General features: G+C 61.7%; 53 protein-coding genes (2 of these 53 running past the window's edge). 18 read left to right on the top strand and 35 right to left on the bottom strand.

All coding sequences use genetic code 11. The annotated features are described in order from the left end of the window. A protein-coding gene (locus tag ACWFVE_RS11510; protein WP_447529408.1) for an SDR family NAD(P)-dependent oxidoreductase crosses the window boundary here: on the bottom strand, positions 1-692 show its 5' portion. The gene continues 169 nt to the left of window position 1, outside the view; 692 of the gene's 861 nt are visible here — the first part of the coding sequence; its start codon is at positions 690-692; the stop codon falls past the left edge of the window. A 166-nt stretch (positions 693-858) separates the two neighbouring features. On the opposite strand from ACWFVE_RS11510, the gene ACWFVE_RS11515 reads away from it, so the two are divergent. Continuing rightward, entirely contained in the window at positions 859-1,788 is a 930-nt protein-coding gene (locus ACWFVE_RS11515) for a LysR substrate-binding domain-containing protein (protein WP_447529409.1), read from the top strand. Here ACWFVE_RS11515 and ACWFVE_RS11520 read toward each other — a convergent pair. The 7 genes from ACWFVE_RS11520 to ACWFVE_RS11550 all read right to left on the bottom strand — a co-directional run bounded on the left by ACWFVE_RS11520 (position 1,777) and on the right by ACWFVE_RS11550 (position 7,251). Next, positions 1,777-2,664, bottom strand: a complete 888-nt coding sequence (locus ACWFVE_RS11520) for a hypothetical protein (RefSeq protein ID WP_447529410.1) — start codon at positions 2,662-2,664, stop codon at positions 1,777-1,779. The genes ACWFVE_RS11515 and ACWFVE_RS11520 overlap by 12 nt on opposite strands. Before the next feature lie 29 nt (positions 2,665-2,693). Continuing rightward, a complete protein-coding gene (locus ACWFVE_RS11525; protein ID WP_447529411.1) occupies positions 2,694-3,305 on the bottom strand; it encodes a hypothetical protein in 612 nt (203 codons plus the stop codon). Between the two features lie 11 nt (positions 3,306-3,316). Next, positions 3,317-3,529, bottom strand: a complete 213-nt coding sequence (locus ACWFVE_RS11530) for a hypothetical protein (protein WP_447529412.1) — start codon at positions 3,527-3,529, stop codon at positions 3,317-3,319. Positions 3,530-3,589: 60 nt separating this feature from the next. Beyond that, the gene (locus ACWFVE_RS11535) at positions 3,590-3,994 is read right to left on the bottom strand and encodes a hypothetical protein (RefSeq protein ID WP_447529413.1); all 405 of its coding nucleotides are present in this window, start codon (positions 3,992-3,994) and stop codon (positions 3,590-3,592) included. A 78-nt stretch (positions 3,995-4,072) separates the two neighbouring features. Continuing rightward, positions 4,073-5,116 carry an SDR family oxidoreductase gene (locus ACWFVE_RS11540; protein ID WP_447529414.1) on the bottom strand — a complete coding sequence of 348 codons (1,044 nt, stop codon included), beginning with the start codon at positions 5,114-5,116 and terminating at the stop codon, positions 4,073-4,075. Positions 5,117-5,281: 165 nt separating this feature from the next. Continuing rightward, a complete protein-coding gene (locus ACWFVE_RS11545; RefSeq protein ID WP_447529415.1) occupies positions 5,282-6,883 on the bottom strand; it encodes a PQQ-dependent sugar dehydrogenase in 1,602 nt (533 codons plus the stop codon). Between the two features lie 101 nt (positions 6,884-6,984). Further along, a complete protein-coding gene (locus ACWFVE_RS11550; protein ID WP_447529416.1) occupies positions 6,985-7,251 on the bottom strand; it encodes a DksA/TraR family C4-type zinc finger protein in 267 nt (88 codons plus the stop codon). 342 nt (positions 7,252-7,593) lie between these two features. Between ACWFVE_RS11550 and ACWFVE_RS11555 the strand changes: the two genes are divergently transcribed. Continuing rightward, complete coding sequence (locus tag ACWFVE_RS11555; protein ID WP_447529417.1) at positions 7,594-8,085, top strand: hypothetical protein; 492 nt, start codon at positions 7,594-7,596, stop codon at positions 8,083-8,085. A gap of 154 nt (positions 8,086-8,239) precedes the next feature. Then, positions 8,240-11,050 carry an EAL domain-containing protein gene (locus ACWFVE_RS11560; protein ID WP_447529418.1) on the top strand — a complete coding sequence of 937 codons (2,811 nt, stop codon included), beginning with the start codon at positions 8,240-8,242 and terminating at the stop codon, positions 11,048-11,050. Between the two features lie 32 nt (positions 11,051-11,082). On the opposite strand, the gene nfsA is transcribed toward ACWFVE_RS11560, so the two are convergent. Continuing rightward, the gene (nfsA, locus tag ACWFVE_RS11565) at positions 11,083-11,820 is read right to left on the bottom strand and encodes an oxygen-insensitive NADPH nitroreductase (RefSeq protein ID WP_447529419.1); all 738 of its coding nucleotides are present in this window, start codon (positions 11,818-11,820) and stop codon (positions 11,083-11,085) included. 184 nt (positions 11,821-12,004) lie between these two features. On the opposite strand from nfsA, the gene ACWFVE_RS11570 reads away from it, so the two are divergent. Then, entirely contained in the window at positions 12,005-12,793 is a 789-nt protein-coding gene (locus ACWFVE_RS11570) for a class I SAM-dependent methyltransferase (RefSeq protein ID WP_447529420.1), read from the top strand. An 83-nt stretch (positions 12,794-12,876) separates the two neighbouring features. Here ACWFVE_RS11570 and ACWFVE_RS11575 read toward each other — a convergent pair whose 3' ends face one another. Beyond that, on the bottom strand, positions 12,877-13,938 hold the full coding sequence (locus ACWFVE_RS11575) for an NAD(P)-dependent alcohol dehydrogenase (protein ID WP_447529421.1): 1,062 nt from the start codon (positions 13,936-13,938) through the stop codon (positions 12,877-12,879). 173 nt (positions 13,939-14,111) lie between these two features. Here ACWFVE_RS11575 and ACWFVE_RS11580 point away from each other — a divergent pair, with 173 nt between their 5' ends. Then, entirely contained in the window at positions 14,112-15,005 is an 894-nt protein-coding gene (locus ACWFVE_RS11580) for an AraC family transcriptional regulator N-terminal domain-containing protein (protein WP_447529422.1), read from the top strand. 33 nt (positions 15,006-15,038) lie between these two features. On the opposite strand, the gene ACWFVE_RS11585 is transcribed toward ACWFVE_RS11580, so the two are convergent. Further along, positions 15,039-15,464: a VOC family protein gene (locus tag ACWFVE_RS11585; RefSeq protein WP_447529423.1), complete on the bottom strand. Its 426-nt coding sequence runs from the start codon at positions 15,462-15,464 to the stop codon at positions 15,039-15,041. 236 nt (positions 15,465-15,700) lie between these two features. Here ACWFVE_RS11585 and ACWFVE_RS11590 point away from each other — a divergent pair, with 236 nt between their 5' ends. Continuing rightward, entirely contained in the window at positions 15,701-15,943 is a 243-nt protein-coding gene (locus ACWFVE_RS11590) for a DUF3820 family protein (RefSeq protein WP_447529424.1), read from the top strand. Here ACWFVE_RS11590 and ACWFVE_RS11595 read toward each other — a convergent pair. From ACWFVE_RS11595 to ACWFVE_RS11615, 5 genes are all read right to left on the bottom strand, one after another. Further along, positions 15,933-16,271: a hypothetical protein gene (locus ACWFVE_RS11595; protein WP_447529425.1), complete on the bottom strand. Its 339-nt coding sequence runs from the start codon at positions 16,269-16,271 to the stop codon at positions 15,933-15,935. The two genes, ACWFVE_RS11590 and ACWFVE_RS11595, sit on opposite strands and share 11 nt — an antisense overlap. A 64-nt stretch (positions 16,272-16,335) precedes the next feature. Further along, positions 16,336-16,809, bottom strand: coding sequence for a metallophosphoesterase family protein (locus tag ACWFVE_RS11600; RefSeq protein WP_447529426.1), 474 nt, complete (start codon positions 16,807-16,809; stop codon positions 16,336-16,338). An 8-nt stretch (positions 16,810-16,817) separates the two neighbouring features. Next, a complete protein-coding gene (locus ACWFVE_RS11605; protein WP_447529427.1) occupies positions 16,818-17,444 on the bottom strand; it encodes an SDR family oxidoreductase in 627 nt (208 codons plus the stop codon). A gap of 80 nt (positions 17,445-17,524) precedes the next feature. Then, complete coding sequence (locus tag ACWFVE_RS11610; protein ID WP_447529428.1) at positions 17,525-19,633, bottom strand: methyl-accepting chemotaxis protein; 2,109 nt, start codon at positions 19,631-19,633, stop codon at positions 17,525-17,527. Positions 19,634-19,798: 165 nt separating this feature from the next. Further along, positions 19,799-20,413 carry a flavin reductase family protein gene (locus ACWFVE_RS11615; RefSeq protein ID WP_447529429.1) on the bottom strand — a complete coding sequence of 205 codons (615 nt, stop codon included), beginning with the start codon at positions 20,411-20,413 and terminating at the stop codon, positions 19,799-19,801. 162 nt (positions 20,414-20,575) lie between these two features. Between ACWFVE_RS11615 and ACWFVE_RS11620 the strand changes: the two genes are divergently transcribed. Continuing rightward, positions 20,576-21,523, top strand: coding sequence for a D-2-hydroxyacid dehydrogenase family protein (locus ACWFVE_RS11620; protein ID WP_447529430.1), 948 nt, complete (start codon positions 20,576-20,578; stop codon positions 21,521-21,523). A 9-nt stretch (positions 21,524-21,532) separates the two neighbouring features. Further along, entirely contained in the window at positions 21,533-21,946 is a 414-nt protein-coding gene (arfB, locus tag ACWFVE_RS11625; RefSeq protein ID WP_447529431.1) for an alternative ribosome rescue aminoacyl-tRNA hydrolase ArfB, read from the top strand. A 152-nt stretch (positions 21,947-22,098) separates the two neighbouring features. On the opposite strand, the gene ACWFVE_RS11630 is transcribed toward arfB, so the two are convergent. The 3 genes from ACWFVE_RS11630 to corA form a co-directional block, all read right to left on the bottom strand. Continuing rightward, complete coding sequence (locus tag ACWFVE_RS11630) at positions 22,099-23,148, bottom strand: proline racemase family protein (RefSeq protein WP_447529432.1); 1,050 nt, start codon at positions 23,146-23,148, stop codon at positions 22,099-22,101. A gap of 31 nt (positions 23,149-23,179) precedes the next feature. Continuing rightward, entirely contained in the window at positions 23,180-24,343 is a 1,164-nt protein-coding gene (locus tag ACWFVE_RS11635; RefSeq protein ID WP_447529433.1) for an alcohol dehydrogenase catalytic domain-containing protein, read from the bottom strand. Positions 24,344-24,454: 111 nt separating this feature from the next. Further along, on the bottom strand, positions 24,455-25,423 hold the full coding sequence (corA, locus tag ACWFVE_RS11640) for a magnesium/cobalt transporter CorA (RefSeq protein WP_447529434.1): 969 nt from the start codon (positions 25,421-25,423) through the stop codon (positions 24,455-24,457). Between the two features lie 167 nt (positions 25,424-25,590). On the opposite strand from corA, the gene ACWFVE_RS11645 reads away from it, so the two are divergent. After that, on the top strand, positions 25,591-26,277 hold the full coding sequence (locus tag ACWFVE_RS11645) for a hypothetical protein (protein ID WP_447529435.1): 687 nt from the start codon (positions 25,591-25,593) through the stop codon (positions 26,275-26,277). A gap of 69 nt (positions 26,278-26,346) precedes the next feature. On the opposite strand, the gene ACWFVE_RS11650 is transcribed toward ACWFVE_RS11645, so the two are convergent. The 3 genes from ACWFVE_RS11650 to ACWFVE_RS11660 all read right to left on the bottom strand — a co-directional run bounded on the left by ACWFVE_RS11650 (position 26,347) and on the right by ACWFVE_RS11660 (position 30,616). Continuing rightward, positions 26,347-27,846 (bottom strand): CoA-acylating methylmalonate-semialdehyde dehydrogenase, encoded by a 1,500-nt coding sequence (locus ACWFVE_RS11650; RefSeq protein WP_447529436.1) that lies wholly within the window; start codon positions 27,844-27,846, stop codon positions 26,347-26,349. Between the two features lie 279 nt (positions 27,847-28,125). Beyond that, positions 28,126-29,127 carry an alpha-E domain-containing protein gene (locus ACWFVE_RS11655; protein WP_447529437.1) on the bottom strand — a complete coding sequence of 334 codons (1,002 nt, stop codon included), beginning with the start codon at positions 29,125-29,127 and terminating at the stop codon, positions 28,126-28,128. Continuing rightward, positions 29,108-30,616, bottom strand: a complete 1,509-nt coding sequence (locus tag ACWFVE_RS11660; RefSeq protein ID WP_447529438.1) for a circularly permuted type 2 ATP-grasp protein — start codon at positions 30,614-30,616, stop codon at positions 29,108-29,110. Before ACWFVE_RS11660 ends, ACWFVE_RS11655 begins: the two co-directional genes overlap by 20 nt. A 260-nt stretch (positions 30,617-30,876) precedes the next feature. Between ACWFVE_RS11660 and ACWFVE_RS11665 the strand changes: the two genes are divergently transcribed. Genes ACWFVE_RS11665 through ACWFVE_RS11675 form a run of 3 tightly spaced genes read left to right on the top strand, consistent with a single transcriptional unit; the run spans position 30,877 to position 37,385 of the window. Next, on the top strand, positions 30,877-34,104 hold the full coding sequence (locus tag ACWFVE_RS11665; RefSeq protein ID WP_447529439.1) for a transglutaminase family protein: 3,228 nt from the start codon (positions 30,877-30,879) through the stop codon (positions 34,102-34,104). A 33-nt stretch (positions 34,105-34,137) separates the two neighbouring features. Beyond that, positions 34,138-36,525: a circularly permuted type 2 ATP-grasp protein gene (locus tag ACWFVE_RS11670; protein ID WP_447529440.1), complete on the top strand. Its 2,388-nt coding sequence runs from the start codon at positions 34,138-34,140 to the stop codon at positions 36,523-36,525. Further along, positions 36,522-37,385, top strand: a complete 864-nt coding sequence (locus ACWFVE_RS11675; RefSeq protein WP_447529441.1) for a transglutaminase family protein — start codon at positions 36,522-36,524, stop codon at positions 37,383-37,385. The genes ACWFVE_RS11670 and ACWFVE_RS11675 overlap by 4 nt, the downstream gene beginning before the upstream one ends. Positions 37,386-37,405: 20 nt before the next feature. Here ACWFVE_RS11675 and ACWFVE_RS11680 read toward each other — a convergent pair whose 3' ends face one another. Then, a complete protein-coding gene (locus tag ACWFVE_RS11680; protein ID WP_447529442.1) occupies positions 37,406-38,113 on the bottom strand; it encodes a DUF3581 family protein in 708 nt (235 codons plus the stop codon). Positions 38,114-38,253: 140 nt separating this feature from the next. Between ACWFVE_RS11680 and ACWFVE_RS11685 the strand changes: the two genes are divergently transcribed. Next, positions 38,254-41,142 carry a hypothetical protein gene (locus tag ACWFVE_RS11685; RefSeq protein ID WP_447529443.1) on the top strand — a complete coding sequence of 963 codons (2,889 nt, stop codon included), beginning with the start codon at positions 38,254-38,256 and terminating at the stop codon, positions 41,140-41,142. A 7-nt stretch (positions 41,143-41,149) separates the two neighbouring features. On the opposite strand, the gene ACWFVE_RS11690 is transcribed toward ACWFVE_RS11685, so the two are convergent. Further along, complete coding sequence (locus tag ACWFVE_RS11690) at positions 41,150-41,869, bottom strand: trimeric intracellular cation channel family protein (protein ID WP_447529444.1); 720 nt, start codon at positions 41,867-41,869, stop codon at positions 41,150-41,152. Between the two features lie 146 nt (positions 41,870-42,015). Between ACWFVE_RS11690 and ACWFVE_RS11695 the strand changes: the two genes are divergently transcribed. Together ACWFVE_RS11695 and ACWFVE_RS11700 are read left to right on the top strand one after the other, a co-directional pair. Beyond that, positions 42,016-42,510 (top strand): nodulation efficiency, NfeD-like protein, encoded by a 495-nt coding sequence (locus tag ACWFVE_RS11695; protein WP_447529445.1) that lies wholly within the window; start codon positions 42,016-42,018, stop codon positions 42,508-42,510. Between the two features lie 2 nt (positions 42,511-42,512). Next, on the top strand, positions 42,513-43,574 hold the full coding sequence (locus ACWFVE_RS11700) for an SPFH domain-containing protein (RefSeq protein ID WP_447529446.1): 1,062 nt from the start codon (positions 42,513-42,515) through the stop codon (positions 43,572-43,574). Positions 43,575-43,659: 85 nt separating this feature from the next. On the opposite strand, the gene ACWFVE_RS11705 is transcribed toward ACWFVE_RS11700, so the two are convergent. The 7 genes from ACWFVE_RS11705 to ACWFVE_RS11735 all read right to left on the bottom strand — a co-directional run bounded on the left by ACWFVE_RS11705 (position 43,660) and on the right by ACWFVE_RS11735 (position 49,764). Next, the gene (locus ACWFVE_RS11705; RefSeq protein ID WP_447529447.1) at positions 43,660-44,964 is read right to left on the bottom strand and encodes a DUF2252 family protein; all 1,305 of its coding nucleotides are present in this window, start codon (positions 44,962-44,964) and stop codon (positions 43,660-43,662) included. Positions 44,965-45,035: 71 nt separating this feature from the next. Beyond that, the gene (locus tag ACWFVE_RS11710; protein WP_447529448.1) at positions 45,036-46,523 is read right to left on the bottom strand and encodes a sodium:solute symporter family protein; all 1,488 of its coding nucleotides are present in this window, start codon (positions 46,521-46,523) and stop codon (positions 45,036-45,038) included. Beyond that, complete coding sequence (locus ACWFVE_RS11715; protein ID WP_447529449.1) at positions 46,516-46,743, bottom strand: hypothetical protein; 228 nt, start codon at positions 46,741-46,743, stop codon at positions 46,516-46,518. Before ACWFVE_RS11715 ends, ACWFVE_RS11710 begins: the two co-directional genes overlap by 8 nt. A 136-nt stretch (positions 46,744-46,879) precedes the next feature. Continuing rightward, entirely contained in the window at positions 46,880-47,794 is a 915-nt protein-coding gene (locus tag ACWFVE_RS11720; RefSeq protein ID WP_447529450.1) for a LysR family transcriptional regulator, read from the bottom strand. A 10-nt stretch (positions 47,795-47,804) separates the two neighbouring features. Then, positions 47,805-48,296, bottom strand: coding sequence for a GNAT family N-acetyltransferase (locus ACWFVE_RS11725; protein ID WP_447529451.1), 492 nt, complete (start codon positions 48,294-48,296; stop codon positions 47,805-47,807). A 212-nt stretch (positions 48,297-48,508) separates the two neighbouring features. After that, complete coding sequence (locus ACWFVE_RS11730) at positions 48,509-48,985, bottom strand: nuclear transport factor 2 family protein (protein WP_447529452.1); 477 nt, start codon at positions 48,983-48,985, stop codon at positions 48,509-48,511. 305 nt (positions 48,986-49,290) lie between these two features. Then, the gene (locus tag ACWFVE_RS11735; protein ID WP_447529453.1) at positions 49,291-49,764 is read right to left on the bottom strand and encodes a GNAT family N-acetyltransferase; all 474 of its coding nucleotides are present in this window, start codon (positions 49,762-49,764) and stop codon (positions 49,291-49,293) included. 384 nt (positions 49,765-50,148) lie between these two features. Here ACWFVE_RS11735 and ACWFVE_RS11740 point away from each other — a divergent pair, with 384 nt between their 5' ends. Then, positions 50,149-51,138 (top strand): alpha/beta hydrolase, encoded by a 990-nt coding sequence (locus tag ACWFVE_RS11740; RefSeq protein ID WP_447529454.1) that lies wholly within the window; start codon positions 50,149-50,151, stop codon positions 51,136-51,138. 57 nt (positions 51,139-51,195) lie between these two features. Here the strand turns inward: ACWFVE_RS11740 and ACWFVE_RS11745 are convergent, their stop codons facing one another. After that, complete coding sequence (locus ACWFVE_RS11745; RefSeq protein ID WP_447529455.1) at positions 51,196-51,945, bottom strand: NAD(P)H-dependent oxidoreductase; 750 nt, start codon at positions 51,943-51,945, stop codon at positions 51,196-51,198. 88 nt (positions 51,946-52,033) lie between these two features. Here ACWFVE_RS11745 and ACWFVE_RS11750 point away from each other — a divergent pair, with 88 nt between their 5' ends. Further along, complete coding sequence (locus ACWFVE_RS11750; protein WP_447529456.1) at positions 52,034-52,918, top strand: LysR family transcriptional regulator; 885 nt, start codon at positions 52,034-52,036, stop codon at positions 52,916-52,918. A 7-nt stretch (positions 52,919-52,925) separates the two neighbouring features. Here the strand turns inward: ACWFVE_RS11750 and ACWFVE_RS11755 are convergent, their stop codons facing one another. Continuing rightward, positions 52,926-53,267 carry a GlpM family protein gene (locus tag ACWFVE_RS11755; RefSeq protein ID WP_447529457.1) on the bottom strand — a complete coding sequence of 114 codons (342 nt, stop codon included), beginning with the start codon at positions 53,265-53,267 and terminating at the stop codon, positions 52,926-52,928. A 6-nt stretch (positions 53,268-53,273) separates the two neighbouring features. Continuing rightward, complete coding sequence (locus ACWFVE_RS11760; protein WP_447529458.1) at positions 53,274-53,795, bottom strand: MarR family winged helix-turn-helix transcriptional regulator; 522 nt, start codon at positions 53,793-53,795, stop codon at positions 53,274-53,276. 84 nt (positions 53,796-53,879) lie between these two features. Between ACWFVE_RS11760 and ACWFVE_RS11765 the strand changes: the two genes are divergently transcribed. Next, entirely contained in the window at positions 53,880-54,824 is a 945-nt protein-coding gene (locus ACWFVE_RS11765; RefSeq protein WP_447529459.1) for an EamA family transporter, read from the top strand. Positions 54,825-54,868: 44 nt separating this feature from the next. Here the strand turns inward: ACWFVE_RS11765 and ACWFVE_RS11770 are convergent, their stop codons facing one another. After that, positions 54,869-55,145, bottom strand: partial view of a GNAT family N-acetyltransferase gene (locus ACWFVE_RS11770; RefSeq protein WP_447529460.1) — the 3' portion only. The gene runs 149 nt beyond the window's last position; 277 of the gene's 426 nt are visible here — the last part of the coding sequence; the start codon falls outside the window, past its right edge; its stop codon occupies positions 54,869-54,871.

The raw sequence follows: 55,145 nt of genomic DNA on the forward strand, positions 1-55,145 counted from the left end.
TCCTGACACCGCTCGCTTGCCAGGTACAGCACTCCCGGCGTTACCCACTCGGGCTTGAGATCCGAAGGTGTATCGGTTTCGCCCCACATGCGCGTTCGGGCCACCGGCGAGACGGCGTTCACCAGGATGCCGTGCTCGGCACCCTCGAAGGCCAGCGCATTCATGAGACCGACCTGGGCCATCTTGCCCGCCGCGTAGGCGGCCAAGCCCTTCTGGCCGTAGCCCAAGTACATGGCGCGGTCGGAGGTGGTCAGCACGATGCGCGGGGCGCTCGATGCCTTGAGGTGAGTCCAGGCATGTTTGGCAAGCCACATTGGCGCCCAGACGTTCACTGCTAATGAGCGCTCGAGAAAATCCGTCTGGGCGTTTTCGATGCGCTGGTAGCCGACCCAGCCGGCGTTGTGAATGATGATATCCAGGCCCTGAAACGCGGAAGCGGCCCGCGCGACCAGTGTTTGACACTCGGCCTCTTCTGACAGGTTGCCGCTATGGGCCACGGCGTTATAGCCCTGCTCTCTGAGCGCGGCTGCGGCTTGTTCGGCAATACCGCTATCACTACCCGCCCCACTACGGTCGGCGCCGCAGTCGCTGATCACGACATTGGCGCCCGCCTCAGCGAGTGCTACGGCATAGGCCCAGCCGAGCCCTCGGGCGCCGCCAGTGATCAGGGCGGTTCGATTCTTGAACGGCATCGATGGCTCCTTTCAAAGCGTGAGTGAATACCTTTCAAGATACGGCTTCAATTAATTTTGGCTAATATTGATTAACGGCGGGTTTGATATCTTTTAAATATTACTCAGCCGTTTTTGCATCATTTAAAATACTGAAGGCCTCATCGATTCATTCATCAAGGTTCACATGATCGAAACTCGCTTGCTCGAGCAGTTCGTTGCGGTGGCGGAAGAGCTTCACTTTCACCGCGCCGCCGCCCGGCTCAACATGGCACAGCCGCCCTTGAGCCAGGCTATTGCTCGGCTCGAAGACCGCTTGGGTTTTGGGCTGTTCACCCGCGGCAAGCGTGACGTCGCGCTGACTCCCGCTGGCCGCGCCTTTCTGGAAACCGCCTACGCCACCCTCGATACGTTGGAAACCGGGATCAGCAAGGCGCGCGATGTGGCCAACGGCGTGGCTGGCCGGCTGAGGGTCGCCACCCTGTCGCTTGCGGGCTACGCACCGGTACTCGCGACGCTGCGCGATTTTCGATGCGCGCTGCCCGAGGTCGAGCTCGACCTTCGCGAGATGCCTTCCGCGCGCCAGCTCGAAGCGCTGTTGGCTGGCGAGGTCGACGTGGCGCTGATGCGCGAACTGACGCTGCCGCCGGTGATTGAGACGCGAAAAGTGCTGGAAGAGGCGATCCTGCTGGCACTTCCCGCCGACCACCCCGGCGCGGCCCACGCCGCAAGCAGCGAGTCGGTGCGTCTTGAGGCGTTTGCCGAGTGCGATTTCGTCTTCACTCCACGGGGGCTGGGGCCGGGCTATCATCACCGGCTGATGGCGCTATGCCAGGCGGCGGGGTTCACCCCTGCCATCAAACAGGAAGCGGCCCAGCTTCATACTTTGCTGGGGCTGGTGGCAAGCGGGCTGGGCGTTGCGCTGGTGCCCTCCTCGCTCGCGCGCTCGGTGCGTTTGGACGGGGTCGTGTTTTGCGCGCTGGCGCCGCTTGCGGGCGGGCCCGATTCGACTCTGGCGCTCAACGTGAATTGGCACCGCGAGAACACCTCACCACTGGTCGAGGATTTCATCGCCCGGCTCGCGTTTCAGGTGGATGAAAAGGCTCTACCCCTTTAGCCGCTCCTCGTGGGTTTTGACGTAATCAGGGTTGATCAGCTTGCGAAGCTTCAGGCACAGGAAATAGACCAGCGACCCGGCGGCGAAGGCGATAGCAATGGGTACGACGATGGCCAACATCACGGTAAAAAACCCGAGCCCGTAAGACTTGGCGAGCGGGTCGGCGTAACCGATCATCAATACCAGGCTCAACAGTATAGAAGGGCCAACGATCAACGCTTGGGCCAGAAAGTAGCGATAGAAATAGCGTCGGCCGTATCGGGCATAGACACCGTCGATGTCGACCTTGATCTCATCCCCCTCCTCGCTCTCGAGCTTGAGCAGTATGGCCTCGCGCTTTTTTCTCAACGCCAGTGGCGCCCCGTCGGGCGTCTCAAAAGATAGCTCGACCACGTGCGCCTCGAAGGGCTTCCCGGCAAAAAACATGAAGATGATTTCCGTATCCAATGGCCTGATGAACTCAAAGTCGCCGATACTATGGAAATACAGAGTGGTTCTGCCGTTATAGGTGGCGTAGCTAACCGCCTGCTGCTCCATCACGCCCTTGATCATCGTCACTTGAGCCGCCGTTTTGAGCCTTCGCTTGGTGCCTTCACGGATCATTCCTCGCGCGACATACCCCAGAAGCCCTGTCGTTGCCGCCGCGATCAAAAAGCCCACGATCTGAAAGCGGATCAAAAGCCCCAGCGTGAGCACTAAAAGCGCGATGCCCATCAGCCCGAAAACGGCGCCGACCAGTGCGGTGACGTGAAGCCCCATTCGCTTGTAAAGCGCCACCTGCCTTACGTGAAACCGCTCGTTTACCGTCATTTCACGCTGGCCGAGTGTTCTTGCCTCATCGATGGCGGTATCGCCCTTGGGTTTCTGTTTTTTCATGGTCTCTGTTGCCTATTCCTTCGACGAGCCTAGCCCTTGAGCATCTCTTCCAGCGTCAGGCCCTGAAAATCGGGGTCGAGTTTCTTTCTGAGCTTTTTGTAGAGGTACTCGAGCAATTCGTACATCAGGCCCCCGGCGATGATCGATGCCACCAGAATTCCCATCAATGCCCAGAAAGTGAAGATCTCGTACTTGAAGATCAGGTAGAAGCCAAGCCCGGGGCAAAGCAACATGGGCGGGGCGCTTAGAAGGTTGAAACGCCAAGCATCGCGTTTGAACATCTTTCGCCCGTACTTCTCGAAAGCCCCGTTCAGGTTGATTCGATCATTGAGGTTGAAAAGAAGCGCCTCCTCAACCCCCTTATAGCGCTTGCCCGGGTTCAGCGGTGGATACATCCGCAAAAAGAGTGCGTGTACATTGATGACCTGACCATGGCACTTTTCGAGAAGGTAGTACGACCCCGGAGGGCCGTGCAGCAAGGCGTTGCCGATGTAGTACTCATTCACGTAGTGGCCGCCGCCGTTCATGCTCGGCACGCGCTTTTTGCGAATGGTCAGGATGCCCCGAATGATGGAGACGCGCGGGTCGAAACGCACGCGGCGCCGATAACCCAGCCAGAACATCCAAACGCCGGTGATCATCGGCGCCAGCGTCAGAAACGCGAGGAGCGAAACCCTACCCAATCAAGCGTCAGCGTATCCAGGCTGAAGGCGACCGGAAGCCCTGCCCCCATAGAAAATGTGATGACGCCACCCACCATCAAAAACCAAAAAATATAGCGATGCGCCGCCACGACTTTTTTCGCATAGGCGTATTCGTGACCGGTCATCAAACGTTCGTCGATGATCGCGCCGTGATACTTCATTGAAAGCCTCTCACCGGCCGTGGTGTCGAATCACTCGTATCTTGAAGAGAAAAACCTTGATCAGCTCTTGAAGGGCCGGTGCTTTTCATACAGAAATTCGACGGAGTGCTCGAAGAGCTCCTGAATATGGGTCTTGGCGGTGTCGATGGTAACGAGATGGAAATCACGGCTCAGCGCCTGGCGGCCGAGCAGGTTGAAGAGGCCGGTTTTGACGACGACGGTCAAAGAGAGCAAGCCCTTGTCTTCTTCGATGGGAATGAATTGGTAGTAGGCATGTTTGCCTTGTTCATCCCCGATTACGAAGTCGATACCCCCGCCTTCACCCAGTTCCTCGAAAATAGCGATCTCTTGTTTCCAGGGGTAGCGGTCGATGATTTCAAAAGCCTGTTCGAGGTGATCCGTGTCGGCCTTGTGTTGGGCGAAATCGCGATCTTCGCTGTGGTGGGAGTAACGAATATGAACCATGAGTATGAACAAGCCTGCGGGTAGACAATAATTAAGCCGCTAATTATATACCCGATGACCCCACAGGCTGAACCGATATCAGGGCTGACCACTGCCCCCCGCCGAGCCATACACATGCCCTGTGGTGAAGCTCGATTCCTGGGAGGCGAGCAGCACGTATATGCCGGCAATCTCCGCCGGTTGGCCGGGGCGGCCGAAGGGCGTGTCTTCGCCGAAGTTCTGCACCGCGTCGTCCGGCTGGCCGCCGCTGGGCTGTAGCGGTGTCCAGAACGGGCCCGGTGCCACGGCGTTGACGCGAATGCCCTGCTCGGCGACCTGTTTGGCCAGGCCCTTGGTGAAGGCGATGATCGCCGCCTTGGTCATGGAGTAGTCGAGCAGCACCTTGGGCGGGTCGTAGGCTACTACCGAGGAGGTGTTGATGATCGAGGCCCCCGCTTCCAGATGCTCCATCGCCGCCTGGGTGATCCAGTACATGGCGTAAAGGTTCGTCTTCATGGTGGCATCGAAGTCGTCGTGGGAGATATCGGTGATCGACGGCTTCCACTGCTGACGCGCGGCGTTGTTGACCAGAATATCCAGACCGCCCAGGCGCTCCACCGCGGTCTCGACCAGCTCGCGGCAGAATGCCTCGCTTTGAATGTCCCCGGGGATCGCCACCGCCGTGCGTCCTTCCGCTTCGATTAGTTCGATCACTTCCCGAGCGTCGGACTCCTCGGCCTCGAGGTAGTTGATCGCGACATCCGCCCCTTCCCGGGCGTAGGCGATCGCCGCGGCGCGGCCGATACCGGAGTCGCCGCCGGTAATCAGCGCCCGGCGCCCTTCCAGGCGGCCGCTGCCCCGGTAGCTCTCTTCGCCGTGGTCGGGGCGCGGCTCCATTTCGCTTGCCAGGCCCGGCCACTCCTGTGGCTGTTCGGGAAACGGCGGTGCCGGGTACTGGCTGGTGGGGTCCTGCATTTTGAGCGCTTCGCTTGCGCCTTCACCACCATTGGACCCCGCGCGGGACTGGCTTGACGCAGTCGATGACTGACCAAAGGCGGGCGTGGCCATGGCCGCGGCAACCCCGGTGGCCAAGCCGCCAACCACTTTACGCCGTGTCGGGTCGAACGTGTTGATAGGCTTCATCATAACCTCCTTGTCCAAAGTCATTGCGGCTCGATTGCGTTGTTCGAGCGCGGTCCCGTTCGTACAGGCACTCTATTGACTTTAGTCTTGATCGAGGAAATCACAAACTCACCCAGAGTGGATGCGCCGCGCCGCGAGACCCGTGCGAACCCCGCGGCCTGGGCGTCAAGGTGTGGCGGGTGTGACGCGAACAAGGCGCCCCTGGGGGCTATCGGTGAGTAGATAAATCGCGCCGTCCGGGCCGGTACGGACATCGCGGATGCGCTCGTCGAGCTCGCCAAACAGGCCTTCGACATCCTCGGCTTCGCTGGCATCATCGGAGAGCGTAACGCGGCGCACTTGTTGGTCCACCAGCGCGCCGACCAGCAAGTCGCCCTGCCACTCGAGGAACAGTTCGCCGTCGTAGCGAGTCATACCTGAAGGGGCAATCGAAGGCGTCCATTCGAGAAGCGGTGACTCGGTGCCCGGATACTCGGTAAAGGGCGTGACCCGAGCGCCGGTGTAGTCGAGCCCCGTGGTGGCGATCGGCCAGCCGTAATTGGCGCCGGGGGCGATGATGTTGATCTCGTCACCGCCGCGAGGCCCGTGTTCGTGGGTGATGATGCGGTTATCGCGGTCGACCACCAGGCCCTGAACGTTACGATGCCCGAAACTGTAGATCTCCGGGCGGGCGCTTCTATCATTCACGAACGGGTTGTCCGCCGGGACGCTGCCGTCGCGATTCAAACGCACGATCGTGCCGATGTGGTTTTCGTTGTTTTGCGCCTGCTCGCGGTAGTCGAACCCATCGCCCAGGGTCAAAATGAGCGTGTCATCGGCAAACCAGGCCAGGCGCCCGCCGTAGTGGGCGGCCCCACGTTTGGCGGGGCTTGCGCGAAAAATCTCCTCCACCGGCTCCAGCGCTTCGCCCTCCAGGCGGGCGCGGGCAAGGCACGTGTGATTGGCCTCCTCTTCGCCACACGCGTAGCTTAGAAAAAGCGTTCGATCCTGGCCAAAGCGGGGCGAAAGCAGCACGTCGAAAAGCCCGGATTGGCCGGCGGCGTATACCGCCGGGACATTCTCGATAGCGGACAGGAGTTCCCCCTCCGGGGTTAAAAGCCGCAGACGACCGGGGCGTTCGGTCACCAGCATGTAGCCATCGGGTAAAAAGGCCAGCGACCAGGGATGCTCCAGGCCTTCGGTGAGGGTCTCCAACTGATACGCCGGTGTGGCGCTTTGGGCCAGCGCCGGCGGCGGCGTAGCCAGCAAAGGGCTTGCAGCGGTTAAAAGGATCGCCGCCATTTTAGCCGCTTGCGCCGCGTGGCGGTGGTAATGGCCGCGCCCGCGTAATAGCGCCAGTACCAGCCCGGCAAACCCCGCGCTCGAGAGCATGGCGACGAAACCAAGCGTTGTGCGGGTCGCTGCAATGAGGGTGGGCATCGGCGCAAAATAGTTTACCAAATGGAAGGTGATGAACAGCGCCGTGATCGCCATCAACGGGCAAAGCAGCAGCCGGTAGCGGCCGGCCCACAGCAGCCGGGAGATAAAAAGCGCCACGCTTTGGGAGACGATGAACCCAACGGAGAACAACAGCGCATACACCGGTGAAAAGGTCACCAGGTCCCAAAGTGTCGTCATTACGCGCCGAAAAGCGGATATCTCGACGCCCATGTGTCCCAGCGCCGCTAGATTGATTTGAGTTTGAATAACGCTGCCCAACAAAATACCCGCCAGCAGCGCGATGGCGAAATGGATGAGAATACGGGACCAGGTAGGTCTTTTGCGCATGGTAAGGGCCTTTCAGGGCGTGGCGGGTGCGACGCGAGAGATGGTCTTTTACACTAGCGCAATCGTTGAAGAATTTTAATACGCCCGGTCAACGCAGCGAACTAACGTAACTGGCTATCCTTGCTGCCGCGGCGATTGTAGCCGCTGGCACTGGTGGCCTTTTGATCCTCGGCGCCTTGGCAGGCGATGCAAAGCTTCACGCCGGGCAGGGCCTTGCGCCGCGGCTCGGGAATCGGCTCCAGACACTCCTCGCAGTGGGTATTGCTCTCGCCGCTCGGCAACTGGCTTCGCGCCCGCTCGACACCATCTTCCAGCGTGCTCTCGATTTGCTCTTGCTCGGCGCCATCTTTTGCCCATCCACCGGCCATGGTGACTCTCCTTTGTCGTGGTGACCGCCCCAAGGCGCGGCGGTATCGATTCTTTGTTAGTGTAGTGCCAGTCAGCGATCTGCGCTTTAAACTCAAGCAAGCGGATGGGGCGGCGCCCGCTCGCGGTCCATGCCCATAAAGGCGGATACCCTATCGCAAGCCGGCATTAGCTTAATACACCTTCGTCTATTTTCGTCATACGTAAAAGCCTATAAGCTTAATAACCAATTGTTAATAAAAAGCACTTTAGAGAGGCACCATGTCCAACGTTGCTGACGCGCGAATACGTAGATGTATGCCACCCAAAGGGGCACCCCAAGGGGTTGCAAAGCGATGCATGAAATGCGCTTTCAGCCGACACAGGGTGTGATAACGCCTTCTTTGAAAAACGTAGTGACAAGCGCTGCGGGCATCGGGCTGCTTTTGGCGCTTTGGCTATGTTTAAGCGATGTCCACGCTCAAACACGGGCATCCGAAGATTTACTGCCGGTGACTCATCCTGGGGTGACCACTTCCGGCCTAAGCCGCGATGGCGTTCGCGCCCTCTTTTCCCTGCGCCAGCAAACCTGGCCGGATGGGCACGTGGTTAAGGTGTTCGTGCTGCCTAACCGCCACCCGGCGCACACACGCTTTGCCAAAGAGTGGCTGGATGTTTATCCGCATCAGCTCCAGCTTGCCTGGGATCGTGTCGCGTTTTCAAGTATGGGCGCAGCGCCCCACCGCGTGCGCGATTTGTCCGAAATGCGTGAAAAACTGGCCAACACGCCGGGCGCACTTGGCTATCTCGAGCGGCGCTGTATAGATGATACGGTTCACGTTATTTCCATCGATTAACAACGCCTTTACGGCGCGCACGGCAAGCCAACACGGGATACGCTCTTGTGACATTTTTCACGACGCCTAGGCGTTGGTTACCGGGAAACGACTATTCATGCAGCCTACGGCACCTCGGCGAGCGCCCCGCTGGTTAAGTTTGACATGGCGGGTAGTGGCTCTTAGCAGCCTTTTGCTGCTGGGATTAATGGCGCTTTTTGTATGGCTTGGGCAACACTACTTGACCCGTCAGTTGGAATCCGCACGCCAGGAGCAGCACGAGCGCCAGCAACGCGAGATACACCTGGCCATGCAGCGCTCGAGCAATAGCCTGCGCCAGTTAACGGGGCTGGCAGCGGCGGCGCCAGAGCTTGGCGCGGCGCTAGAAAGCGGCAGCGAAAGCCAGCTGCGCGCACTGTTGAGCGCCCAATGGCCAACGCTTCAGCTTGAAGGCGGCGTGGACAATCTTTTCGTCTTCAATCGGTTGGGGGACCAAGTACTTCACTTCGGCGTGGGAGACGAAGCGCCGATCTTCCCTGCTCGGCGCTGGATCAATGACGTACTCACCATGGAAGCACCGCTGACCCGGCTTCGCTGCGCGCTGACCTGCCAGCAATTTGCGGCGGTGCCGGTACTGCTGGAGGGGCAAAGCAGCGGCGTGGTGATCTTTTCCCGGGATTTGGCCGACGTGATGCGCGAAGTCAAAGCGGTGTCGGGCAGCGACCTCGCGCTGATGGTGACCGGCGGCGAGGAGACCCAAAACGCGGCGCCTGTGCATAACATCCCCGAATGGGAGGGCCGCGTTATCGCCCTGACCCACTTGGAGCAGGCCCTGCCCGTCATCGAAAACGTTGCGAGAAGCGTCCCCATCTACCGGCTGGTGAACGCCCCCTACAGCGTCGAGCACGATGACCGTCATTTGGAAGTCAGCGCGGTCTATATGCAGGACGACGGTGACTGGCGCAGCACAGGCTACTTTTTACTGGTCGCCGACACGTCACTACAGATAGCCTCCATTCGAACCGCGACCCAAACCCTGCTGCTGGTCGGCGTTATCGGCTGGGTACTCGCAGAACTTTTACTGCTGATCATCTTGCTCGGACCAATGGCCAGGCTTCGCCACGTGGCGCATTTGCTCCCTTCGCTGGCCCGCGGCGAGTTCGAAAACGTACAGGGCACGCTGTTGCCGGGGCCCGCACGCTGGCGCAACGAGATCGACGTATTGGAAGAGGCAACGCGAGCGCTGGCGCTGCAACTACATGCGTTGGAAAACGATGTAAAAGAGCGCAGCGACGAGCTCTGTGTACGTGTGGACGAACTCGCCTGCGAGCGCGATTTCGTCAATAGCCTGCTCAATACCGCTCAGGTCTTCATTATCGGCCAGGACCGCCAGGGCTATATCCGTCTGGCCAACTGTTTTACCCACGAGGCACTGGGGTGCCAAGAGGGGGAACTGATCGGCCAGCATTTCAACGCGGTGTTCAATCAGCCCGAGCCGATGCCGGCCCCGCTTCGGGAGCGCACTCAAACAGGCCAAGTGGGCAGCGATGAGCGGCCGGGACCTGAAGAAAGCACGTTTGAAGCGCTCGACAAGCGTCGTACTACCGTTGCCTGGTATCACGCGCCGCTTCATCACGCCGCCGACGGCTCCCTGGCGTGCGTTACCGTGGGGCTGGATATTACCCAGCGCAAGGCCGCCGAGGCGCGCCTGGTGTGGCTCACCGAACGCGATACCACGACCGAGCTTCATAACCGGCGTTACTTTTACGAGGCCCTTGTAAAAGCGCTCGAGGAGCACGCCGAGGTCGCCGTTTTACTGCTCGACCTGAACCGCTTCAAGGAGATCAACGAGCTTAGCGGCCACCACGTCGGTGACCGGCTGCTCAGGAAAGTCGCCTCTACGCTCAGCGCCAACCTGGGGCAGCGCAGCACCATTGCGCGCCTGGGCGGCGACGAGTTTGCGCTGCTGATGAGCGGTATTTCGAGCGAACAGGCGGCTCACGTGGCCGAGTATGTCATCCAGCTCATCAACGCCATTGATTTCAACGCCGCCGGGCGCAAGCACCATATTGGAGCAAGCGTGGGCATTGCGCTTTCCCCCTTGCACGGCAGTACGCCGGCCGATCTTTTAGCCAGTGCCGATATCGCTATGTACAAAGCCAAGGAGCACGGCGACCCCCACTGGCACGTGCTCTCGACCGCCGACGACGCCCGCGGCGAACTTCAAGAGCGGGTATACTGGGTCGAGCGGCTTCGCCAAGCCCTGGACAACGACGCGTTCGATATCTGGGTGCAGCCCATCGTGCACCTGGAGGATCATTCCGTTAAGCACTATGAGGCGCTGCTCCGGATGCGCGGCGCCAATAATAGCCTCGTGCTGCCCGCGCACTTCATCCCTATCGCCGAGCATAGCGGGCTGATTACCCAGTTGGACCGGTGGGTGATTCATCACAGCTTGAAAGCGCTTGCCACGCTTCAAGCGCACGGTATTTCGCTGGCGCTCAACCTCTCCGGCCAATCGCTTCACGACCAGGAGCTGAGCCAGTACTTGACCGAGGAGCTTCACGCCCACCGGGTCGACCCCTGCCGCCTGATACTGGAAGTCACCGAAACCGCCGCGATCACCGATTTTTCTGCCGCTCACAACGTGCTTCAAAAGCTTCGTGAGCTGGGCTGTAAAACGGCGCTGGACGATTTCGGCGTCGGCTTTAGCAGCTTCCACTACCTGGGGCAGCTACCGGTGGACTACATCAAGATCGACGGCTCCTTCATCCGCAACCTGCTGACCGACCCGGACAGCCAAACCATCGTCAAAGCCATTGCCGACATCGCCAAAGGCTTTGGCAAGCAGACCATCGCCGAGTTCGTCGAGCAGCCGGCGCTGCTTGCGCTTTTGCAGGCCCACGGCATCCACTACGCCCAGGGGTTCCACCTGGGCGAGCCGATACCGCTGACCACCCTATTGAACGACTTGTCGCAAACCTGAGCGCCGGCCTTGGCGCGGCCGAGGCCAGGGCGTTACTTCATTTCGAAACCGCGCTCGATGAGAAATTCGCGCATATGGGCCCGCAGCTTGGTATCGAACAGCGGCGTCAGATTGTGCGACCAATCGGTGTCCTTGTTGGCACTGCTACGCGCCTGGTAGTACGCCTTCATGGTCTCATCGAACGCCTCGACCTGGTCGCGGTCTTCGCTGTAGTAATCTTCCTTGAGCACCGCTTCGACGGGCAGGCGCGGCTTCACCTCGGGGATCTGATCAGGCTCGGGATAGCCGATGCACATGCCAAACACCGGGTAGACGTGCTCGGGCAGGCGTAAAAGCTCGCTGACCGCGGCGGGATTATTGCGCAAGCCACCGATATAGCAGATGCCCAGGCCTTCCGACTCCGCGGCGACGGCCACGTTTTGTGCGACCAGCGCGGCATCCACGGTGGAGACCAGTAGCTGTTCGGTCATGCCACGTACGACCTTCGCCCCGGTGCGCTCGGCGGCTTCGGTGGGCCGTTTCATATCGGCACAGAAGACCAAAAACGTCGACGCCTGGTGGATATAAGGCTGCCCACCGGCAAGCTCCGCGAGCTTTTCGCGGTTTTCCGGCGCCTTGACGTGAATGATGCTGTACGCCTGCACGTGGCTGGAGGTCGCCGCGCCCTGGCCCGCTTCGATCAGATCGACCAAAAGCTCCCGGGGGATCGACTGATCGCGAAACTTGCGAATCGAGCGGTGAGACGTCATTAACTTGATCGTGTCGTTCATACTTCCTCAATGCGAATACGAATTCGAAAAACGGCCCTCTACAGTAGAAATCTCATCCTACAGGGAGGCCATAACGTAGCGAAAATAAAGCAAGGTAGCGTTAATTACTTGCTCATTACGCTACCGGTAGCGGACTATACTGTGCTTGGAACACACTTTCTCTTTTTACGCTCGGAAGCCCACTATGTCCGATACCTTTGAAGACCAACATCAGCAAGGCCCGGGCCAGCGCTGGAATGCCCAGGATTACGCCGAGCACGCAAGCTTCGTGCCGGCGCTTGGCAACGACGTGCTGGATCTTCTGGCCGCCAGGCCTGGCGAGCGTATTCTCGACCTGGGCTGCGGCGACGGCGCCTTGACCGAGCGTATCAGCCAGCTTGGCGCCGACGTCGTCGGCGTGGACGCCGCCGAAGAAATGGTCGAAGCTGCCCGTCAGCGCGGCCTCGATGCCAGGCACATCGACGCCTACCAGCTCCCCTTCGATCAAGAGTTCGATGCGGTGTTCAGCAACGCCGTTCTGCACTGGCTGCTCGACCCGCAAACGGTATTGGCTTGCATCAAGCGCGCCCTGAAACCTGGCGGGCGGCTCATAGCCGAGTTTGGCGGTCACGGTAACATCGCCGCGATTTGCACCGCGTTGATCGCGGCGCTCCAGTTTCGTGGCATCAGCGCCCGGGGCCGCCATCCCTGGTATTTCCCTACCGCCCAGGAGTATACCCACCTGCTCGAAACCGTCGGCTTCAAGGTCGATAGCATCGAACTGGTAGCGCGCCCAACGCCGCTACCCACCGGCATGACCGGCTGGCTCGACACCTTTGCCGGGCCCTTTCTGCACGGCCTCGATGAGAACATGAAGAACACCGTGGTGGATAACACCCTGAATCTTCTTTCTCATAGCTTGAGCGACGGCCAGGGCCACTGGAGCGCCGACTACGTGCGCCTGCGCGTCGTCGCCCATCTGCCTGAGGTTTAAAAAGCGTTTTGCAAAACGGTACGTAAAAAACCGCCCACACGAGGTGGGCGGTGGATATCGGCTACGTGTCAAGGCGCGAGCAATCAGGCCTTATCGCCTTTCAGGGTGGCCATGTCGATCACGAAACGGTAGCGCACGTCACCTTTTTCCATACGCTCGAAGCCTTCGTTGATCGCATTGATGTCGAGCATCTCGATGTCGCAGGTGATGCCCTGGTCGGCACAAAGCTTCAAGAACTCTTCGGTTTCGGCGATGCCACCGATCAACGAGCCAGCCACGACACGGCGCTTGAACACCAGGTTGAACGCTTCGATAGCGGGCTCGATCGGCTCCAGCAGGCCCACGATGATGTGCGTGCCGTCATACTTGAGCGACGCGAGGTAGGGGTTGAGGTCGTGCTGGACCGGCACGGTATCGAGCATGAAGTCGAAGGTTTCCGCCACCGCGTCCATCTGCTCTTGATCGCTTGAAACCACGACGTGGTCGGCACCGTTGCGCTTGGCTTCTTCTATCTTGGCGCTCGAGCGGGTAAAGAGCGTGACTTCGGCGCCCAGCGCTTTGGCCAGTTTCACGCCCATGTGGCCCAAACCGCCCATACCGATGACACCGACCTTGTGCCCTTTACCGACGCCGTGGTGCTTGAGCGGCGAGTAGGTGGTGATACCGGCGCACAAAAGCGGCGCGGCGGAGGCAAGATCGATGCCGTCGGGCATTTGCAGTACGAAGTGTTCGCTCACCACGATGGAATCGGAGTAGCCACCCTGGGTGACGGTACCGTCCTGGCGGTCTTCGCTACCATAGGTCATGGTGAAGCCTTCCAGGCAGTACTGCTCGACGCCATCCTTACAGGCGCTGCAGCTGCGGCAAGAATCGACCATGCAGCCCACGCCGACCAGGTCGCCTTGTTTGAAGCGGCTGACCTTGTCGCCCACTGCCGTTACGCGGCCCACGATTTCGTGGCCGGGCACGACCGGATACTGGCTCATACCCCAGTCGTTACGCGCGAAGTGCAGGTCGCTGTGGCAAACGCCACAGTAGAGAATTTCGATGGCGACGTCGTCCGGGCGCGGTTCGCGGCGCTCAAAACTAAACGGGGCCAGCGGCTTATCGGCGGCAAAAGCGGCATAGGAGTGTGCCTGGGTCATAAACGCTCCGAGTGGTCGAATGAAAGTACCTTCATTATTGACCCTATTGGGCCATCTTGCGATGAAGGAAGCTCCACCGTTTTTGCCTTTTTCTCCAAAACCCTGCAATCAAGTAACAAAAAACCGTGCAAAAATGGCACAATCCTCGTTAAACGGCCTTTTGGAACCCGATCATGGTGACCTCTTCTGCCCCTTCGAGCCCGCTTGCTCGGCTCATAGAGCCGCTGGTGCGCCACGAAGGCTTCAATGCCTCGCTGCTCGACCAGGTGTCGCTGCTCTATCTGCCGCGCCGCCAAGCGCGCACGCCGCTCATGTACGAACCCAGCCTGATCATCATCGCCCAGGGGCGAAAAACCGGCTACCTGGGTGACCGGGAAATCCACTACGACCCGGGCCAGTACCTGGTGCAAACCCTACCGCTGCCCTTCGAGTGCGAAACCGACGCCAGCCCCCAGGCGCCGCTGCTGGGCATTTCGATCAAGCTCGACCCAGCGCTACTGGGGGAGCTCGTCACCGCCATGGGCGGCTGTGCGCCGCAAAATGCCGCGCCGCGCCCCATGGCATCCGTCGCCATGAACGCCGCCATGCAAGGCGCGGTGGCGCGGCTGATTGACACCTTGCACGAAAGCGAAGCGTGCAGCGCCATGGGCGCGGCGCGCATCCGCGACGTCGTCTACGAGGCGCTCAAGGGCGAACAGGGCCCGGCGCTGCGCGCGCTGGTTCAGGGGCACGGCCACTACGCGCGTATCGTGCAGGTGCTTGCCAGGTTGCACGACCACTTTGCCGAGGAAGTCAGCGTCGAGGCGCTGGCTCGCCAGGTGAACATGAGCAGCTCCGCGTTTCACCTGCACTTCAAGCAGATAACCCGGGCATCCCCGGTGCAGTACATAAAGCGCCTGCGCCTGCTCAAGGCGCAGCAGCTTCTCACCCAGCAAAGCCATAACGTGAACCAGACGGCGCTGGCGGTGGGCTACCGCAGCGCCGCCCAGTTCAGCCGCGACTACAAGCGCTATTTTGGTCACCCACCTTTACAGCACCGCCAACGCGAAAAGGCGCCGGGGGTTTAACCCCCGGCGCCCAGTGCTACATCGAATAGCGGCTTATTTGGCGAATATCTGGCTCTTGTCCTTGAACGCCTTGAACTCGAGGGCGTTACCGCAGGGGTCGAGCAAAAACATCGTCGCCTGCTCGCCGACCTGGCCTTTGAAGCGCACGTAGGGTTCGATCACGAACTCGATGCCCTGCGCTTTCAGCCGCTCGGCCAGCGCCTCCCATTCGTCCCACTCCAAAAGCACGCCAAAGTGCGGCACCGGCACGTCGTGACCGTCGACCGGGTTGGTATGCGCGCTCTCTTGGCCCGGCGTTTTGGGATGGCCGTGAATCACTAGCTGGTGGCCAAAGAAGTTGAAATCGACCCAGTTGTCGCTGGAGCGGCCCTCTTCCAGACCGAACACGTCGTGGTAGAACGCGCGGGCCAGGGGAACATCGTAGACGGGAATGGCAAGGTGAAACGGTGAAAGACTCATGGCAGACTCCTTGAATAATGCGCCACCACTTGGCGAGGGTCGTTTGGCTAAAGTGCCGCTTTAAAGCCATGCTAGGCGGCTTTTTACGAAAACAAAATCATATTTTTGGCCCGATTCAAAAAACGCTCCATCCGAAGGCTTTTGATGGGGATAAAATAGCCCAGACGCGCTGATTATCGACCAATGCCTAACGCCATTGGTCTTCGACGACTATCAATAAGTGAGAAAGGTTGACCGTGAACCCCGACGATCTTGAAAAGCTGGTGACCTACACGATGCCGTTTGGCAAACACCACGGCTGGCTCATTGCCGACCTGCCAGGGCCTTACCTTAACTGGTTTGCACGTGAGGGCTTTCCTTCGGGAGAGATTGGCCAGCTTCTCCAGCTGATGCACGAAATCGATCACAATGGCTTGAGCGGACTACTCGACCCGCTACGCCGCTCTCCCCCAGCAACCAGTCGCAAGCCTAGCGCGTAGCGAGTGCTTTAGCGTATTCCGCCTGATAGGCGGCGCGTTGGCTGGCGGGGTCGTGAGGAAAGCGCTCAAGGGTGGTTGCCAGCTCGAAAAACCCCGTCGCCGGCATAGCGTCGCGCCGGCTGACCACCAGCGCGGCGATAAACGGCCGCTTTGCCGCCGCATCCTCACGCATTAGCTCCTCGAGCGCTTGGGTCACTCTTGCAATGGTGCGTGGAGGGGTAAGGCCTAACTGCTTTGCAACCTGCTGGTAGGTGAACGGCAATTGACTGTCAGGGGCGCTCGCCAGCAGCGTTCGAACGGCACAGGCAAGCGAAGTGGGTGGGGGCATCGCTCTCTTCTCGTTTTCAAGCACCCGTTTTGAAGTGCTTGGCCGGTGGTCTACCGGGCAAACGCTACAAAGGTAGATGGATGATAGCGCGCTGGATACGACGCTCGCCAAGCCAAAGCTTGCCAAGCGTCAACGGCAGTTTGAAACGGCGCTTGCCCGCCGCTCCCGGGTTGAACAAAAGCCTATCGCCTTGCCATTCGTTGCGCGGTTTGTGCGAGTGGCCGTGGAGTACCACATCGCAGGCAGCCGCCTCGTCAAAGTCCGCGAGCCGATGCACCAGGTGCAGCCGCCAGCCGTTGACGTGCAGCGTTTGCGTGGCGGGCAGCTTTTCACACCAGTCCGCGGTATCGATATTGCCCCTGACCGTGTAAAGCGGCGCGAGCGCTTCGAGCCGGTCGAGGATCAAAGCGTCTTCGGGCTTATTACCCACATCGCCCAGGTGTAAAATCGCCCCACAGCCTGCCAAAAGCGTCAGCGCTTCGTCGCGCAGCAAGCCGTGGGTGTCGGCGATTACGCCAACGGGGGCGTCGAGTTTCATACGAGCGGCTAGCTAAACAGCGCGTCGATGGAGCGTTCACCGTTTAGTAGCGTCACGGATTGGTTTTTCAGCGCCGGATTTTTGACCACGTGAAGCAGCGCGTAGGCGACGTCCGCGCGGGTGATCGCCCCTGCACTCGCCTCCATCGAGTCGCTAAACCCATGCGTCGGCGCGTCATCGCTCAACGGCCCGGGTTTTAGAATCACGTAGGGCAGCCCGGCGCTTTGTAGGTGCCGGTCGGCGGCGAACTTGGCCGCCATGTAGGGGCGCATCTTCTCCGGCGCTTCGAGCGGCTGCTCGGCGCGGATAGCGCTGACCATGACAAACCGCTCGAGGCCTTTCTCTTTGGCGATATCCGCCGTGCGAATCGCGCCATATAAATCGATCAACAGCGTCTTGTCCGGCCCGGTGTGCGGGCCCGAACCGGCGGTGAAGACCACCTCGTTGCAACCCTCGAAGGCGTGGGCCATCTCGCCTTCGAGATCGCCGATGACGACCTCGATACCGCGGGCCTTGAACCACTCGGCCTGCTCTTCGCGGCGCACCATCGCCTTGACGGCTACGCCCTCCTGCTGGGCCTGTTCGCAAAACTGCTTACCGATTTGACCGTTGGCACCGACTACGAGCGTCGTCATACTTCACTCCTTGTGTATCGCTTCAACTGTTAAAGAGTAGATGCCGACGCTGGCAGGCGAATTCAACCCCGGGTCGACGCTCAAGCCAGTTGCGGGGCTTTCTCGCTAGCGGGTAGCGCGTTGGTTTCAGCGTAGCCACTGACCTGGAACCGGCTCATCAGAGCGTGCATGTCCCCGGCCCGCTCATCCAGTCGTTGGCTTGCCTGAGTCGCCTCCTGTACCAGTTTGGCGTTTTGATGGGTGACCTGGTCGAGCTGGGCGATCGCCTCGTTGATCTGCTCGATACCCGAGGACTGCTCGGAGGTGGCGTCGGCGATATCGCTGACGTAATGCGTCACCTCGCCCAGACTATCGATGATGTCTTGCAGGTGATTGCTCGAGGCGTGAACCAACTGCTCGCCTTCGCTGACTTTTTTGACGCTGTCATCGACCAGATGGCGAATCTGCGCGGCCTCATCGGCACTGCGTCCGGCCAGCTTGCGCACCTCCTGTGCTACCACGGCAAAGCCGCGTCCTTGCTCACCGGCGCGCGCGGCTTCCACCGATGCGTTGAGGGCAAGCAGGTTGGTTTGAAAGGCAATATCATCGATCGCTTTGACGATCGACGTAATCTGCTCGCTGGAATGGCGAATATCGCTCATCGCCTCGGCGCTTTGTTTGGCCACACCGCCGGCGGCGCGGGCGCGCTGATCGACGTGATGGCTTGCCTTTTTCGCTTGTTCGGCGTAGTCCGCCGTCTGCTTCACTGTGGCGGTCATCTGCTCCACGCTCGAGGCCGTCTGCGCCAGTGAGCTTGCCTGCTGATCCGTGCGCCCGGACAGGTTTTCATTGCCCCCGGCAATCTGGCCACTGCTATGGGCAATGTCTTCGGCGCTTTCGCGCACCTGGCGCACCATGGCTTCGAACGTATCCATCATTTGATTGAAGGCAAACGCGGCCTTACCGACTTCGTCGTCATGCTTGAGCGCCAGACGTTTGGAAAGATCGGCGCGCTCTCCGTCGTCGCCGCCAATCGTCTCCATTTGCCGGCGCATCAGTACCAGTGGGCCCAGTACGCGAACCAGCGTGCGCCAGCCAAATATGGCGAGTAGCGCAATGACGCCCAGCGTCACCAATATCAATAGCGTGCGCCCGGTATCGGCCAGGCGCACGGCGGCGGTGGCGGCGCCGCTGGCCTGGGTGGTGATGTAGCTGTTGATATCGCTTAGATCATCCTGCATCGACGCCAGGGCGGCGGTGGTTTCGGCAAGCGCCGCCTGGGTGCGTGCATCCAGCGCAAGCTGCGCTTCGCGCAACGCGTATACCGAGTCCGGGTCTTCGACCATTAGCTCGTTGAGTTCGGTGATCTCGTCGGCCAGCGCTGCGATGACGGCGCGTTGCTCCACTTCGGTACTAGGCGCTTCGGCAATGGCCGCCAGCGACTGCAGCGCCAGCGCTACTTGGGGGACGATGACATAGTTACGCAGATCCATCAGCTCATCGATGTCGCTTGCATGCAGCATCTGACGGCTTAAATCCGCAAGTCTTGCAATGGCCACTCGCGCCTCGCCGCTCAGCCTACCGATATCGACGCGGGGGGCGTACAAATCATCCAAAAGCTGGGTCGGGAGGGAGGTGGTGCCCTCTTCTCGCCAGGCCTCCATCATATCGCGCTGGGCCGCCTCGCGGCGCGACTGGGTGTAAAGCGTACGGTCAGATACGGTTTGCGCGCTTTGAATGACGCTGTTGATGCGCTGCTCCATCTCGTCGATTTGCGCTGCGATTCGAATGCGCAGGCTCAACGTGTCCCGACGCACCCTATCCAGTGCGCTGTCACCTTCGAGCAGGTTTTCATAGCTTGCATCCAGCGACGACAAACGCGCCACCTGGTCTGCGTGGGAGAGGCGCGACAGGTCTTCGCGGGCACGCTGATAACGCTCATTCAATACGTCCTGGGAGGTGACCGCACCCAGCCCCGCCTCACTTTGCGCCGCCAGCATATCGGCGTGGCGCTGACCAAAGGCCCCCAACGTCAGCACCAGGTGGCGGCTAGCTTCCTGAAGGGGCAATACATCCCCGGTAATATAATGCTGGGCGTTGACGAGCCGCTGGTTGGTGAACCAACCCGTCGTTGCGAGCACACAAGCTCCCAACACGGCCGCCGTAAAAAGGCCAATCAGCATAGCGCGGATACTTAACGACTTTTTCATTCTTCGTGTTCGCTTATAGTTAAAATAAAGAGCGTGGCCATACCGTTTGGACATCACGTTCGCTGCCCCTGGACATCGGGCGCAGTGCGGCACTTATATCGGCCAAGGCTCGTTAAACTTAAGCGAATTTTACGAAGAAGAGCGCAATAAAAAGTCTCCTCTCGATTAGCTCGGCCGCTCGATCACGAAACGGTCGGTGATCCGCACGTAGTCGTTGCCGGCTAGCCGGCCGGTAGGTTTGAGCGTTGCCATGTCCACGTAGCGCCCGTCCCATATCTGCTCGTCGATGTGAATGCTCACTACCTGCACCAACACCAGCGAGCCTGCCAACGGTTTATCGCCAAAGCGGATCACATCGTAACGTTGGCAGCCAAAGGCGACCGGGGCGTCCTTGATGCGCGCCACGCTAACACCCGGCATTTCGGCTTTTTCGAGCCCGGCAAGCGTGAACTCGTCCTCCTGGGCGTCGAGCGTGGCGCTGGTCGCGTTGAGCGCCTCGATCAAATCCTCGCTGCCCACGTGCACGACGCACTCGCCCACCGCTTCGATGTTGTTCACCGTGTCCTTGGCCCTGCCTTCGCCATCCAGTAGCGGCGCAAACGCCAGTACCGGCGGATCGACGCTTGCCACGTTGAAAAACGAAAACGGCGCGAGATTGGCCCTCCCCTGGGCGTCGCGCGTGGCCACCCAGGCAATCGGGCGCGGGCAGATAGTGCCCGAGAAAAGCCGGTAAATCGTACCCGCACTTAGTTCATTGTCTTCCACTACGTAGTGGGCCATGGCGCTCTCCTTCTTGCCTGATGGTGGACCGGCCGCTAAAGGCCGGATTATTTGAAACGTTTTAAAACGACAGTGGTTAAAGGGTAGCGGTCAATACCGCCTGATGTCTGTGCTTTAATAGTGAAAGACGTTTATCGATTCAAAAGTTCAAGGAAGACGCCCGTGCATATAGTGATACCCGATGACTACCAGGACTGCGTTCGCCACTTGGGCGCCTTTCAAAAACTCGACGGACTGACGGTGACCATTTACAACGACACCGTGACCGAGCTCGAAGCCCAGGTAGAGCGCTTCAAGGACGCCGACGCCCTGGTACTGATTCGCGAGCGCACGCCGATGACCCAAGCGCTCATCGAGCGGCTACCAAAGCTCAAGGTGATCAGCCAAACCGGTGGCGGCGCGGCGCACGTGGATATTGCGGCCTGCAAGCGCCAGGGGATCACGGTGATGGCCGGCAAGGGCTCGCCGGATGCCGCGGCGGAATTGACCTGGGCGCTGATACTGGCGGCGATGCGCCATATTCCCGAAGAGGTGGAAAACCTCAAGGCCGGGCGCTGGCAGCGCACCCTGGGCACGGGCCTCAAGGGGCGTACGCTGGGTATTTTTGGCTATGGCCGTATCGGCAGCGTAGTCGGCCGTTACGCCCAGGCGTTTGGTATGAAAGTGTTGGTGTGGGGGCGCTCCGGCAGCCGGGAGCGCGCGATCGACGCGGGGCTTGGCGTGGTGCAAAACCAGCAGGCGCTTTTCGAACGCGCCGACGTGGTGAGCCTGCATCTTCGTCTAAACGACAAGACCCAACACATCGTCACCGAAGAGCATCTAACGCGCATGAAGCCCGGCTCGCTGTTGGTCAACACCAGCCGCGCGGGGCTGATTGCCCCGGGGGCTTTGGAGGCGGCTCTGAAAACCGGCCGGCCCGGGCGCGCGGCTCTGGACGTCTTCGACGAAGAGCCCCTCACCTCGCACCCGCTTTTCGAACTGCCCAACGTCATCGCCACGCCGCACCTGGGCTATGTTGAAAAAGACAGCTTCGAGCTCTACTTTAACGATGCCTTCGACAATCTGTTGGCCTTTATCGACAACCAACCGGTGACCAACCTAGCGGGATAACCCCTAACGATGCTTCAAATTTCCAACAACGTGACGCTGGCGGACTGGGAAATCGTGATCAGCCAGATCCGCGCCCAAGGCGCGGGCGGCCAGAACGTGAACAAGGTCGCCTCGGCGGTGCATTTGCGCTTCGATATTTTGAGCTCCACCCTGCCCGCGGGGTACAAGGAGCGGCTGATGGCCTTTTCCGATCAACGGATCAGCAAGGAAGGCGTCATCATCATCAAGGCCCAGAGCCATCGCACTCTAGAGCTCAATAAAGAGGATGCGCTGGCGCGGCTCAAAGCGCTGATTCTGGAGGCGGTCACGCCGCGCAAGGCGCGCCGCCCGACCAAACCCAGCAAAGGCGCCAAGCGCCGGCGGGTGGATAACAAAACCCGCAAGGGCACGGTGAAATCGCTGCGGGGCAAGGTGTCGACCTGAGCATGGAAGTGGCCCCGGGCAATCCTACGCGGGGGCGCTGTAAATACCTCCCTGTACGCTACTTTCGCCATCCCTGGCGAAAGACCCCCGCTACGGACCGCACGGGGCCACGGCAAGGAGTCGAGCCAGCGCAAATACCGCTACTCCTGCCCCTAATCGCCTTCAGCGTGGCGGTCGCTCAATATATGGTGAAGCTCGCCGCAGGCGACCAAAGGGTCGTCGCAGTTGATCACGATTTGCGAGGTAGCCAGCACGTAGCTGCGCCCGGTAATGGTGTTCTCCACTACCTGGTAGGCGCCTTCCTGATGGGTGCCGATAAAAGTACCGATGAAACCGGTTTCGCGAAGTGAAATGGTTTCGAGCTTGTCCCCGACGTTGAGCCGCCCTTCGTACTGCATCAACGCAAGCCTGGCCGAGGTGCCGGTGCCCGTGGTACTGCGACAAATCACGCCGGGGTGAACGTAGGTAGTCGAGCGCGAGCGAATATAATCCTCGCCGACCTGCTCCTCCGGCCCCAGGAAGTGTAAAAACGGCAGCGGCCCCACGTCCCCCAGGGTGTAATGGGAGAAGCCGCGCTTGGCCTTGATCGCTTCGACGATTTTATAGGCGCAGGCGGCAAGCGCGGCCTCCTCCTCGCGGACCAGCTTGAAGCCCAGCGCCTCGGCGTCGACCAGCGCGTAGAAGCCGCCGCTATAGGCGATCGAGTAGGTGACCTCGCCAATCCCCGGCACCGCGACGCTTTCGCGGTAGGTATCGATATAGCTTGGCAAGCCGCCGCAGGTGACGGATTCCACCACGCCGTTATGCACCCGCGCCTCGATCTGCACGAGCCCCGCCGGGGCCTCCAGGTTGAAGCGCTGAATCCCCTCCTGCTTGGCCACCAAACCGCTTTCGAGCACCGCGGTGGCCGTGCATAGCGTGTTGGAGCCCGAGTAAATGGGATACCCCATGACCTCCATGATGATATAGCCCGCTACCGCTTCCGGGTGGACCGCGGGCACGAGCAAATCCACCGACATTTCAGGGATGCCGTAGGGCTCCTCGAGCAGCAGCCGACGTAAGCCATCGGCGTCGTCGCGCAAATACTCCATTTGCTGGCGCACGCTCATCCCTGGCAGCGCATCGATACCGCCGGTGACGATACGGCTGACATCGCCACCGGCGTGGGTGTCCATCAGTTCAATGGTATGGCGTTTTTTCACGGCAAAGCTCCCGGTCAATTGGTCACGACGCTCAGTTTGATTCGAGCGCGAACGCCGCGCCGTGATCGTCCCACTGGGCATCGGGGACGATCACGATCTTACCCAGGTAGCTACTGGCGCGGTTCATGAAATAACGCTCGGCGTCGTGAAGCCTGGAGAGCTTGAACGCCGCGTGCAGTACGGGCTTGAGCTCACCGCTTTTGATCCACGCCATTAGCTGCGCCGCCTCTTCACGGGTGCCGTGGGAGACGCCAAAGATCTGCACCTGGTAGAGATAAATACGCGTCCACATGATTTCACTGACGTTGCCACCGCTGGCGCCGGCAATCGACAACCGCGGGTAGGTAGTGCGCGCCTGCATATCGCCAATCATGGTGTCGATGAAGAGATCGGTCATCTGCCCGCCCACCAGATCCATGACCGCATCGATGTTCGCGCCCTGGGTGGCCTTAAGCACACGCTCGACGAAGCTTGCAAGATCGCCCCGGTCGATCACCGCCTCGGCACCGAGTGCGATCAGCGCATCCGCTTTGTCCGGCTGGCTCACCGCAAAGGGAATCGCCCCGACGATGCGGCAAAGCTGGATCAGCGCGGTGCCCACGCCGCCGCTGGCGCCGCTGACCAGCACGCGCTCCCCCGCGCGCACGTTGGCGGCGGTCATCATGTGATAAGCAGTTTGATACGAGCACATGCCCATCGAGGCAAGCTCGGCGTCGCCAAGTCCTTCGTTGGGGATGTGGTAGAACTGATCCGAGGGCAGCGCGACGTACTCGGCGAAGCCACCGTCGGCGCCGTGGCCGTAGTAGTCCGGGGTCAGGTTGATATCCCCGCGCTCATCAGCGTAGAGGTTGAAATCCAAAAGCCCACGCTCACCGATGCGCGAAGCATCGACGCCCTCGCCCACCGCGACGACCCGCCCGGCCACGTCCGCGCCCTGAATACGCGGAAAGCCAAGGGTCGGCGCACCGCCCATCGCAAAGGAGGTCACTTCCTCCTTGCCTTTGGTCGGGTAGAGCCCTTCGCGGGCCTTGCGGTCGGTATTGTTCTTGGCGGTCGCGGTGACCCTGACCAGTACCTGACCCGGGCCCGGCGCGGGGGTGGCGACGTCCTCTCGATACTCGAGCTTATCGACATCGCCGTGGCCGGTTAGCAGCATGGCGGCCATGGTATCCGAAACGGAGCGCACATCGGCCATAAACGGCCTCCTGTGGTTGAGTTCAAACCCGTCAAGGTCTGAGTGGGTTTAAAAGACCCTATCAAATTTAAAGGGCCCCTCAATCCCCCCGCGCCGAATCTTTCGCCGCGGTTAAAACCACCCCTTGCGTTTGAACAACCAAATCAGCACGCCCGCGATGCCAAACATTGCGCCCCACACGAAGAAGTAGCCGTAGCGCCAGCCAAGCTCCGGCATGACTTCGAAGTTCATGCCGTAGATACCGGCAATAAAGGTCAGCGGTACGAAAATCGCGGTAATCACCGTGAGCACGCGCATGGTGATGTTCAGCTGGTGTGAAGAGATCGAGATGTAGCCATCGACCAAGTCGCCGCAGATCTCGTAGTACATCTGGGTCAGGCTATAAAGGCGCTCGAAGCGCTCGGCCACATCGTTGATCGCGTGCAGGGTTTCGCTTTGATCCCGCGGCAGGTGTTCGTAGTCGTAGGCGGTCAGCTCCTGGGTAATGCCCTTGTGGTAGCTGAAAATACGGCGCATTTTGACCAATCGGGACCGGTAGGTAATGATTTTGCGCATCAGCACGTCGTTGCCGTTGTCCAAAAGCTCGTCTTCCAGGTCGCTCAGCGCGGTTTCGAACTCCAGCAGGCTGTCGCTATAAAACCCCGCCGAGGTGTACATGACTCTGAGCGCGGCGCGCTCCGGCGACTGCGCCAAAAGCGCCTGGCCCTGGGCGTTGAAAAGCCGCTCGACACTCATTGCCTCGCCCGGGTGCAGCGTGATCAGAAAGCGTTCACCGATAAAAAACGCGATCTGCTGCGGGATGAAGTTGAGCTCGGCATCGAAAGAGGAAATGCCCCGGTAGATGATCAGCGTATGCTGCTCGAACTCTTCGATCTTGGGCGGGTGGCGCTCCTTGTGGGCATCCTGAATGGCCAGCGGATGACACTCGAAGCGCTCGAGTAGCGCACGCTCGGTCTCTTGCGCCTCGCCCTGCAGGTCGATCCAGATGTGGCTCTCCGGGTTTTGCTGCCACTGCGCGAAGAGCTCTTCGCCGCCGGTCTGAAACGTGCCGTCCGGCGCTGTCAACATACTGCGAATCATCGCGGTCCACCCTGGTAAAACGTTAAAGAAGTGCCATAACCCGGCGTAAAGGCTGATAACTTTAGCCTACGTTGAATCCAGGCGTTAACGGATAGATGCGATAATTAATGCTATTGCGGCTAAAAAGCCATACTTTTAGAGGAAACCGTGCCCTTGAGGAAAACATCATGACCTTCACCGAAGCCAAAGAACACGTTAACGGACGGTTGCACGGGCTTTTCGCCGCGCCCTATCAAGCTTTCGAGAACAACACCCCCGAGCGCGAGCTGCATGTCAAGGTCGCGCTCTATATGCTGCTGGGCCGGCCGATGACCCGCGGCCAGGTGACGCTCAGGATCGTGCACGGTTGGGAAAACGGCGGCTGTGAACCCAATGATCTGAAACACATCGATTACCCGCTTGCCTCGCTCGAAGACTTTCGCGCCGCGGCCAGTGGCTTCGGGCAGTCGCGCCAAAGCACGCCCCAGCCTTCGAACGAAGGCGCGCTGCTGGCCAGGCCGCTCTCGGAGGCCATCGCCAACGCCGTGGCCAAGGGGGTCGCGCTCGACGACGACATTCAGACAACGCCGGCGCGCTGGCCCGCTTTCGAAGGCGGCCTTTCGCTCTATACCCAGTTCAAGATGTACCACCGCCTGGTCTACGGTGAGGACGACACCTACCGCTGCTCGCTTTGTGAGACCGCCGAAGGACTGCGTGAGATTCACGAATTTCACCTCGAAGAAGGCGAATTCGCGCTGCTCACCCCGCTTAGCGAACAGCGCGGTGGCGGTAAAACGCTGTTGATCCTGCACGAAAGCCAGCTCGGCCCGATCGAGCAGCTATTCGAGCAAAGCCTGCCGCTTTTGGAGCGTTAAGACGCCTTCGACGATGGTTCGAGCTCGTATCGGCGCGGCCCCCGCGCCGATACGTTTCGAACGGGAGCGCTAGCTCAGCGAGATCGTGCTGTTGATGCCGGCGGAGACGTTTTCCGGCTCGAACCAGCGGGCGGTGACGGTTTTGGTCTGCGTCCAGAAGGTAATCGCTTGCTTGCCGTTGGGCCCCAAGTCGCCAAGTTTGGAGCCGCGCGAGCCGGTAAAGCTGAAATAGGCCACCGGCACCGGAATGGGCACGTTGATGCCGATCTGGCCCACGTCGATGTCAGACTCGAAGCGCCTGGCCACCCACCCGGCGCTGGTGAAAATCGAAGTGCCGTTGCCGTTGGGGTTAGCGTTGATCAATGCAATGGCTTCATCGAGGGTCGCCACGTTCACCACGCATAGCACCGGGCCGAATATCTCTTCCTGATAGATGCGCATGGTCGGGGTCACGCCACTGAAAAGCGTGGGGCCAACGAAGTTGCCCTCCGGGTAGCCCGCGACCGTGTAACCACGCCCGTCGAGTTCGAGGGTCGCCCCCTCACTTACGCCCTGCTCGATGAGCGCTTCCACCCGCACTTTGGCCTGAGGGGAAACCAGCGGACCCAGGTCCGCATCGCGCTGGGTGCCGGGGCCCACGCGCATGTTTTGCGCGCCCTGGATGATATCGGCAAGCCAGGTTTGTGCCTCGCCCACCAGCACCAGGACGGAGTTGGCCATACAGCGCTGGCCCGCCGCGCCAAAGGCCGAGCCCAAGAGGCTGTTGATCGCCTGGCTGCGGTTGGCATCCGGCATCACGACGCAGTGATTCTTGGCGCCCATCATCGCCTGCATTCGTTTGCCCGCCGCGGCGGCGCGCTGGTACAAAAGCGACCCCACGTGAGACGAGCCGATGAACGAAAGCGCCTTGATGGCCGGGTGATCCGCCAACTGGTTGGCGACCTCCGGGCCCCCGTGCACCACGTTCAATACACCGGGCGGAATACCCGCCTGGTGGGCAAGTTCGACCAGGCGCAGGGTGGCGCTCGGGTCCTGCTCCGAAGGCTTCAACACGAAGGTATTGCCCGTGGCGATCGCCAGCGGAAACATGAAGCACGGCAACATGATCGGAAAATTGAACGCCGTGATGCCCGCACCAACGCCCAGGGGCTGGTGCAGGGTATACACATCCACGTCATTGGCCGCGTTTTCGGCCAGTTCGCCAAGCTGAAGCGAAGTGATCGAGCAGGCGTGCTCGACCACTTCGAGCCCACGACCTACTTCGCCTTCGGCGTCCGGCAGGGTTTTGCCGTGCTCCTCGGTAATCAGCGCGGCCAGTTCGCCGGTGTGCTCGCGAATCAACGCCGCCAACGTCATCATGATGCGCATGCGCTTGTTCAAGGGCACCTTGCGCCACTGCTTGAACGCTGTCTGGGCGCTTTGAATGGCCCGCTCGACCTCTTCCGGGGTGCAAAAGGGCACACGGGCAACGACCTCTTGGGTGGCCGGGTTGATCACATCGCGCCACTCCCCGCTTTGCGAGGTGACGGCCTGACCGTCGATAAAAAGCGGAATCTCGCGTAGAGCCACGGCGTTTCTCCTGATGCTGTTGTTATTGCTTTATTGAGGGCGCCCGCGGCAGCGTTATCGTTTTTATCGTTATGCCGATGCTACCGCCAACTACCGGGCGGGTATGGCCGCCAAGATATAGCAGCAAGTTAACGTAAACGTCAATTGGCGCTTTAGGGGCTGTGCCACTAATGCGCGTTTGGGGGGGGTGCCCCGGCAGCTTTGGCGCCGCCGGGGCGCGGCAAGCGTTCGTACCGGCTCGCGCTCATCGCCGGTGCCGGTGTCCGGTCAAAGCCGGGGCTAGTCGCTATCCTGCTCCCCGCTATGGCTACTTTGCGACTGGCTCTGGGTGACCCGGGGAACGTCTTCGCTATTCACGAAATAGGTGGTGCTCAACGTCTGATGGATTTTGGCGAAGCCGACCTGCAGCTCGTCGACAAAGGCGTGTAGCTTGCTGGGCGAGTGCGCCAGCGCCTGGATATCGGCGTCGACGACATCTGCGCGCACCATCGATACCGTCGCGACCACGCGGTCCTGACGCGGCAGCCACTGAAGCTCGTGGGCGAGTATTTCGAGACTGCAGGCGATCGCCCGCGGCAGGTGCGTATCCTGGAGCAAAAAACGCAGCACGTCCGGGCCGCGCACCCGCAGGCGCACCTGCTGGCGGTACATCTGGTAGGCGGTCAGCGACTTCAGCACGCTCATCCACTGCAGGTTCTCGAAGGGTAAAAGCTCCTCCGGGTTTTGCGGCAAAAGACTCGCCGAGCGCACATCGAGAATTCGAGTGGTCATGTCGGCCCGCTCGAGCTGGCGACCAAGCTCGATGAAGGTGCGCGCCGGGCCGTGGCTCAGCGTTCCCTCGATCAGCCCGGTCAAGGTCTGGCAGCTGCGAATCACGTTTTTCAAGAAGGTGTCGCGCCGACGCGGGCTTACCGCGTTTTCGGCGTGATCTGCCACGCTCAAATAGAGATGATTCACCTCTTCCCATATCTCCCGGGGAACCACATCGCGGGTGGTACGCAGATTCTCGCGGGCGCTGGCAAGCGCCGCGAGAATCGAGCTTGGGTTCTGGATATCGGCGCACAGAAAATGCACCACGCCCTTCTCGTCGAAGGTATCGAAACGCGCCTGGTAATCTTCGAGCGTGCCGGTCATTTCGATCAGCGGCGCCCACCCAAGCGGCAGGTTGTGCGGCAAATCGAGCATCAAGTGGCTATTGACGCTCAAAAGCCTGGCGGTGTCCTCGGCGCGCTCGATATAGCGCGCCATCCAGTAAAGATTCTCAGCGACCCGTGACAGCATGACGCTCTCCTTTCGATGGCGCGGCGCTCGCCTCGTCCTGTTCGTCCACTTCGACGATCCAGGTGTCCTTGCTCCCCCCGCCCTGGGAGGAGTTCACCACCAGCGACCCTTCCACCAGTGCGACCCGAGTGAGCCCGCCGGTGGTCACGTAGGTGTCCGGCCCGGAAAGTATGAAGGGGCGCAGGTCCACGTGGCGCGGCTGCGGCAAACCACCGGCAAGCGTTGGCGTGGTCGAAAGCGCGATGGTCGGCTGGGCCATGTAGTTACGCGGGTTGGCGCGAATCAGGTCGGCGAACTCCTCGCGGGTCTCTTTGGTGGAGCGCGGGCCGATCAACATGCCGTAGCCGCCGGATTCATTGGCGGGCTTGACTACCAGTTCGTCCAGATGCGAGAGCACATACTCCCGGTCTTCTTCGAACATGCACAGATAACTCGGTACGTTGGGCAGCAGCGGCTCTTCCCCCAGGTAGTAGCGAATCAGCTCAGGCACGAAGGCGTACACTACCTTGTCGTCTGCCACGCCCGCACCCGGGGCGTTGGCCAGCGCCACGTTGCCCGCCCGCCAGGCCCGCATCAGCCCCGCCACCCCCAGCTTCGATTCCGGGTTAAAGACCTCCGGGTCGAGAAACTCGTCATCGACCCGACGGTAGATCACGTCCACCCGGCGGCGCCCTTCGACCGTGCGCATGTAAACGACATCGCTTTCGTCGACGAGCAGGTCGCTGCCCTGCACCAGCTCCACGCCCATTTGCTGGGCAAGATAGGCGTGCTCGAAGTAGGCGGAGTTGTAGATGCCCGGCGTGAGCACGACCACCTGAGGGTCGTCCCCCGGGCGCGGCGACATCGCCGCCAGCATGTCGTAAAGCTGGGCCACGTAGTCGTCCACGGGCAAAATCTTGCCGGAGGCGAATAGCTCCGGGAGCACGCGCTTGGTGACGTTACGGTTTTCGAGCATGTAAGAAACGCCCGAAGGGATGCGCAGGTTGTCCTCCAGTACGTACAGGGTACCGTCGGCGCCGCGTACCAGGTCCGAGCCGCAAATATGCGCCCACACCTTGTGTGGCGGGTCGATGCCCACGCACTGCGGGCGAAAATTGACCGATTGCGCCAGCACCTCAGCGGGTAGCACCCCATCCTTGACGACTTTCTGGTCGTGGTAAAGATCGTCGATAAACAGGTTCAGGGCCTTGACGCGCTGCTTGAGGCCGGCCTCGGTTTTACGCCACTCCCGGGCCGAGATGATGCGCGGGACGATATCGAAAGGCCAGGCCCGGTCGATCATGGCGCCTTCGGAGTAAACCGTAAACGTAATGCCCATGGTGCGAATGGCGACTTCAGCGGCGGTTTTGCGCTCGGCAAGCTCTGCGGCGCTGAAGTCGGCCAGCATGTTGCAAAGCTCGAGCGCCGAGGCGCGAGGTTGACCCGGGGCGGCGATCAGTTCGTCAAAATAGTCGCGGCAGGCGTATTGATTCCAGTTCACTTGGCTCATAGGCGCTCTCTCCTGGCGCGGCGACGGACGCGCGGGTCCGATCAATTCAGTTTAGGCCCATCCGCGGTAAAAACACGTTATTGGGTAACGTTCTGTAAACGCTTTTCAACTATCCCCCTCATTAAACGCAAATTCTGCTGCAAAGTGCCTAAGCTAAGGGGATACTGACTCCCACCCATCTTTAATCAGCGACAGGCTCCACTGCCAGGCCGGTACGATCCAGGCTTTTGACCGATACCCGCTCAACTCAAGGGTGGCCCATGACCATTCGCGTTGCCTTGCACCACCGTACCACCTATCGATTCGACCGGGCCGTTCATTTATCGGCCCACGTGGTTCGCCTGCGCCCGGCGCCGCACTGCCGTACCCATATCGAGTCCTACTCGCTCGATATTTCCGGCAACGACCACTTCGTCAATTGGCAGCAGGACCCGTTTGGCAATTTCAACGCGCGCATCGTCTTCCCCACTCCGCGCAACGAGCTCACCATTGCCGTCGAACTCATCGTCCCCATGACGGTGATCAACCCGTTCGACTTTTTTCTCGACGATATCGCCCAAACCCTGCCGTTCGTCTACCCACAAGCGCTTGCGCGCGAGCTGAGCCCCTACCTCGAGGTGGAATCCCCGGGCCCGCGACTCACCGAGTGGCTGGCCCAGGTGGACAAAACGCCTGCGGCCTGCGTGGATTTTCTCGTCGCGATCAACCAGCGTCTGCAGAGTGACATCAGCTACAGAGTGCGCATGGAGCCCGGCGTGCAGGGCTGCGAAGAGACGCTGACCCTTGGCAGCGGGTCATGCCGCGACAGCGCCTGGCTGCTGGTACAAATTTTCCGTCACTTGGGATTGGCGGCGCGCTTTGTCTCCGGCTATCTGATTCAGCTCGCCCCGGACATCAAGGCACTGGACGGCCCGAGCGGCACCGAAACCGACTTTACCGACCTGCACGCTTGGACCGAAGTATTTTTGCCCGGTGCGGGCTGGGTGGGGCTCGACCCGACCTCGGGACTATTTGCCGGCGAGGGGCACATTCCGCTTGCCGCCACGCCGACCACGGGTAGCGCGGCGGCGATTACCGGGTTCTCGGAAAAATGCGAGGTCAGCTTCGATGTCACGATGAGCGTCGAGCGTATCCACGAAGACGCCCGGGTCACCCGCCCCTATTCCGAGGCGCAGTGGGCGCAGATTCTCGCCCTCGGTGACCAAGTGGATGACGCCCTCCACCGCGAGGACGTTCGCCTGAGTCTGGGCGGCGAGGCCACTTTCGTGTCGGTCGACGACATCGAAAGTCCGCAGTGGAATACCGAGACCCTGGGCACGCACAAGCGCGAGCGCGCCGAGGTGCTTTTGAACCGGTTGCAAAACGCCTTCGCAAGCGGCGGCGTTTTGCAGCAGCAAGGCGAATGGCACGCCGGCGAGGCGCTGCCCCGCTGGGTGCAGGCCTGCTACTGGCGCAAGGACGGCGTGGCCCTCTGGCGCGACCCAAAGTGGTTGGCCGCAACACAAGACGCGCCCAGGGTATACGCCAACGACATGCTGGCCAAAAGCTTTACCCACGCGCTTGCCGAGCAGTTGGGGGTCGAGGCGCGCTTCTGGATGCCGGCCTTCGAGGACGCCGCCTATTACCGTTGGAAAGCACAAACGCTACCCGCCGATATCGACCCGCGCGAAATCGATCCAACCGACGCTGCCGAGCGGCACCGCCTGGCAAGGCTTCTGGAGCGTGGGCTGGAGGCGGTCGTCGGCTACGTCCTGCCCCTTCGTCACGCCATTGCCCAAAGCTACCGCTGGGAAACCGGATGCTGGCCGCTCGAGCGCGACCATCTCTACCTGGCACCCGGCGGCTCGCCCATGGGCCTGCGCCTGGCGCAGCCGGCCAAGCCCTGGGCCGTCGAGCGCCCTTTTCAGGCGACCCCGCACCCTGCGCAAGACGAATCGATGCAACGCCAGCCCAGCACCGGGCAGGCGCGGGACGAAAGCCTGGTGCATACGAGTCTTTGCATCGAGGCGCGCGACGGGCGCTTGTACATCTTTTTACCGCCGCTGACCCATTTGGAGCACTTTTTGGCGTTGCTCGAAAACATCGAAGAGTGTGCCCGGGACATAGGTTGCCCGGTGGTGATCGAAGGCCACGCCCCGCCTGACGACCCGCGCCTTGAACGCTTTTTACTCACCCCGGAGCCCGGGGTGATCGAGGTCGACGTTCCGCCCACGGCTAGCTGGCAAACGTTGGTGGCACAAACCGAGGGGCTTTACGAGCAGGCCCGCCAGGCGCGACTGGGCACCGAAAAGTTCATGCTCGACGGCCGCCACACCGGCACGGGTAGTGGCTATCACGTAACCCTTGGCGGCCTCACCCCAGAGGATTCGCCGTTTTTACGTCGCCCGCAACTGCTGGCAAGCATGATCACGTTTTGGCAGCACCACCCCAGTCTTTCGTATCTATTCTCGGGGCTTTTTACCGGCCCGGAAAGCCAGGCCCCGCGGGTGGATGAGGCGCGCTTCGAAGCGCTTTACGAGCTGGAAATCGCCCTTCAACAGATACCCCAGGACGACGCGGCAGAGCCCTGGCGTGCCGGGGGCCTGCTGCGCCATCTGTTGACCGACTCGACCGGCAACCCCCAACGCGCCGAGCTCTGCATCGACCAGCTTTACCCAGCGGATAGCGATAGCAAGCCGCAAGGACTTTTAAAGCTTCGCGGCTTCGAGATGGCACCCCACGCGCGTATGGCCCTGATGCAGATGCTGTTGATCCGCGCGCTGGTGGCCAGGTTCTGGAAAGCACCTTACCGCGCCAAGCCGGTGCGCTGGGGAAGCGCTCTGCAGGACCGCTGGGCTCTGCCCCACTACCTGTGGGAAGACCTGAACGACGTGCTGGACGACCTTCGTCGCCACGGTTTCGACTTCAAGCTCGAATGGTTCGAACCCTTCCGCGAATTCCGCTTTCCGGTGCACGGCCGCCTGCATACGGCGGCGCTGGATATCGAACTGCGCCAGGCGATCGAGCCTTGGCACGTGCCGCGCGACGAAGCCTTCGCCGGCGCTACCGCGCGCTACGCAGGCTCTCCGGTCGAGCGCCTGGAGGTCCGGGTAAGCGGCATGAGTGGCGAGCGTTATATCGTGACCTGCAACGGCCGTCGCCTGCCGCTGAAAGCCACCGGGCGCAGCGGCGAAGCGGTCGCCGGCGTGCGCTACCGTGCCTGGCAGCCGCCTTCGGCGCTGCACCCGCATACCCCCGCCCAGGCGCCGCTGATATTCGACGTGATCGACACCTGGAACGAGCGCTCGGTCGCGGGCTGCACCTACTACGTGGCGCGCCCTACCGGGCGCAATTTCGAGACCTTTCCGGTCAACGCTTTCGAAGCCGAAGCGCGCCGGCTCGGCCGGTTTAGCGCAAGCGGCCATCGGCAAGGCTTTCAAATGCCCGCGATAGAGATGCCAAGCATAGAGTTTCCGCTGACGCTGGATTTACGCCGCGCCCCCCACTAACGGGTTACTATTGCCCTTTTTAGGAACCTTTGTATGACGGCCTCTGTTACATCCTCGCCCGCCGGGCTGGTCGAGGGATATCTTGAACAGCCAGGCAACACGGTGCCCGCAGTTTTTGACGCCATGCTGGATCAAAAGGGCCAGCTGCGCCCCGGCTGGCAGGAACTGCTCGATTGCCTCGACGCGCTCGGCGAGCAGGGCCGCTACCGCCAACAGGAGGATATCCAGGCGCTGCTGGCCGAAAACGGCGTGATCTTCAACATGCACGACGAGAGTCAGCGCCGCGCCTGGCGGCTCGACCCGCTACCCTGGGTGATCGACCAGGCCCAGTGGCAGGCGCTCGAGGCGGGGCTCGTTCAGCGAAGCCGTCTGTTCAACGCGATCTACAACGATATTTACGGCGCGCGGCGCCTGTTCGACGCCGGACTATTGCCGATTCAGGCACTGCTGGCTTCACCGGACTACCTGCTGCCCTGCCACGGCGCTCAGCCCGGCGGGCGAGCGCCGATCGACTATCACGGCGTCAACGTCATCCTGGACAGCCAAGGCCACTGGCGGGTGGTGAGTGACCGCCTGCAAACGCCTTCGGGCACCGGCTTCGCGCTGGAAAACCGTATTTTGATGGGTCGGGCGCTGCCGCAGATGTATCGCAACGCACCGCTAAAACGCCTCGCGAGCTTTCTGGATGCCCATCACCGAACGCTCACCGTGCTGGCCTACCAGCATCGCGATAACCCCACCGTGGTCCTGCTGACGCCGGGCCCGCAAAGCTCGCGCTACTTCGAGCACGCCTACCTTGCCAACTACCTCAACATCGCGCTGGTCAAGGGCCAGGATTTGGTAGTACGGGACGGCCAGCTCTGGCTACGCACCCTGGGCGGGCTAAAACCTGTCGACGTGGTGCTGCGCTACTGCCGCGACGCCGAGTGCGACCCGCTGGAGCTCGACGATGGCTCCGGCATCGGCGTGCCCGGGCTTTTACAAACCGCGCGCACCCAAGGGGTGGCGGTTTCAAACGCCCTCGGCGTTGGGGTACTCGAAAACAGCGCGCTGGCCGATTACCTGCCGGCGCTTTGCGAGCACCTTCTGGGAGAGCCTCTATTGCTGGCCGCCGCCGTTGCGCAGACCGCCTCGGCAACGCTGCCGGTATTCGATGAAAAGCTCAAAACCCTCGTCCCGGCCACGTTCAACCTGCGCTGCTTCGTGGCCCGCACGCCTAGAAGTGCGACGGCCGCCGGCGCCCCCCGCGAGGAGTACCAGGTCATGCCCGGCGGGCTTTGCTGGCAAGGCGCGCCGGGCTCGCCGTCGCTCGAAAGCCCGGTGGTGAAGGATGTATGGGTGACCGCGGCCAGCGCCCAACCCCACGTGAGCCAGCTCAAGCAGGCCCGTGGGCCCATCGTGGTCACCCGCGACAACGAAGACCTGCCCAGCCGCGTGGCGGAAAGCCTTTACTGGTTGGGCCGCTACGGCGAACGCCTGGATAGCCGCGCGCGGCTTTTGCGCGAGGCGCTGTTACGGCTAATGGAGTACGACCAGGACGCCATCGCCGACCAGGTCCTGGACGAGCTTTTGCAAGCGCTCGACCTTTGCGGTAAGCCAGAAGCGCAGGGCTCTACCCGGCCGGCCGGCTTTTTGGCCAAGCAGACGGCGCTGCTGGTCCAGTTCGACAGCAATGATCACCGCGCGCTGCAGCCGCTTTTCTCGCAGCTTTTGCACAACGCGCAAAGCGTGCGCGACCACCTGGGCGACGACTCCTGGCGCGTTATTCACCAGCTTCGCCACCAGCTCGATACGCTGCATCCAAGCCTTGATACCCGCGGCGCGCGGCGCGCCTGCGAAAGCGTATTTGCCCAACTGGCGGCTTTTTTCGGGCTTTGCAACGAAACCATGCCCCACCACTACGGCTGGCGATTTTTGGACATCGGCCGCTTTCTGGACCGCGCGCTGGGCCTTTTAGGGCTTTTGAAGCTCACCCTCAATGCCCAGCCTGAGCGCCGCCTGGCGATGTGGGAAGTGGTGCTGGCCACCACCGACAACTTCACTGCCTACCGGCGGCGCTACCGCAGCGAACTCCACCCGGCGGCCATTATCGACCTTTTGTTGTTCGATGAAACCAACCCCCGCTCGGTGGGCTTCATGCTCAAGCGGCTCAATAAGCAGGTCGAGCGCCTGCCGGGTAGCGCCACCCCCTACCGCAACGCCGAGCGCCGCTTGCTGATCCAGGCCAACGCCGCCCTGCACCTGGCCGACATCGACCGGCTAAGCCACCTAAGCGATACCCCGGAGGCGCAGCAGGCGCTTGGGCAGTTGCTCGACGAACTGCTGACGCCGCTCAACGCCCTCTCCGATGCGATCAGCCATAGCCACTTCAGTCACGTAGAACGCGCCCGCCAGTTGGTCAGCATGGAGCGCGACGAATGAAGTACACCCTGCGCCACACCACTCGCTATCACTACAGCGCGCCGGTCACGCTGTGCCATAGCGAAGCACGAATGCTACCGCGCAAAACGCCTCACCAGCAGTGCGGCGCCTCGACGCTTGCCATTACACCCACGCCCCACCACCAGGCCGAACGCCGCGACGTCTTCGGTAACCGGGTGCTCTATTTCGCGGTGGAAGCACTTCATCAAACCCTCGATGTGACGGTGACCACGCCGATCAAAACACGGGCAATGAACGCGCTACCCACCGCCTCGGGGAGTTGGGAGCACACCGCCGAGCTTTTAAAGGCCACCCCGCGCTTCGAGACCGAACTTTACCGACTGGACTCGCCCTTCGTGCGGCGAAATCGCGCGCTTGGCGATTTCGCCCGGCAGTGCTTTACGCCCGGTCGCGGGCTCATCGACGCGGCCATAGCGCTCAATGGCTACGTATATGAGCACTTCGAGTACGACCCCAGTTTCACGACACTGGCTACGCCAATCAACGAGGTATTGGCCAGCCGCCGCGGGGTGTGTCAGGACTTTGCCCACTTGATGATCGGTGCGCTGCGCTCGATCGGGCTGGCCGCGCGTTACGTGAGCGGTTACCTGGAGACCGAGCCGCCACCGGGCCAGCCCCGGCTGGTGGGGGCGGATGCCTCCCACGCCTGGCTTGCGCTGTGGATTCCCCAGTGGGGGTGGCTGGCACTGGACCCGACCAACGGGACGCTTGCCGGTGAGCGCCACCCGGTGGTGGGATGGGGGCGCGATTACTTCGATGTCGCCCCGCTGAAGGGGGTGATGAATGGCGGCGGCGGCCACCACGTAGAGGTCGAGGTGGACGTGCTGCCGCTAGGCTAGACACCCGCCCACCTGGCGGCTCAGGCGGCCTCGTAGGCCGCTTTCAGCCGGTAGAACTCGTCGACGATGGCCGACATCTGGTCGTCGTCGTAGTCACAAAGCCCGCTGACCACGAGCTTTTTGGACCCGACCCCGACCGACTCCCCCTGGGATTCGATGGCAAACTCCAATAGCGCTTCGGCGCGCTTGCCCTGAACGCAAAGCGACGAGTCGGTCAGCGCCAGGTTGGGCGTAAAACCGTCCAGACGCGCCAAAGAGAAGCCCATGCTGTCGTAGATCACCAGCGGGCGTTTAGGGTTGAACATGACGCCATGCTCTTCCATTAACGGCTTCAAGTAGTGCGGGAAGTTCTTACCCGAAAACGCCACGTAGCAGCGCGCGAAGCCTTCGACCACGTCCGGCTCGAAGGTGACATCACCACGGCGGGTAACGTGCAGGTAGCACTTGCCCGTGTCGTCGCATACGTGGATCTGGCCGTCGTCGGCTTCGCAAAACCTGAGCGGTGTCTGTGCCGCGACCATGTTGGTGAAGCGAAATTCCATGTGGCGCGATAATCCAAACCTGGCTAAAACGAGTGTGAATAGCAGGTCACCGGGCACGCAGAAGCGCCGCGCATCCGGGTTATGGATAGGGTTGTAATCGCCGGCGACGCCTTTGGCGAAACGGCTGGCCTGCTCGGCGGAGATCACCACATACTCCCCGCGCTGCGTGTAAAAATCCTTGAACATGGCTTTGCTGCCTGCCTAGCGTTGAAATCGAAAACCCATCTCAGTCCCTTGTCGCGCATAATGCCATAAAACATGCGCCGAAAGGAGCCATTATCAAAAGCCGTATGTCCCGCAAAACCGCTCCTTACCCGCGATGGCTATTGGCACTGATTATAGTCCTAATCAGCGCCTTCGTACTTTCTGTTACCTGGTGGCTTGCCACGACCCTGGTGCTCAACAGCCAATGGATGGCCGGTAAGCTCTCGAACCTCGACGGCGTCGACATTCAGTGGCAGCGCGCAACGAGCCCCCACCCGGGGCAGTGGGAGGTCGAAAATCTCACCCTAACCCGCCAAGACAAGGCGCTCCCCGTTAGCCTCGAGGCCGAACGCGCCACCCTTTCGCTCTCTTTGCTGGCGCTATTACGCGGCGCGCTACACATTCACGCCCTGGACGCCGAGGGCATACGCCGCTTTCAGGTAGGCGATATCGCCCTGGAAGCCGAAGGCGAGCTCCACCTACGAGACAGCGAGCTAAGCGGAGACACGCTGGCAGCCAGTAACCTCATGCTAGCCGTCACGCAAGGCCGCCTTTTGCGCCCAAGCGATGGCGCAATACTCGCCCGCGACATCCAACTGGATGCCCAGGCCACGTTGGCCCCCGTCGTCACACGCCTTGATGAGCCACAAACCCTCACCCCTGCCCTGCTCGAGGCACTTTCAGCGCGGCTGGACGCCTCGGCCAGCGCCGATGCCTGGGATGTCTTCATGCCCTACCTCGAGGCGCTTCCCTGGCTTGGGCTTTCCGGCAGCGGCGCCCTCGAGGCCTCGCTTGGCCTCGAGGGCGGCGTGCTCACCGAGCAAAGCGAGCTGGTTCTGAGCGCGCCAGCGCTTCGCTTTAGCGTGGATACCGCGCCACTGCTCGATGTGGCCCAGTCGCAAAGCGAGGCCATACAAAGCGCCACGGGAAACGGCCAGGTACGCCTGGGAGTGGACGATAGCAAGCTTCACTTTTTAGCCACACTCGAGGACGTCGTGCTGGCCGACAGCGCCCCTTATGCCACCGATACCGCGCTAAGCGTGGCGACCTCGATACCCAATCGGCGCATCGACCGGCTCGCGCCCCCTAGCGGCGCCACACTCGAGCTCGACGGCCACGTTACGCGGCTGGACATGCTCGACCGCTACGCCCGCGCCGCCGCGCCCGCGCCGCTGGCCTTCACCGGCCAGGGGCGGCTGCGCGCCTACGCAGAGGTGCAGGACGCCGCGCTTTACCGGGGCGATATCCACATCGAGGCCCAGGCGCTAAGTGCCGCCTACCAGGCGTTTCAGGCCCGAGGCGACGGCGTCCTTACCGCCGAGCGTCTACCCAATGCGCCGCTACAGGCGCGGCTCGCCCTCGATAAGGCCACCCTGACCCATCACGAGCGCACCCTGCTGGCGGATGCCGAGATAGCGCTGGACCTTGAAAGCCCGCTGGACGACGTGGGGCTGGAGCACGTTAGCGCCAACCTGGCCTGGCAAAACGCGCGCCTGCCAAGCATTGCCGCGCTCACCCCCTACCTTGATGCCGCACTGCCAGCGCCTGGCGCGCTTGCCCTCGTCAGCGGCCAGGCCCGCAGCCAGGGGGCGCTCTCGATCGACAACGCCCTGTTAAGCGGCGAAGTCACGCTTGCCGGCGAACGCTGGGTCACCCGCCTGGCCGATGACACCCAACCGCGCACGCTGACAAGCGACGCCGAGCTTGCGCTCACGATCGCCAGCGCCTCGCTCGACGGTGAAACCTTCGATTTGAGCGGCTCCTCGCTTCGCTGGCAGGTGGGAAGCGCCGACGCCCCGGGGGAGCGCATGGAGAGCGCGCTGCGGCTCCGCCAGGGGCGTTTTCAGCGCCAGGGCGGCGTTACCGCGGGGCGGTTCAACCTGCAAGGCGGCGTTCAGCAGCTCGGCTTTTTGAACGCCTTTTTGCCCGAGGGCCACGGCCTGGCGCTGGCCGGGCGCGGCGAGCTCTTTCTGGACGGCGCGTTTCGTGGTGCTGAGCTGCTCGCCCCCACTCGTCTGCGCGTCAATGCCAACGCTTTAGAAGCGCACTTTTTGGACTACGTGGCCGCCGGCCGGGGCGAGCTGACCGCCGAGATCACCAGCGCCGACGACGCCTCGCTGACGCTGGGCATTCCCCAATTCACGCTGCTGCGCGAAGGCGACGACCGCGCCGCGCTCGCTGGGCGCCATCTAGCGCTGACCACCCAAACCGCACACTTTCGCCAGGCCCGGCAGTCACCGTCCCCGGAACACTTCACGACGCGCATTGCGCTGCCGGTGGTCGAGGTACCGGACATCACCCGCTACAGCGACTACCTGCCGGATACCGACGGTTTCGCGCTGCTGGGCGGCCAGGCAAGCCTTGAAAGCGAGTGGCGCCTGACCGGCTACCAGGCCGAAGGCGAGATCACGCTGCGCGCCTTCGAAACCGAGCTTTCACTTCTCGAGCAGCGCCTGCGCGGCGACATCGAGCTTCACTTGGCGCTTGGCGAAGGCGACTGGCAAAGCCGGCGTTTTCGCGCAAGCGACTCCTACGTCAAACTCGAAAACGTGTTCCGGCTCAGCGAGCAAGGCGCCCAGGACGCCGGCTGGTGGGTGCGCCTGGCGATGACCGATGCCGCGCTCACCTGGGGCGAGCCCATTCATTTGGAGAGTTCGTTGCGTCTCTCCATGCGCGACTCCGGCCTGTTGGCGCGGCTCTTTTTGACCCGCGCGCGACAAAACGACTGGTTGGGCCGGCTGCTCGACGTGCGCGGCATCGAAGGCGAGGCGCAGCTTGAGATGAGCGGCGAGCGTATCGCACTTCACGGGATCACCCTGCGCGGCGGGCCGCTGCTGCTGCTTTCGGATATCACCCTCGAGCAAGAAAGCGTCAACGGCGGCCTCTATGTTCGCCTGGGCGCGCTTGGCCTGGGCGTCGAGCTGTTGGAAAGCGAACCCAACCTGCGCCTTTTGCAGCCCAGGCGCTGGTTCGACCGCTGGCGCCAGGCCAGCCGCTACCCACGCCCGTGACAGTGGGTCAGCGCTTGCGCTCAGGGCGCTCACGGCGAATCATGCGCACCCGCTCCCGAGCCTTTTGCCGGGTCGACATGGGCGCGCCGCTGTCATCCGCTTTGGGTGCCACGTTGACCCAGGCAAACTGCGGCAGCGCCAGGTGCCAGCGAATGGCGGCCAGGCGAAGGCCCAACGTAACCGCTAAAGAGGCGGCGATGGTAATAGAAAGCGGCACGGCCAGCGTGTAGAGCCCCGCATAGACAATGGCGCCGGCCATGGCGGCGGTGGCGTAGATTTCCTCGCGCAGCACCATCGGCACGCGCTGGGCGAGCAGGTCGCGCAGCATGCCCCCGGCCACGCCGGTCATGATGCCCATGACCACCGCTACCACGCCCGAAAACCCTAAAAAAAGTGCCTTGTGCGTGCCGATCACCACGAAAATCGCCAAGCCGAAGGCGTCCGCGACGGGCAGAAAACGCCACGAAAGACGATGAATGTAGTGAAAGCCCAAAAGCGATACACCGACGGTCGCCAGGATGACCCACAGATAGGTCGGGTCGCTCACCCAGAAAACCGGGTGAATACCGAGCACCAGATCGCGCAGCGTGCCCCCGCCGATGCCGGTCACCGCTGCCAGCACCAGCATACCGAACGGGTCCATTCGCGAACGACAGGCCAGCACGACCCCGGACAGCGCAAAGACGATAACCCCGGCCATATCAAGCCAGTACACCACTCCCGACACGTGACTCTCCTCGTGATTGCGCGCACCCAAACAGGGCGCGCGGCGGCTTTTATTGCGGTAAGCTAGCACTAACGCGCATTTTAACCTACGCGCGAGCGCCATTTGTCGGCGGTTTGAACCGGCGCCTTAAAGAAGGAGGAACGTCTATGGAGTGGAACCCCGCCTACGGCTGGCTGGTGCTGGCCCTGCTGCTTAGCCTGGCCGAGCTTACCTCCGGCGCGATGCTGCTGCTGGCGCTGGGCGTGGCCGCCGCGTTGACGGCGATGGTCACCCTGTTGGGCCTTACCTTCCCCTGGCAACTCGTCAGCATGGGCATATTTGCCGGCCTGCTGGTGCCCATAGGCGTCATGGTCATACGCCCACGCTTTTCACCCCGGGGCGTGGCTTACGGCACGACCGGCACCGGCGTGGAAAAAGGCAACCGCTACACCACGTTGAAGCGCGATTACGATAACGCCACGGGCATCAAGGTCAACGGCGATTTTTACCGCCTGCGCGTGCTCGAAAGCGGCGAAACCGAACTTCCCGCCGGGTCACCGGTGATCTTCAAACGCTTCGAAGGCACCACCGCCCTTGTCGTGCTTACACCCCCACCCGAACCCTCCTATCCCCCGGACAACGCCAACCACGAGGAACCCTGACCATGGATCTACCTATCAGCCCAGGCTTGATCATAAGCCTTATTATCGTCGTGATCGGTATCGCGATCATCGCCAAAGGCCTGGTGATCGTTCGCCAGTCCGAAGTCATGGTGGTCGAGCGCCTTGGCTCGTTCAACCGCGTGCTGGAAAGCGGGATCAACATCATCATCCCGTTCATCGAGCAGCCCCGGGCGATCACCATGTTGCGCTATCGCAAGCTCGGTGAAGAGTACCAGGCGATCACCACCGACGAGACGCGCATCGACCGCCGCGAAACGGTTATGGACTTTCCGGGTCAGCCGGTAGTGACCACCGACAACGTCACGGTGCGCATCAACGGCGCGCTCTACTTCCAGATCATCGACCCCAAGCGAGCGGTGTACGAGGTGGCGAACATGAGCCAGGCCGTCGAGGTACTCGCCAAGACGACGCTGCGCTCGGTGGTGGGCAAGATGGAGCTCGACAAGCTGTTCGAATCCCGTGCCGAGGTGAACAATGAAATTCAGGCCGCGATGGAAGAGCCCGCCTCCAAGTGGGGCGTGAAGATCTCGCGGGTCGAAGTGCAGGATATCGCCATGCCCGACGAGGTCGAAACCGCCATGCGCTTGCAAATGGCCGCCGAGCGTAAGCGCCGGGCCACGGTGACCGAGGCCGAGGGCGAGAAGTCCGCGGCGATCGCCATGGCCCAGGGCCAGCGCGAGTCCGCCATCCTCAACGCCGAAGGCGATAAGCAGTCGGCGATTCTGCGCGCCCAGGGCGAGCAGGAGTCCATCAAGCTGGTGCTCAACGCCATCGGCGAAAGCGACGACGACAAGCGCACCGTGGTGGGGTATCTGTTGGGCCAGAGCTACATCAAGGTGCTGCCCAACATGGCCAAGGACGGCGAGCGGGTGTTCGTACCCTACGAGTCCTCGGCACTGCTGGGCTCGATGGGCATGTTCCGCGAAATGGCGGGCTCGCCTGAAGACACCGTGAAAAGCCACCTGCGAAACAGCGATTTCACCCGAGCCGAGCGCCAAAGTGCGTTTCAAAGCGGCGTGGTGGGTGGCGCCGCCGGCCAGTAAAGCGCACGGGCGCAGGTTCTACTAAAAGCGCCGTGTCGAAAAGCCGAGCCTCAATGCTCGGCTTTTTTTATGCCGGCTGTCCTGGTCAGCTCGCGCTTGTCATGAAGTGTTCGATAAATAGCCGGTAATCCTGCTCGACGCAGTCGGCGTACCCTTTGGCAAAGCGCGACACGCTGTCGATAAACGCGGCCTCGCGCCCTTCGATACGCTGACACACCGCATCGGCGAAACCTTCCTCCCCTCGCGCCAGCGCTTTGGCCCCCTGCACGTGCAAAGCGGCGAGAATTTCGCCCCATTGGCGCGCAAACTTGCGATACGCCTTGGCTCCCTTGAGCTTTTTGGCAGGCAGACGTTTGGCAAAGCCGGGCATGCGGCGCACACCAAACACCCGGTCGTTTAGCGTCAGCCAGCCCAAATACGCATCGTCGTGGGCGGCCAGGGCGTGAAAGGCGGCGGCGTGGCGCAGCCCCTCGTTGGGAAAAAGCTTTCGCCAGCCCTGTTGGTCGGCCTTGCCCAGCAGGTGATACGCCTGGGGCGGGCGCTGCTCCTTGACCTCGATCAGCACATCGTCGTGCTGGCCATCGCCTCCGCCCTCCAGCAGCACGTAGTAGTGCTCGAGCCCCGAGGCGTTTAGCCGCCGGGCGGTGTCCTTCACCCGAAAGTGGTTCGCATCCCCCTCTTTAGCGCTCGCTTGCAGGGTTTGCTGATACTCGTTTTCGATGATGCGCTTGAGCTTGCTGGCCACGTCTGCCGGCAAGTTGGCAAGCTTGCCCGGCCGCGCAGCGAACTGGCGCCCTTTGGTATCCGTAAGCTCGGTCCATTTTTCCAGCGAGCGCTGAGGGTGCTGCTTGTCCGCCACCTTGCCGAGAAAATCCTTGAGCGGGCCTTTGGCGCTTTTCAACCCGCCCGCCTTGAGGGTTTTACCCTCGCGGTGCGCGCTCAAGGCTTCAAGATAGCCCGTGGCGAGCTCATTCAAGGCCTGGTCGACGGCCTTGGCGGAGAGCCCGGCGTTTTCCCGCGCTTCCAGCACCAGGCTGGTGGCCAGGCGCCAGAGATCGAATTGGTAGTCGCCGATCAGGGCCCGGTCCACGCCTTGTAGCCCAAACCGGACAGGCTCGCCAGGGTAGGCCGATGCAGCAAAGCGGCAAAGCTGAGCGTCGCCGTGCAGCCAGGTTTGCGTTGCCGGCCAGCCGCCGAATAGGGTAAAGCGCCAGTCGCTCCACACGTCCTGCCAGTAAAGGACGTCCGCGGCATCAAAAAACCGCGACGGCGAGGCCGCCATTTGGGCGAATTTGGCCTGACGCTGTGCGCTGGAAAGCGCTTCATTGGCGCCATAAAGCGCTCCGATGACCTGTTGAGGGCGATTGCGCCCGGCTAGCCGTTGGCTCATGGCACTGCCTTGTTGGGTGGACGTTGTCGATACATGCTGACCCACCATCCTCGCCTTTTTTCATTAAAGGATTAAGACAGTGACCTGCCTTGCCGAAAGCCCCGGGGCGCGGCGATGCGGAAAAACCGCTCGACCACGCTTGCTTCCACGGCGGGCGTGACAAGCGAGACCGCCACGAACACCGGTAAATTGAGCATCAAGCCCCAGAATCCGGCGTGAATCCCCAGCGGATGCGACCAAAGCGTCGTGAACGCCACCGTGATGACGAACCCCGCCAGAATCCCCGCCATGACGCCGAGCTTCGAGGCTCGCGGCCAGAAGAACATGCCGATGAACGCCGGCAGCACTTGGGACGCAAAGCCCAGGCCCACGAGCAAAATCATTACCAGGCTGCCCGGCTCGGCAATCGCTAGCGGCGCGATCACCAGCGCCATCACCGGCAGCACCAGCCAGCGGGCAAGTTTCGCCGTGAAGGCGTCCGAGAGTTTGAAAAGCGGCTGCAGCACATCCTTGGTGGTCGAGAGCGCCACCGAGTGGATAAACGGCTCGCTCGAGGACATCGAGGCGGCCAGCGTCCCCGCGCCCAAAAGCCCGACCAGCACCACCGGTAGATGCGCCATGGCGTACTCCAGCACCACGGTGTCGGCCCGCGCCAAATCCGGCAGCGAGTAGATACCGATAAAGCCGACCACCACCATGGGCAGGATCACCACATAGTAAGTAGGCAGCCAGGTGGCGCTTCGCCGAATCGTGCGCGCCGATGACGCGCACATCCACTGGGTCCAAACCGGCGGCATGAACGAGAACATCGAAACGATGATCGAGGTGGTCCAGAAGCTGAAACTCATATCGCCACCGGCGCCGGGCAGCGTGAGAAACGCGCCGTGATCCGTCTGAATACGCTCGAACACATCGGCAAAATTCAAACCACCAGTCGCACTGTGTACCGCCCATAGCCCGACCGCCCAAGCCACCACCAGCATGAGCGCGCCCTGAAAGGCGCTGGTCCGGCCGATGGCACGCTGGCCGCTGACATAGAGATACACCGCGATGCAGGCAAGCACGATGATCACGCCCAGCCAGACCGGTATGGCCCCGCCGCTCATCACGAACAAAATGTAGGCCGAGCCTACGGTTTGCAGCACCGCGTAGGCGACAGATCCCACCGCCATGACCAGCGCGGCCAAAGCGCCCAGCGCCGGGCTCTGGTAGCGATCCGCAATGGCGCTTGCCTGGGTCACGTGGCCAAACTGCTCGCCGAACTGCCACACTTTTGGACCGAAGTACCAAGCCACCAGCGCCAGATACGCCAGATAAATCGCGACATAAAACACCGCCACGCCCTTCGAGTAGGCCCAGCCCGGCGCGCCCATGAAGGTGTAGGCGCTCACGCTGCCCGCCGCAATCAGCAGGTAAAGCGTGACAGGGCCCATGCTACGCCCGGCCACCCCCCACTGCTCGAGGGTATCCATACGGTGACCGGCGCGGGCCTTCAAGCCGATCGTCATGGCGATGGCGACGTACCCAAGCGTAATGACCAGCGGCCAGAGGCTATTCATGGCCGTCCCTCTCGACGATCCGGTTGCCTACAAGCATCACACCTACGCAGGCGAAGATGACCCCGTAACTCCACACGATCAAAAGCGGCAGCCCCCCTACCAGTAGCGCCTGGTTGACCAGACCGATCACGGGCCAAATACCGGCCAGCACCAAAACGATAAAGGCGATCAAAAGCCCCCACCCGGCACGGGAGGTGGGCAAGACGAACGAACGTCGCATAACGGTTCCCCTGATGTCGCTATTGCGTCAGCGTTGATGACTTATGAGATGGCAAGCAGCGCCCTGGACACACAGGCGCACACCAGTGCACCTAATATTTCAATTTTTATAAGCGCGTGTCCACTTTTTGTGTGCGCTATTGGTCTAATGCGGCGTTTAGAGCTTGGAGGGAGTCGGTTAGAAGGGCGAGGCAGGTGTCCACCGCGACGCTTTGCGTGCGGTGACGATAGATGCATAGATCCATACGGGCGGGCTCCAGCTCGTTGGGCCCTAGCGGTACGCTGACGAGTTCGCCGCGCTGACACTCGCGGGCCACCGTCATGGGCGGCAAAATCAGCACCCCCGCCCCGTTCAGCGCCAGCGCTTTCTGGGTTTCAAGCGAAGCGGTATCGAACGATGGCAAAAGCTGAATGCCCGCTCGGTGGGCGCTGCGCTCGAAGGCCTGGCGGGCGCCGAACGTCTCGCCGGGCAAAATGATGCGGTGCCCGGCCAACGCCTGGAGCGACACTTCACGAGCACTTGCCAAAGGGTGATCTGCCGCCATGACGGCGTGATGCTCGAGCCGCGTGCTTTCCAGAACGACGATATCGTCGTGGCGCGGTGTGAAAAACGAAAGCCCGATATCCGCGGCACCCAGACGGAGCTGCTCGACGACCTGCCCGGCGCTGGTAATGGCGATATCGAAACGTAACCCCGGGTAGCGCCGCCCCATGTCGGCCAGGGTAGGCGCCAATAGCCCGGCCACCACGCCTTCGGCGGCAACCAGGCGAACACGCCCGGTACGCCGGCCCTGCAAGTCGGCGATATGCTCCTGAACGCGTTCCATATCGCGAAGGGTATGCCGAGCCTGGGCGGCGAGCAGCTCGCCTGCCTCGGTCAGATGGATGCCGCCAGGACCGCGTTCTAAAAGGGGCGCACCCAGTTCCTGCTCTAGCATGTCGATCTGGCGGCTGATGGCCGTCGGCGCGATATTGAGCCGGGCCGCCGCCTGGCGCAGCGAACGACAGCGGGCCACGGTATCGAAATAGTGCAGCGCGCGGCCGCTGATCATATCGCCTCCTTCATCCTTGGCTATTCTCTGCAACGAAATGGCACGCCATGATCGTCACCGCTTCGCCACGATACTCGACTTGCTCGACATCTTGCCAACCCAGTCGCCGATAGAGCGCCTGCTGGTCCGGTGTGTAAAGGTAAAAGCGCTCGATACCGGTGGCCCGGGCTTCCTCCTCCACGCGCTTGACCAGCTGCGAGGCGATCCCCTGTCCGCGCTTTTCAAACGGCACGAACACCGAGGCGAGCCAGGGACCCAGCTCGGGTCGCGTCGACATATCGTCTTCGATCAAGCACGCCGTGCCCACCGCCACGCCGTTCTCGAGCGCCACGAACGTCGTCGGCACGCCCTGCTCACCACACTCGGAGCGAATGAATGCGATCTGTTTTTCGAGTGTTTGCTCGGGGTGCAGATATCCCCAGGCCTCGAAGGTCCAGGCCGCCACGACCGGTACGAAGGGGCTGTCTGCGCTCAAGCGCTCGATATTCAAGCGGTTTTCCATAGAGTTTCCTGATGATTCACTGCGAGCAACGTGTCGAGTCGTTCTCTCATGGGTGGCTCCGGGCATCTATTAGGCGACTCTAACCGAAAACCCGCCGAGCGGTAAGCGCCCTAGTTCGAGCCTTGGTCTTTCGATGGGCTTCAGGCAGCAAAAAGCCGGGCAGTCGCCCGGCTTCACACTCTTGCATTGAAAAGCGGTACGTTAGCGCGTGCTTAGAACATGGTGTTCTCGTTGGCGGATTCTTCCGGCACGATTTGGATGACGTCCCAATGCTCGACGATCATGCCGTCTTCCACGCGGAAGATATCGACCACGGCTTCGCCCGGGTCGTCCTCACCGTTGGTGGAGTGTACGTGCAGCCAGACCAGATCACCGTCGGTGGCGCTGCGGGTGATATCCGCGTGGGAATCCGGGTTCTCTTCGAAGAACTCCGAGAAGTAGGAGACGAAGGGCTCCTTGCCATCCGGTACGCCGGGGTTGTGCTGGATGTAGTCATCGGCCACGACCTCTGACGCCTCGTCGGTTTCGTGGTCGTTGAAGAAGCGCTCGTAGAACTCGACGACCAGCTCGCGGTTGGCCTCCTCGGCCGCCAGGTCGCGCTCACTGGTTTGGGCAAACGCCGCGCCGTTTAAAAGGGCAGTCGATAGCAACAACGCCGCGGCGGGTAACACGCTTTTCTTGAGTAACATGATGATGTCCTTTTTTATCAGTAGCCAACGGTGAAGCGTTAACGGCTATGCTCGGGTTTTTCCAGCTCGTCCTTGCCCGGCCGGTGCGCTCGCCGGGTTCGAACTCTGCCGAGGGCGACAAGAAGGTCCACTCAAGGTCTCCCGCCTGCTGGCGTTTTTCAAGAAATATCGAACCACTCTGCGACACGGCATGACCGCTAGATCAATGGCAAAGTGGGGGCTCAAAGAGAAACTGCGAGCGCGGGTCACGGCGCTCGAACATGGCGCGGTAATCGGCGTCGTACTCACTCTCGGTAAAAGCGTGGTCAGGTACCGTTATCAGAGTAGCCGGGCGCAGGCTTCACCATCTCGATATGCGGGATGCCGTCCTCATCGAAGGGCGCCCCAACTGGCGCAAAGCCAAGGGACTCGTAGAACGCGGTCAAATAGACCTGGGCGCCGATGCGAATACCCTGCCCGGGAAACATCTGCTCGGTAAAGCGAATCGCCTCCACCATCAGCGCACGGCCGTATTCCCGCCCGCGATACGCCTGGACGGTCATCACCCGCCCGATCGAAGGCTCGGCGAATTTATCCCCCGGCCCCACCAGGCGAATATAGGCGGCAAGCTCCCCTTCGACGGTAGCGCGTAGATGCCACGCCAGCGGGTCCAGCGCGTCGATCTCCTGATAGGCGCAGGCCTGCTCGACCACGAATACTGCCTCACGCGCGCGGGCGATCGTGTAAAACTCGAGGGTGCTTAGCTCGTTGAATCGTGCCCAGTGAAAACGTAGCGCCATGAAGGTCTTTGTCCTGATGTCGGTTGAAAAATCCCAATCGATTATAGCGACACCGCCCAGCAAACCCCACAAACAACCACGAGCCAAACCTGCTTCTACGGTGCCAAGGCACTTGTAGGAGCCCGATTCATCGGTAGTCTGAGACTTCGGCGATGGAAGGCGACAGCCTTCCCTTCCGGCCAGTGGCGCCGCAAGCAAATCGCTGGCTAAAGCCTGCTCCTACAAGGCCTGGCTAGCTTCCGGTCAGCGGCCGATGCATAGGGGCATGAAGAGTAGATATCGGCTATCGCCAAACTGCTTTGCGATCAATTATCATTAACGCTCTAAGTCATTTTTATGCGCCACCGTCTCGCGGTCGCGTAGCCGATTCATAACGGATCAACGATGCCACGAAACCCTCGATATCCCCGACTAACGACCTCTCTGTGGCGGCTGGCGCTGGTGCTTGCTTCGCTTTGGAGTACCACCGCCCTCGCCCAGCAGCGCGACCCAGGAATGACGATGGGACGTACCGTGCTGGACGAGGCGCCGGAGAGCTACCACTTCGAGCGCTTCAACGTGGCAAGCGCCGACAACGAGCGCCGCTGGCGGGTGACGCTGGGCATTCCTACAGAAAGCGCCCCCGAAAACGGGTTTCCGGCGTTCTGGATGCTCGACGCCAACGCCGCGCTGATGGAGTTCGATACCGCCCTGCTCGACTCCCTCGGCGAGCAGAGTGTTCCACCGGTATTGGTATTCGTCGGCTACGACAACGACCTGCGTATCGACCGCCGACGACTACAGGACTACACCTTTACCGCGCGCCCCCTCGAGGACGGCGAGCCCTCGCCGGAATACCCGGGCGGCGGCGCCGACGCCTTTCTGGAGGTAATCGAAGGCCAGGTCCGTGCGGAGATCGAAAAGCGCGTGGCTACCGACCCAGCGCAGCAAACGCTATGGGGCCACTCGCTGGGCGGGTTGTTCGTGTTACATACGCTGTTTACCCGGCCTGACGCATTCACCACCTACGCCCCAGGTAGCCCATCGCTTTGGTGGGCCGACGGCGCCCTGCTCGGCCAACCACAGCGCGACTTCACGAACCGCTACGCGGGCCAGCCGGTACGGGTGCTACTAAGTCTGGGTGGCAGCGAGCGCGAACGCGACCATAGCCACCGCGACCTGAGCGACCCGCGCGTGCAGGCGCACGTTCAGCGCATTTCGAGCGTAGCGCCAGACGCCCCGGAAAGATTGGCCGAGCGCCTCGACGCCATGGACGGCATCACGGCAAGCTACCGCGAATTTCCGGGCATGGGCCACGGCCAAACCTTTCGCGCTTCGCTGATGGATGCCCTTCATCAGATCACGAGCGTCGCCATTATCGACGCGCCGCGTTAAACACCCGCCACTCTTTCCGCCCGCCGGGCCGGCCTATGGCGGGAAGCCTCGCGAGCGCTAACCCACCCGCCAGCGAAGTGGCGTAGTGTCCTCGAGCACGCCCGTTTCATCCCAGTCGTCCCACCCGGCGAAGGGAATGGGCCGCTCCTGAGTAAGCCCTTCCACGCGCTCGGCCCAGCGCTCTTTGCACCTTTCCAGGTGTTCGACCAGCGCGTCCTGTTGTTGATATTCGATACCGCCGCCCTGTACCCCAAAACTCACCTGGGGCGCCAACACCTCAAAGCCCACGTAGTAGAGTGACGAGTGGATCGGCCAGAGCCAGGCGGCCATGTCCCCCGCCCGCCCGAAAGGCTGGAAGGCGTGCCGGGGTGAGCCAGCGGTGACCGAGAGCAGCGCCCGCTTGCCCTGGAAGTAGCCGTGGTTATACCGCATCCGGCTGGTGTAGCGCCCCCCGTAAACCAGCACACGATCGAACCAGCCTTTCAAGATGGCCGGCTGGGCGTGCCACCAGAGAGGAAACTGAAAAATCACCAGGTCCGCCCACTCGAGCCGCTCGAGTTCGCGCGCAACGTCCGCCGGTAGCGTCTGTTGCTCGTAGTGCGCGCGCTGCTCATCGAGCGGGGCGAAGACCTCGTCATTGTGGCGCCCGTAGTGTTCGGCGCGCTCGACCGGGTCGAAGCGCTCGGCGTAGAGGTCGTTGACCTCTACCGTATGCCCCGCGCCATGTAGCTGCGCAACCGCGGTGTCGATCAGCGCGCCGTTGAACGAGCGCCGCTCGGGGTGGGCTGCAATGATCAATACGTTCATGTCTAACCTTCGCTGTCACTGAGTAGAATGACAGGCTAACCTGTTCGCATTTGTCGCCCCATTCCCTAAAAATGACAAGTGGATTTGCATGAATGCACAGCAGTTGAAGTGGGATGACTTGCAGTTGGTACTCGCCGTCGCTTCACAGGGTTCGCTCTCTGGCGCCAGCCGAGCGCTGCACGTTAGCCACGCGACGGTCTTTCGTCGGCTCAACGCGATTGAAAAGCGCCTGAACGTCACGCTGTTCGAGCGCCATCGCCAGGGCTATACCCCCACGCTTGCGGGCGAAGACCTGGCGGCCACTGCCAAGCGGGTACAACATGAGGTGTACGGCGCCGAGCGGCGCGTCGTCGGCCAGGATCTGACGCTTTCGGGCACGCTACGTATCACCACCACCGACACACTGTTCGCCGGGCTTTTAAGCCCGGTGTTCGCCGTGTTTCGCAAGCGCCACCCGGACATCGACCTCGAAGTGGCGATCTCCAACCAGCGCCACAGCCTCTCGCGCCGGGAAGCGGACATCGCCATCCGCCCCACCCGCACGCCGCCGGAAGCGCTGGTCGGGCGTCCGCTCGGTGAGGTGGCTCTGGCAGTGTATGGCCAGCGCACGCGCTGGCAGGCAACGCCCATCCCGCGCGCGCCCGGCGCCCTACTCGATGAGTGCTGGGTAGGCCCGGACGTTCACTTGGGCGACGCCGTTTTGGAGAACTGGATGAAGGATAAAAACGCCGCCTACCGGCTGGATAGCCTGCTGGGCATGCAATCGGCGGTGCGCGAGGGCGCTGGCATAGCGGTACTCCCCTGCTACCTGGGCGACGGCGATAGCGCTTTAGTACGCTTGAGCGACCCCATCGAGGCGCTCGCAACGCCGCTTTGGCTGCTCACCCACCCGGATCTTCGCCAGGTAGCACGCGTACGCGCTTTCATGGAGACGGTAACGCAAGCAGTTCGGCGCACGTCTGTTTATAGTTGAGCGCCTTTTAGCCGGCGTAAAAGCGCGTCCAACCCCATAGCAACAGCAGCGCGAACAGAAGCCACACCAGCGTGGCCACGGTCAGGGTTCCGGTCAGGGTGAGCCGGTAGCTTACGTAGTAGATGGCGACCAGATAGGCCGCGTAGGGGATCAGCGAGCAGAGCCCGAAAAGCGCCGTGGTGCGCAGATCCGCCATGCCGCGCTCGGAACCTACGATGTAGTGCGCAATCAGCGCAAAAGTGGGAAACAGCGGCACCAACCCGGCGATGAAAAAGCTTTTGGTGCGCGACAAAAGCGCAATAAGCAGCACCGCCAGCGCCCCAAGCAGACATTTCAACAAAAGCGCCATCGCGCGTTACCTCTCGTTTTCTTGGGTGTCGTTTTCCTGGGTGCGCTGATCAAGACTTTCCAGCATCTGCTTGAGCAACGCATCGAGCTCGCCGCGCTGCGCATCATCCAGGCTGCTGACCAGCGCCTGCTGCGTTTCGACGTGAGCGGTCACGGCGGCATCGATCAGCGCAAAGCCTTCTGTTGAAAGTGAAATCAAAAAACCGCGCCCGTCGTCCGGGTTTTTGACTCGTTCGACGAGCCCCGCTTTTTCGAGCTGCTGAATCCGATGGGTCATGGTGCCCGAGGTCACCATGGTCGAGGCCATAAGATCGCTTGGCGAAAGCGCGTAGGGTGGGCCTTCGCGCCGGAGCGTGGCGAGCACGTCAAAGCTCGAGTCGCTCAGCCCAAACGCCGCCCAGGTGGGTTCCATGGCGCGCATCAGAGCATTATGCAGCCGCTTGAGTCGGCCAAGCGTGCCCATGGGCGCCACGTCCAGATCCGGGCGCTCTTGCTGCCACTGCTTGAGTATTCTATCGACGTGATCCATGCGCCAAGCTTACGTTTTTTTATCTTGACGTCAAGGTAAAACCCTGGATACCTTGATATCAAGATATTTCTACGGAGCCTAGTCATGCAGCGAACCGATTCCGCCCTCTCACCTTCTGCCACTTCTGCCACTTCGCCCACCTCGAGGCGCCTCGCGTCGCTGCTCTTTTTGCTGACCGGGGGCGCGCTGCTGGGCCTTTCGACCAACCTGGCCAAACAGGCCGGTGAAATGGCGCTTTCACCGCTGGCGTTTCTGTTCTGGTCGCTTGGTGGGGCCGCACTCATCCTGCTGGCCCTGGCGGCGGCCCGGGGGCAACTGCCGCCGGTCAACGCCCGCACGCTGGAGTACTATACGGTGTCGGCGCTGGTCGGCGTGGCGGGATCCAATCTGCTCTTCTTCTCCGCCATCGCGCATATCGGCGCCGGGTTCGTGGCGCTGGTCATCACGCTGCCGCCGCTTTTGACCTATCTGGGCGCGCTGCTTCTAAAAATGGAGCGCTTCCAGCCAAGCCGTGGGCTCGGGGTACTCTCGGCGCTGGCGGGGGCGATGGTTCTGGCCGCCCACAAGGTGGCCGCCCCGGATGCGGATGTACACTGGATTCTATTGGCGCTGCTCGGCCCGGTACTGCTGGCGATTGGCAATATTTACCGCACCCTGCGCTGGCCGGCCGGCGTCTCTGGCCAGGCACTGGCGCCTGGCATGCTGGTGGCCGCGGTGGTACTGCTGCTGGGCGTGGGCTTTTTGCCCGGCTTCTCGCTCGCCGTGCCCCACCTACGCCCCGGTCTGGTCGCGTTGATGGCGCTACAGGCGGGCGTCTTCGCCGGTCAATTTCTGCTGCTCTTTCTGCTGCAGAAAACCGGCGGCCCGGTGATGCTGAGCCTGCTGGGCTCCGTCGGCGCGCTATTCGGCGTACCGGTGGCGATCTTTTTACAGGGCGAAAGCGTCCCGCAAGGGCTCTTGCCGGGTGCGCTACTGATCGGCGCGGGTATCGCGCTGCTCAACGTTGGCAAAGCCAAGCCGCTTTCCTGAGTTCGGTTATCAACCAGAAAGGTTTCGAGGATGAGAGGGGGCGTTCAGAAAACCGGGCGCTCCATATAATGGGTGTTATCCTGGGTTTTACGGATATGAAACCCCATGCGCTCGTAGAGCGCCCTGGCCGGGTTGATGCAGAAAACCCGCAAGCGCAAGGCAGAGACCCCCTCTCGCAGCGCTTTATCATGAGTAAAACGGATGGCCGCCGCCCCCAGCCCCTGGCGCTGCCATGTTGAGGCAATCTGCAGCTCGCGGATGTAGTACGCATGGTCGTCGCGGTTGAGGCATAAAAGTCCCACTGCACACGCGTCAATCACC

The sequence above is a fragment of the Vreelandella mediterranea genome, from assembly GCF_970647075.1.

What these genes read in the sequence shown, in the direction of transcription:
- ACWFVE_RS11725 (WP_447529451.1), bottom strand. Translation starts at nt 48,296, where the DNA reads ATGGAAAACCGCTTGAATATCGAGCGCTTGAGCGCAGACAGCCCCTTC.
- ACWFVE_RS11755 (WP_447529457.1), bottom strand. Translation starts at nt 53,267, where the DNA reads ATGGCGCTTTTGTTGAAATGTCTGCTTGGGGCGCTGGCGGTGCTGCTT.
- ACWFVE_RS11750 (WP_447529456.1), top strand. Translation starts at nt 52,034, where the DNA reads ATGAATGCACAGCAGTTGAAGTGGGATGACTTGCAGTTGGTACTCGCC.
- ACWFVE_RS11655 (WP_447529437.1), bottom strand. Translation starts at nt 29,127, where the DNA reads ATGCTGTCACGGGTCGCTGAGAATCTTTACTGGATGGCGCGCTATATC.
- ACWFVE_RS11555 (WP_447529417.1), top strand. Translation starts at nt 7,594, where the DNA reads ATGCGCTTTCAGCCGACACAGGGTGTGATAACGCCTTCTTTGAAAAAC.
- ACWFVE_RS11665 (WP_447529439.1), top strand. Translation starts at nt 30,877, where the DNA reads ATGACCATTCGCGTTGCCTTGCACCACCGTACCACCTATCGATTCGAC.
- ACWFVE_RS11615 (WP_447529429.1), bottom strand. Translation starts at nt 20,413, where the DNA reads ATGGCCCACTACGTAGTGGAAGACAATGAACTAAGTGCGGGTACGATT.
- nfsA (WP_447529419.1), bottom strand. Translation starts at nt 11,820, where the DNA reads ATGAACGACACGATCAAGTTAATGACGTCTCACCGCTCGATTCGCAAG.
- ACWFVE_RS11695 (WP_447529445.1), top strand. Translation starts at nt 42,016, where the DNA reads ATGGAGTGGAACCCCGCCTACGGCTGGCTGGTGCTGGCCCTGCTGCTT.
- corA (WP_447529434.1), bottom strand. Translation starts at nt 25,423, where the DNA reads ATGATTCGCAGTATGTTGACAGCGCCGGACGGCACGTTTCAGACCGGC.
- ACWFVE_RS11670 (WP_447529440.1), top strand. Translation starts at nt 34,138, where the DNA reads ATGACGGCCTCTGTTACATCCTCGCCCGCCGGGCTGGTCGAGGGATAT.
- ACWFVE_RS11765 (WP_447529459.1), top strand. Translation starts at nt 53,880, where the DNA reads ATGCAGCGAACCGATTCCGCCCTCTCACCTTCTGCCACTTCTGCCACT.
- ACWFVE_RS11705 (WP_447529447.1), bottom strand. Translation starts at nt 44,964, where the DNA reads ATGAGCCAACGGCTAGCCGGGCGCAATCGCCCTCAACAGGTCATCGGA.
- ACWFVE_RS11595 (WP_447529425.1), bottom strand. Translation starts at nt 16,271, where the DNA reads ATGCCCCCACCCACTTCGCTTGCCTGTGCCGTTCGAACGCTGCTGGCG.
- ACWFVE_RS11550 (WP_447529416.1), bottom strand. Translation starts at nt 7,251, where the DNA reads ATGGCCGGTGGATGGGCAAAAGATGGCGCCGAGCAAGAGCAAATCGAG.
- ACWFVE_RS11635 (WP_447529433.1), bottom strand. Translation starts at nt 24,343, where the DNA reads ATGGCCGATGTGCGCTCCGTTTCGGATACCATGGCCGCCATGCTGCTA.
- ACWFVE_RS11515 (WP_447529409.1), top strand. Translation starts at nt 859, where the DNA reads ATGATCGAAACTCGCTTGCTCGAGCAGTTCGTTGCGGTGGCGGAAGAG.
- ACWFVE_RS11675 (WP_447529441.1), top strand. Translation starts at nt 36,522, where the DNA reads ATGAAGTACACCCTGCGCCACACCACTCGCTATCACTACAGCGCGCCG.
- ACWFVE_RS11740 (WP_447529454.1), top strand. Translation starts at nt 50,149, where the DNA reads ATGCCACGAAACCCTCGATATCCCCGACTAACGACCTCTCTGTGGCGG.
- ACWFVE_RS11520 (WP_447529410.1), bottom strand. Translation starts at nt 2,664, where the DNA reads ATGAAAAAACAGAAACCCAAGGGCGATACCGCCATCGATGAGGCAAGA.
- ACWFVE_RS11700 (WP_447529446.1), top strand. Translation starts at nt 42,513, where the DNA reads ATGGATCTACCTATCAGCCCAGGCTTGATCATAAGCCTTATTATCGTC.
- ACWFVE_RS11570 (WP_447529420.1), top strand. Translation starts at nt 12,005, where the DNA reads ATGTCCGATACCTTTGAAGACCAACATCAGCAAGGCCCGGGCCAGCGC.
- ACWFVE_RS11610 (WP_447529428.1), bottom strand. Translation starts at nt 19,633, where the DNA reads ATGAAAAAGTCGTTAAGTATCCGCGCTATGCTGATTGGCCTTTTTACG.
- ACWFVE_RS11710 (WP_447529448.1), bottom strand. Translation starts at nt 46,523, where the DNA reads ATGAATAGCCTCTGGCCGCTGGTCATTACGCTTGGGTACGTCGCCATC.
- ACWFVE_RS11745 (WP_447529455.1), bottom strand. Translation starts at nt 51,945, where the DNA reads ATGAACGTATTGATCATTGCAGCCCACCCCGAGCGGCGCTCGTTCAAC.
- ACWFVE_RS11525 (WP_447529411.1), bottom strand. Translation starts at nt 3,305, where the DNA reads ATGATCACCGGCGTTTGGATGTTCTGGCTGGGTTATCGGCGCCGCGTG.
- ACWFVE_RS11580 (WP_447529422.1), top strand. Translation starts at nt 14,112, where the DNA reads ATGGTGACCTCTTCTGCCCCTTCGAGCCCGCTTGCTCGGCTCATAGAG.
- ACWFVE_RS11530 (WP_447529412.1), bottom strand. Translation starts at nt 3,529, where the DNA reads ATGAAGTATCACGGCGCGATCATCGACGAACGTTTGATGACCGGTCAC.
- ACWFVE_RS11720 (WP_447529450.1), bottom strand. Translation starts at nt 47,794, where the DNA reads ATGATCAGCGGCCGCGCGCTGCACTATTTCGATACCGTGGCCCGCTGT.
- ACWFVE_RS11545 (WP_447529415.1), bottom strand. Translation starts at nt 6,883, where the DNA reads ATGCGCAAAAGACCTACCTGGTCCCGTATTCTCATCCATTTCGCCATC.
- ACWFVE_RS11535 (WP_447529413.1), bottom strand. Translation starts at nt 3,994, where the DNA reads ATGGTTCATATTCGTTACTCCCACCACAGCGAAGATCGCGATTTCGCC.
- ACWFVE_RS11680 (WP_447529442.1), bottom strand. Translation starts at nt 38,113, where the DNA reads ATGTTCAAGGATTTTTACACGCAGCGCGGGGAGTATGTGGTGATCTCC.
- ACWFVE_RS11540 (WP_447529414.1), bottom strand. Translation starts at nt 5,116, where the DNA reads ATGAAGCCTATCAACACGTTCGACCCGACACGGCGTAAAGTGGTTGGC.
- ACWFVE_RS11645 (WP_447529435.1), top strand. Translation starts at nt 25,591, where the DNA reads ATGACCTTCACCGAAGCCAAAGAACACGTTAACGGACGGTTGCACGGG.
- ACWFVE_RS11760 (WP_447529458.1), bottom strand. Translation starts at nt 53,795, where the DNA reads ATGGATCACGTCGATAGAATACTCAAGCAGTGGCAGCAAGAGCGCCCG.
- ACWFVE_RS11585 (WP_447529423.1), bottom strand. Translation starts at nt 15,464, where the DNA reads ATGAGTCTTTCACCGTTTCACCTTGCCATTCCCGTCTACGATGTTCCC.
- arfB (WP_447529431.1), top strand. Translation starts at nt 21,533, where the DNA reads ATGCTTCAAATTTCCAACAACGTGACGCTGGCGGACTGGGAAATCGTG.
- ACWFVE_RS11605 (WP_447529427.1), bottom strand. Translation starts at nt 17,444, where the DNA reads ATGACGACGCTCGTAGTCGGTGCCAACGGTCAAATCGGTAAGCAGTTT.
- ACWFVE_RS11660 (WP_447529438.1), bottom strand. Translation starts at nt 30,616, where the DNA reads ATGAGCCAAGTGAACTGGAATCAATACGCCTGCCGCGACTATTTTGAC.
- ACWFVE_RS11575 (WP_447529421.1), bottom strand. Translation starts at nt 13,938, where the DNA reads ATGACCCAGGCACACTCCTATGCCGCTTTTGCCGCCGATAAGCCGCTG.
- ACWFVE_RS11735 (WP_447529453.1), bottom strand. Translation starts at nt 49,764, where the DNA reads ATGGCGCTACGTTTTCACTGGGCACGATTCAACGAGCTAAGCACCCTC.
- ACWFVE_RS11715 (WP_447529449.1), bottom strand. Translation starts at nt 46,743, where the DNA reads ATGCGACGTTCGTTCGTCTTGCCCACCTCCCGTGCCGGGTGGGGGCTT.
- ACWFVE_RS11730 (WP_447529452.1), bottom strand. Translation starts at nt 48,985, where the DNA reads ATGTTACTCAAGAAAAGCGTGTTACCCGCCGCGGCGTTGTTGCTATCG.
- ACWFVE_RS11600 (WP_447529426.1), bottom strand. Translation starts at nt 16,809, where the DNA reads ATGAAACTCGACGCCCCCGTTGGCGTAATCGCCGACACCCACGGCTTG.